The organism is Microvirga calopogonii, from assembly GCF_003347665.1.
Classification (GTDB): domain Bacteria; phylum Pseudomonadota; class Alphaproteobacteria; order Rhizobiales; family Beijerinckiaceae; genus Microvirga; species Microvirga calopogonii.
Genome location: NZ_QDGA01000032.1, coordinates 1 through 52,678, shown reverse-complemented (window position 1 = coordinate 52,678; position 52,678 = coordinate 1). Strand labels below are relative to the sequence as shown.

Here is a 52,678-nt window from a genome sequence, read left to right as displayed (position 1 = left end):
GGAAAAGGCCGACGTGGCGGTGGCGCCGGGTATTGGCTTCGGCGAGCACGGCGACGAGTATGTGCGCATCGCCCTCGTGGAGAACGAGCAGCGCATCCGCCAGGCCGCGCGCAACATCCGCAGGTTCTTCGACACTGCCGACCAGACGCTCCACAACGTGGTGCCCCGAGCAGCACAGGCACAGTAGCTGTTTCAACCTGATGCCATGCCCTGGTTGAGAGTGTATCAGGATCCCGAGGCGGCCTGTGAGCTGCCTTGCTGAACGAAAGGGCCGCGCTGACGTGCAGGACTATATCCGCAGGATCCTCTCCGCTCCGGTTTATGACGTCGCGATTGAAAGCCCGCTTGATGCGATGCCGCGCCTGTCCCAGCGCTTGGGTAGTCCTGTTCGGCTCAAGCGCGAGGATCTCCAGCCGGTGTTCTCGTTCAAGCTGCGTGGCGCCTATGCCAAGATGGCAGGTCTCCCACGCGAGGCCCTCGAGCGGGGAGTGATCTGCGCGTCCGCCGGCAATCACGCCCAGGGCGTGGCCGTTGCAGCCAAGAAGCTTGGCGCCAAGGCCATGATCGTGATGCCGCGCACCACTCCGACGATCAAGGTTCAAGCCGTGAAAGGGCAGGGCGGTCGCGTGGTCCTGCACGGCGAGAGTTTTGACGAAGCCTATTCCCATGCGCGGCAGCTTGAGGCGGAGAAGGGCCTCACCTTCATCCATCCCTATGACGATCCCGCCGTGATTGCCGGGCAGGGCACGGTGGGCATGGAGATCCTGCGCCAGCATCCCGATCCGCTCGAGGCGGTGTTCGTGCCGATCGGGGGAGGGGGCTTGGCTGCGGGCGTGGCGGTCTACACCAAGTTCCTGCGGCCCGAGGTCAAGGTGATCGGCGTCGAGCCGGAGGACGCGGCCAGCATGGCGGCCGCCCTGGCCGCCGGTGAGCGCATCATCCTGAATCAGGTTGGACTGTTTGCCGATGGCGTGGCGGTGCGTCAGGCCGGGGAGGAGACCTTTCGCCTGTGCCGCGAGCTGCTCGACGGGGTGATCACCGTCAGCACCGATGAGATCTGCGCGGCGGTCAAAGACATCTTCGAGGACACCCGAGCGATTGCCGAGCCGTCGGGCGCCGTCAGCCTGGCGGGACTGAAGAAGTACGTGGAACGCGAGGGATCGCGGCCGGAGGGGCTGGTGGCGATCAACAGCGGCGCCAACATGAACTTCGACCGGCTTCGGCACATCGCCGAACGGGCTGAGCTCGGCGAGCACCGCGAGGCTCTCTTGGCAGTGGCCATTCCCGAACAGCCCGGCAGCTACCGTCGCTTTATCCAGCTGCTGGGCAAGCGCTCGATCACCGAGTTCAACTACCGCTACTCGGATCCTCAGGCGGCGCAGATCTTCGTCGGCGTGCAACTCTCGGAAGGCGACCTGGAAAAGCAGCAGATCATCGCCATGCTGCGGGAGCAGGGCTATGCCGTGCTCGACCTGAGCGACAACGAGATGGCCAAGCTGCACGTACGCTACATGGTCGGCGGACACGCGCCCGGCCTTCAGGACGAGCTGATCTTCCGCTTCCAGTTCCCGGAGCGGCCCGGCGCCCTCCTGAAGTTCCTCAACGGGCTGTCCGGGAGCTGGAACATCTCCCTGTTCCACTACCGCAATCACGGTGCCGATTACGGGCGGGTGCTGGCCGGTATCCAGGTTCCCACCGCGGAGCGCGCGCAGCTCAAGCGCAGTCTGGAAGAGCTTGGATACCCGTACTGGGACGAGAGCGACAATCCAGCGTACCGCTCCTTCCTGAACCGGGGCACAGAGGATCCACCCGCCCGCGTCTGAGGCATAACTGCCCACGCGCTCCTTCTCGGCTGGGGATTGTGCTGGAACGCTCTGCCCGGAGGGCTTCGGCCATAAGCCTTGTCTTATGAGGTGGTGTCGCTCAGGCTGGAGCAGCTTTGTTCTTCGTGAGAATGCCGCCTACACCGTCGCCCTTTTGACGGTTCAAACTGGATAGTTGATCCTCGCGATCCGGATGGTCTCTTTCTCCAAGACTATCGATTGAGGTCAGCGTGCGGGTCCGGCCGCTAGCTTGATTTTCCGTGTCGGCTTGCCACCCTCGGACTGAGAGCTCAGGTGCAAGGGGAGGGCGAGTTGCTTCTTGCCTCGCACAGGGGCTTCCCTCAGCCCAGCCCACTTGAGCCATTGCTGGAAATGAAGGTTGGCGGCCTGTTGAGCCTTCCTCTGCGTATCCTCAATCCCCTGCAATCTCACTCCGGCTGAGGCCGGAACGTCATTGAGATACCAACGAAAACGACCCTCGTTGCTTCCGTTCGAAACACGATACACCCGCGCGAAGACGTGCAGGTGCAGGCTGCCCACCACATCATCAGGGCTGTTGTCGTCAGGAATGGTTGGCTTCCACCGCAGTGCCATCGATCGCCTTTCTCAGCACTGGCTCTGATTACGCAGTAAGAGCTAAGCTCGACTTTGGCCAATTCTGCGGGCCAGTCGGCCACCTGCGGGTCAGTCCGGATCGGCAAATCTCACCAGGCTCATGAGCGCGTCCATCACGGCAATCCGATAGATTGCGGTCGCAAACCGGCGATCATTGGCAATCGCGTCGGCATCGCCATGCACGCGCTCCAGCATGGTATCGAACACCTCCTCCATCATCTCGGCATCCACCGGCACGACAACCCCGCACGTCATCGCAAACGCCTCCGGTGTGCTCAGCCGCATTGCCAGCGAGGTGCCAGGATGAGCCGTCTGCTCCAGATGCTCGTCGACCAGCCAGACCTCGTCCTGGCGCATGAGATCCAGCATCACCAAGCCAGCCGTCTCATGCCGGCGCTCAACCCGCCAGACCGAGAAGCGGGCCCGGAGCAGGGCCTGCAGCATCACGTCCTCATCCGAGCCGGGCGCCGCGGCAGCGTGGCGAACATAGCGGTCCATCCCGCGCGAGCGGCCCGGCGGGGCGGTGTAGAGGGCCAGGTCGTACGCCAACGTCACCTCGTCCAGGCTCTCGGCCACCAGCATCTTGCCGACCGTAAGACCTAAGCGGCGCGCCTGCTCCATCAGGGCCGAATCCGGCACAAAGCGCAGGGCCTCGTTGTGATGGTGGGTGCTGATCGCGCGCAGATGACGATAGCGCGTCAGGATCTCGGTCCGACCCATTTCGGCCATGGCGACCTCCCAGGCTCTTGAGCCTGATTGTGGGAGATCCTGGCCATGCCCGTCCAGCCCCATGTTCCTGACCACCTGTCCACCTGGCTCGATCCGTTCCGGTCCTGCCTGACCGGGCCAACCTTCCGCCATGCCCTCGTGCTCGTTCTGGGCGCCCTTCTCACCCCGGGGCGCCGCACCGTCACGGCCATGCTCACCGTGGTCGGCCTCGCCCGCAGCCGCAGCTTCACGAACTATCACCGCGTGCTCAACCGCAACCAGTGGTCCAGCCGCGAGCTGGCGCGTCGCCTGCTCGGTCTGCTGGTGGCGAGCTTCGTGCCGGCCGGGCCCATCATTATCGCGCTGGATGACACTCTCGAACGTCGCTGGGGCGGCCGGATCAAGGCTCGTGGCATTTACCGGGATCCGGTCCGCTCCTCCCATGGCCATTTCGTCAAAGCCTCGGGCCTGCGCTGGCTATCCGTCATGCTGCTCGTCCCGATCCCGTGGGCCGGTCGCGTGTGGGCCTTGCCCTTCCTGACCGTGTTGGCGCCCTCCGAGCGCTTCTCGCGCGAGCATCGCCAGCGTCACAAGGCGCTCACGGACTGGGCCCGGCAAGCTCTCCTCCAGGTCGCCCGCTGGCTGCCGGACCGACGCATCGTGGCGGTGGCCGATCAGAGTTTCGCAGCGATTGACCTGTTGAATGCGGTTCGGCATCGCCTGTGCATGATCACACGTCTGCGTCTGGATGCGCGCCTGTTCACGCCGGCTCCGCGCCGTCGGCCCGGAATCCGAGGGCGCCCCCGCATGGTCGGGCACCGTCTGCCGAGCCTGGCCGACCGCCTGGTCCATCCCAAGACGGCGTGGCGGCGGGTCTGGATCGACGGTTGGTACGGCGGTGGCGAACGCCTGATCGAGTTCATCTCCGGCACGGCGATCTGGCACCATCCCGGCAAGCACGTGCCGATCCGCTATGTTCTGGTGCGCGACGTGGCCGGCCTCCTCAAGCCTCAGGCGTTTCTGTGCACGGACCTCGAGGCCGATCCTCTTGAGATCGTACGCTGGTTTGTGCGGCGCTGGAGCACCGAGGTGACCTTTGCCGAGGCTCGCCGCCATCTGGGGATGGAGACGCAACGGCAATGGTCGGACAAGGCGATCGCCCGCACGACACCAGCCCTGCTGGGGCTGTTCTCGCTGGTGAGCCTCTGGACCGATGATCCCGCCATTCGGCGTTTGGCTCGCCCACGGTGTGCCGCCTGGTACGACAAGCGCACGATCACCTTCAGCGATGCTCTGGCGGCCGTCCGACGCTCGCTCTGGGCCGCCGCGGTTTCCAATGGGTCACGCCGGCCCACCAACATGACAAAATCCCAAATCGATGTTCTGAACCGATTGACAGCGACACTCTGCTACCCAGCATAAATGGCCAAAGTCGAGCTAAGGAGGTGTTATTGAGCTCGTAAGAGGAGCAAAATCCTTATCTCCGACTGCGCAGTCGCAGCAAAGTGCGATGCGAACTGCTGTTTGTGGCGAGGCCAACGTGAGTTGAGTCAACGAGGATGTCACATTAATCGAGTATGGCGATTCCAATGGCTGTAGAAGTGATGTTTCACACCAGCAGGATCGCCGAATTGTCTCAACACGAGGTCTCTCGTTGCTCATGCAGGCTTGTGTTCCTCATGAGCACTGCATCACTGTCGCTAAGTTCAGGGTCTGTCATCGCCATTTCTGCTGTTGCCGTCGCTCAGCAGGGTTGCGTTGACTGCGGTGTCGGATAGCTGATCGAGGCTGCGGGTCAGCTCGTGAATGATCCAGCGTCTAGCCCGGCGTGCTGAGGATCGTTTCATCACCATCCTCCAAAGCTCCAAGAACGTCAGCGGCGCGGTCTGCGCGGTGTATCGATCGTGACGAGGTTTCCAGTGATCGGATCAAGAATGGTCATGGGCAGTCCTCTCGCGCTCAGACACAGGACCAATGCCGTGCCTGCCATTTGGATCAAGTCCGATTGAGATTGTGGTTACGAGACAGTTACTGCACCGGGACGCTTACGTCCCCAAAGCAGACCGAGGCGGTTCATCCGCGCCCCGGCTGCTTTGGAGGAGAGGGCTGATCCGAATCTCAGCGGATCAGTCAGCCGATGGTCGCGGCAATATGGTTAACGGATTGCTAAGAACCCATCCCGCGGCTGCCCGAACTGACTCGTGCCTGTTAATGGTCTGGTAACCACTTTTGGCGCCGAATGGGTCTGCTGACGGGGATATCCGGCACTGCTCCAATCTGGTCCGGCCTCGATGCTATTGCTGCCACTCGATCTCGCGTGTGCCTGCGTGGGTGCCGTGCCTCCTCACGGTCTCTCTGGAGAAATGCCAGCGATGAAGAAGCCAAGACCAAAGCACACCAAAGCAAAGACGAAGGGCAAACAGGGCAGGGTTCTCGTCGTGACCTCCGGCAAGGGAGGAGTGGGCAAGACCACCTCAACGGCAGCGCTAGGAGCGGCACTCGCTCAGAACGGACAGAAGGTGGTGGTCGTCGATTTTGATGTCGGGCTGCGGAATCTCGATCTGGTCATGGGCGCAGAGAGACGGGTGGTGTTCGATCTGATCAATGTCATCAAAGGCGAGGCTAAGCTCTCACAGGCCCTCATTCGGGATAAGCGCCTCGACACGCTTGCACTTCTGCCAGCCTCGCAAAGCCGCGACAAGGACAGTTTGACCCAAGATGGAGTCGCACGGATCATCGCTGATCTTCGCACGCTGTTCGACTGGGTGATCTGCGACAGTCCAGCCGGCATCGAGAAGGGTGCGACGCTCGCGATGCGGCACGCCGATGTCGCTGTTGTCGTGGTGAACCCGGAGGTGTCCTCGATCCGCGATGCCGATCGGATCATCGGCATGCTCGATGCCAAGACAGCCAAAGCCGAAAGCGGCCAGCGCATCGACAAGCATCTGCTGCTCACCCGCTATGATCCTGTCCGTGCCCGGCGTGGCGAGATCATGAAGGTGGAGGACGTGCTGGAGATCCTCTCTATTCCGTTGTTGGGCATCATCCCTGAAAGTGGTGAAGTGCTGCCGAGCTCAAATGTTGGAGCTCCAGTCACCCTGGGCTGTCCTGGCAGTGCACCGGCTCAGGCCTACCTTGACGCGGCGCGGCGCCTGAAGGGAGAGGATACCGAAATTGTTACCGCTGCCGATAAGCCTCGCCTGTTGCACAGACTGTTCACCCGACGCGCCGCATAGAGTTGTGGGCTTCTCTCACAAGAGCGGGATCTGATACAGCTTGGGAAGTAATCATCCAAAATATATTCTATCATCTGCAGGCTTATGAGCCTGCAGATGATAGGCCTTGCGTTCTCAAGGTTGACGTCATGCAAGCGCGATCTTAAGTCACCATCTTTCCTCATTGATAGTCAGCATGTGAGATGAAGCGGACCACCAAGCCTTTCTCTGTCGAGATCAGGAAATCCCGCGTTCCGGGTCAGCCTCATCACCTCCCGCCGAAACGCCTGTTTGAGCCGGCACCAGTTGAGCCCGCCGAGAACTTCCAAAAGAGAGAGCCAGAGGCAACTACCAAGCCATCTCCTATCCCACGCATCCTGCCGAGCATTGTCGAAACGATGTGGAGCAGCTCGGGTCCCGCTGAACCTGTCCGCCGCACGCAGTCTGCAGACGCGAAATCCGTTCATGACATTCAGTCAATTCAGATTGAATGTGCGAAAGCCAGTTCGCGGAAGCCGAGGAGGAAGGCTCCTGGAGGTGTTGAACAGATCGAATTTTCCCCAATCGCAAGTGATCTTGAGGAAACACCAGAGGCTGAGCTTATTTGGCCATCAGCGGGGACACGGACGAAAGCGGTCGAGCGCAGACTAACTAAGCGCCAGGCTGCCGCTACTCAACTGCCGCGACATGAGCGGTGGAAGCGGCGCCTTCACCCTGCATCCTGGTGAGGTGAGTCCAAGTCGGGGCCAGACAGATCGGGCCGGATGCCTGGGCAGGGCGAATAGCCAAATCATGCTCGCCGCGCAGTTGTTGCATGAGGCATGCTGCAATGCAAAGGGGCGCGATATCAGACCTCGACATTAGGCTGGGCCTTTGGCCTAGCTTTTTCGTATCGTGACGGTACCGATCCATGATGTGTATGAATGCTCCGTTTAACCTCTTCCTAATCGGGATCGAGGGATAGTGCCCAATGCAACTCGCCCTTGGTCAAAGCCATGGGCCTGATGGTTTTTTCCCTTTGGGTGTCACGTTGGGTACGTCCAATGAGCAAAGAACATCCTGCTGCCTATGGAGCTGAAGCGATGTTGGCGCGTGGTTGTCCCAGTCCGGGGAAACTGACGCCTAGGATCTGTCGGGAGAAATTCATCTGCCGGGCTGACGCTCTCACCTGGATGAACGCGGCTGAAGGTCACCGAGCCATCGCATTCGCTAGAGGGGATGGCGTTTTACATGCATAGAGGCTGATCGGCTGCCAAGTTGCCACTTGGTACTTGCCGGCACCCTGTGAAGGCTGCTGCAAGCCGTGCTCAATATCAACCCAGCACAAGATCTTTGCCCGCCATATATCGGGTTCTATCGCCTGGCCGATTAAGGATGTTTGCAGAATCTCATACCATTCCATCGCAGGTACTGCCTACACTCGCCTGAACCTTTCACAGGGTTTGAGGCATGAAGCGGTTGGTGACGGTCACCGGTCCTATCACAGCCGCCCAGCTGGATGGGTACCTCATCGAGGAAAGGCTGTTGGATCAGATCATGATCCAGGTCAGCGACAGGGGCGACGGCAACTTGGAGGTCGCCTTTCAGGAGCGGGATCAGCGCTATCTTTCGCAGTTCTCTGCCGCACAGCAAGCCGAGTGGCTGCAGGAAGCAATGATCCATATCGAAGCTGGGTGTCCGCTGGAGACGCCTGATGGGAGGTCTGCCTGGATCACTGACGCAGTGCCAGCCAGACCACAATCCTCCATCAAAGCGATGAGACCAGCGCGACAGGAACACGACCTACCACCAGCTCTGGAGTTCTTGAGGCGAAGCTAACTCTTGTTCTCGGTCAGACCGAGCTTCAGAAACAGATGGGCTGCCAGCAACGCATCGTTTAAGGCGTCGTGCTCGGCACGCAGGTGAGCAATGCTGATGCCGGCCTGCGAGCAAGCCTGACGGAGCTTGCCAGGAAGACCGGATCGCTTGGCCAGGGCCATGGTGCAAAAGAAGCGTTCCCGTGGATACGTCGGCCGTGCCGCGCGCTCGAACTCCCGTTTGAGAGTGTTGTACTCGTAGGCGTAGTTGTGAGCGACGATTGTGTCATCGCCCACGTAGTCGATTAGATCGTGAACGACGTTCTCGAAATACGGCTCCTCCTCCACGTCGGCTAGGGAAATTCGATGTACCGCGTAGCAGAAAGGGCTCATGGCGGACCGGGGCTTGACCCGTCGGACAAACGAGCGCGGGGAGATAGCCCCGCCGATGACCTCAACGGCGGCGATCTCGATGATATGATCGTAAGATTGCGCGGTTTCGACGTCGATGACAATGTACCTGTCTTCCGGCTTCATTGGGTATATCGTCGATGTTTCGTGGGTCGATGGGAGGTTTAGTCGTGTATAACCCATTCGATACCGGAAGCTGGTGATGAATGATACAGAAGTTCCAAGTTGCTAACGTCGCAGGGTATGCGACCATCAATGGTGCCCTATCGGCAGCTGCACGCACCACGAACTCAGGATCAAGGGGTCAGGGTTTTGCCACGGGGTCGACGTACCTGATCCAGTGTTCTTGTGCTGCATTCAAGGAGTGCGCTTTAGCGCAGAGCTTCCAACCTTCAAGGGGTCGATTTGGAATGCCAGATCTGCGGATTGCGCCGACAGCGTAGCCCTATTCAGATCTCCTGTTTTTCGGCACGCTGATCCAAACAGGGAGACAGAGCCATGCCGCATCCACTTCGATCACTTGCGTTTGCAACCTCACTGATCGTTCTTGGGGGCCTCACGACCAATCCTTCGAGGGCTCAGTCCCCTGTTCCTGATCTCGAGCAGCAAGTCCGCTCCAAGGCGGCACAGATCGAGGAGAAGCTGATCGCCTGGCGGCGCGATATCCATCAGCACCCCGAGCTGGGTGAACAGGAAACGCGGACAGCTGGCCTCGTCGCCGAGCATCTCTCAAAGCTTGGCCTCGACGTGAAAACCGGTGTCGCCCGGACCGGGGTGGTGGCTGTGCTCAAGGGAGCAAAGCCCGGTCCGGTCGTGGCGCTCAGGGCCGACATGGACGCCTTGCCCGTCAAAGAACCGGATGGGCTGCCCTTTGCCTCCAAGGCGAAAGGAAAGTATCTCGGCCGTGACGTCGATGTGATGCATGCCTGTGGTCATGATGCTCATACGGCCATTCTAATGGCAGTTGCCGAAGTGCTCGCGGGCATGAAGGACGAGTTGCCCGGAACAGTGAAGTTCATCTTCCAACCGGCTGAGGAAGGGCCCAGTCTCTATGCGGCCGGGTCCGACAAGATCTGGGGCGCCAAGGCGATGATCCGGGAAGGTGTTCTGCAGGACCCAAAGCCTGACGCAGTGTTCGGCCTTCATGTCACATCCGGCTTGCCAAGCGGCCGCATCGGATACAGGGCCGGGGCCGCCAATGCCAGTGCGGACGAGCTGCGTATCAAGGTCACAGGGAAGCAAGGCCACGCAGGCTACCCTTGGCGCGCTGTTGATCCGGTCACGACGGCCTCACAGATCGTGCTGGGCCTACAGACGGTCGTCAGTCGCCGAACCGACCTGATGAAATCGCCGACAGTCGTGAGTGTCTCGACCATCAACGGAGGCTCGCGCTTCAACATTGTGCCGGAAACGGTGGAGATGAGCGGCACCATCCGCACCTATGATGCCGGTGTGCGGGGCCAGGTTCATAATGATATCCGTCAGATTTCCGAGAACATCGCGGAAAGCGCCAACGCCAAGGCCGATGTCGAAGTGATTGAGCTGTATGACCCGCTCGTGAATCACGACAAAGTCACAGCCCGCATGGCGCCGGTGCTTGAGCGGGCTGCGGATGGCGATATCGTAGTCACGGAACGCTCTGGAGCGTCGGAGGATTTCTCGTTCTTCCTGAACGAGGTCCCTGGGTTGTTCTTTAATCTGGGCATCGTGCCCAAGGACCAGGACCCGAGCAAAGCTGCTCCGAATCACAGCCCGAATTTTCTTGTCGACGACAAAGCCTTGGTTGTGGGTGTGAGGGCTCTGGCCGCAGTGACGGTGAACTACTTGGCTGCGGCCAAGATAGATTGAAGGAGAGGATCATTGAGCACGAGCCGATGCATGGGCCTGTTTCGGAACTTGATTGACGTTTGAGTTCGTGGCCGTGCCGTTCAGGCGACTGACGTGCGCTCCTCATTGAGCGGGTGGAGGTCGCGGACCATGTGGTGGAGGCGGGAGGTATCGAGATGGGTGTAGATCTGGGTGGTCTCGATGCCGGCATGGCCGAGCAGTTCCTGCAGCACGCGCAAGTCCGTACCGCCGGAATGCATGTGGGTGGCAAAGGCATGGCGCAGCACGTGCGGCGACACCCGCTCGGGGCTGGAGAGCCCTGCCGCCACGGCCGCCTCCTTGATCTCGAGCAGAGCCGCCTGACGGGTCAGCGCCTTGGCGCCGTGGCGGACCGCGTGGAACAGCCAGGGGGAGGGCGCTCCCCCGGCATAGACCGCAGCCAGCCGCTGCCAGAGGGCAATGGCCTCAATCGCCCGCTCATGCAGCGGCACGAGGCGCTGCTTGTCGCCCTTGCCGCGCACCAGCAGCATGCGGGTGCCCGCAGGCGCGGCATCGGCGGGGGATCTGTCGCAACAATTTGTTTCAGAGTTTCAGCTACTGGGTCGACGTCTCAGTAGCGGAGAGTAGCGTGCTCAAGGGCAGGCATTTTGATCGTTCGGTGATCCTGCTGTGCGTGCGCTGGTATCTGGCCTACAACCTGAGCCTGCGTGATCTCGAGGAGATGATGGCCGAGCGAGCGTGGCGTCTCGGTTGACCACACCACGATCCATAGGTGGGTTATCCGTTACTCACCCGAACTGTTGGAGCGATTCCATTCACGCAAGCGGCCTGTCACTGGCAAGTGGCATATCGATGAGACATACATCAAAGTCCGCGGGCGATGGACGTACCTTTACCGCGCCATCGACAGCAATGGTGATACAGTCGAGTTCTGGTTCAGCGAACGGCGCAATCTCGCATCCGCCAAGCGCTTCCTTCGCAAGGCTCTCAAGCGGCATGGCCGGCCTGAGCGGATCGTGATCGACGGCAGCCAAACGAACCGGGAGGCGATCCTGGCCTGCGATACGGAGAGTCGGCTCCAGGATCCATCAAGACGCAATCTGAAGCCGATCCGGATCCGGCAGAGCCGTTATCTTAACAATCGTATCGAGCAGGACCATCGCGCCGTCAAGCGACGGGTTCGACCGATGCTCGGGTTTAAGTCGATGGCATCCGCTCGGTCGATCCTGGGTGGGATCGAGATGGTTCACATGATGCGTAAACGACAGGCGAAGCTTGCAATTACCCATAGATTTGCGCTCCGATCCTGGCGCCGAGTTCGATATCCATCAGGCGCGATAGGCCTCTCCACATGACGGTATTGCCGGGTGGAGGGTCATGCCCTCGCGCGAGATAGCCACCCATGCGAGCGATCTTGGTCAGGTAATGCGAGAGTGTCTTTCTCCGTCGCCCCTCTTGGCCCTTGTCTCTCACCAACTCGTCGAGTAGGTCGATTTCAAGAGCTGTCAGGGCCAGATATGGCGGCACGTCCGGAACGACGCGGTTGAGCATCGTCATCCAGAAGATGCGCCAGCTCAGGATGCAGTAGATGCTGAGCAGGTTCACCAGCCGATCCGCCGTTCGCAGCTTGGTCTCCTCCGCCCGGCAGCCGGACTTCAGGATCTTGTGGAACAACTCGACCTTCCAGCGCATGGCGTACCAGCCGAGCATCTGGATCGCGTCGGCGCGCGATCGCACCGGCAGATCCGTGATCAGCTTCCAATAGATCCGCGCCCGGTCTTTGGGCGTGTGACGTTCCTGCGCGTGGATCACCGTCAGGGTCAGGGCCGGATAGCGCTTCTGCTTGCCGATGGGAGGCAGAACATGAATGCGGCGATACCTGAGGTCCACGACCGCAAGGCTCACATCGCCTTTCGGGCTGCGGACCTCGACCTGATGCCGTCCTCTGACCTTCACCTCTGCCATCTCGTCGGCGATGGTGTGCTGCCCGTCGCCTGCCAGCCGATCCACGCAGGTCCGCACCAGGAAGTGCGTGCCCAAAGCCTGAGCCGTGCAGAAGAACTCGTCGATGTCGTTCTCGCGGTCGCCGATATGGATGCAGCGCTCAGGCGCACCGAACAGCGCCACGGACTGCCTCATGCACTCGAGCCAGCGGATACTCTCCTTCTGGTCGATCGGCACCCGGGTCGGATTGATCCTGCGCTTGAGTTCCTTGGTGCCTTTGAACTGGGCTCTCGTCCAGAACTTGATCGCCGATAGCCCGAGTGGCAGCCCCTCTGCGGTCACGGCCAGGCAGGAGTGCATCAGCACTCCGCACACCGTGTGCATCCTGTAGCGGCCTTCCTCGTCCCGCCCGCTATTGACCCGGCAGGTGGCCCCAATCCGCCGGGGCTGTGCGCGCTGGTAGGACAGCTCAGTCGTGTCCTGAATGACCAGGATGGGGCCGTCGACTGCGGCAAAGCGGGTGCGGGTGGCCTGGAAATGGCCCTGAAGGATCGTGTGTTCAGAGACCTTGGGATTGGACAGGAAGCGATAGGCCGCTTTGGTGTTGGCCCAGTCCTGGCAGGCGAGTGGCAGGCTGCCTCCGATGGCACTGGCCATGTGGGTCAGGAGTCTGCCCAGGCGCTGACCGAGACGTCTGTCCCCAAAGCGGCAGCCGGCGAGTTCCCGCTCGGCCCAAGACGGAGCGTCGCCCGCCTCTCCAGGAGCGGGCGCCGGGCGTGGCGCCTTCGTCATGGTCCGGCTCCCACGCAGCCTTGCTCTGGTTGACCAAGTTCATGGAAACCAACGCAATCACGGGAGGGGTGAGACACAACCCAAGCCACGGGATACCTCCCACAATGATAGGGTGGCCCTGAAGGAATCACGCCTGAGACTGGTCAGGCAAGCGCTGCCGCTCAGTCCGAAATGTGGGTAATTGCAAGCAGGCGAAGTACGCCTGCAATTCGAATCTCTCGCTCGCGGAGCAGTTCGACCGACTCGCTGCATGAACCGGATGCGAACTACGTTCGGATCTTTCTGCTCGCAGTCGGAAATTGCGACAAAACCAGTATGCTTGCAAGTTGCAGCCGTCCCTCGCGGAGCAGTTCGAGCGGCTCGCCGCATAAGCGCCAACCAATCACTCCAGCATTTCTGTGTCTATTGCCAGAAATTGCGACAGAACCCTGTCCGGCCACGAAAGAGCCCGGCGCGAAGGTATCCATCATGACGATCATCCGTTTTCTCACAACGCCTGCGCTTGTTGCCGAGGTCGGATGCACTTCCAGGACCAGATGAAAACGGGCCACAGCAGCGCGGCGATGGTCATCGCCGCCAGAACAGCCGAGACGGGACGATCGAAGAATGGCAGCAGGCTCCCGTCGGACTTGATGAGCGATGTGACAAAGCTCTGTTCGACCATGGTGCCCATCACGATACCGAGCACCATCGCGGCGACTGGATAGCCGTTGTTCTCCATCACGTAGCCGATGGCGCCGAAGGCCGCCACGAGGACGACCGCGAACAGGTTGTTCCCGGTCGCGAAGGCTCCTACGGCGCAACAGACGAGGATCACCGGCATCACTGTCGCCCGGGGAGCCCGCAGAACGGAACTCGCCGCGCGGATCATGATGATCCCGAGCGGAATCATCAGGATATTGGCGAGAACAAAGATGATGTAGAGCGCATACATGCTCGAGGCTCTCTCTGTGAAGAGAGTCGGGCCGGGATTGAGGCCCTTCATGTATAGAACGCCGATGGCGATTGCGGTGATCGTGTCACCGGGGATGCCGAACAGCAGTGAAGGCACCCAGCCACTGGCCAGGCTCGCATTGTTGCTCGCCCCTGCCTCGACGAGGCCTTCCGGATGACCAGTGCCGAATTTCTTCGGCTCCTTGGAGAACCGCTTCGACATCGCATAGCTGATCCAGGCCGCCATATCCGCGCCGGCTCCCGGCAGAACGCCGATGATGATGCCGACGATATTGCCTCGAGTCATCTGACGCCAGTATTTGCGGGTGAGGTCGAGTTGACCGGACAGAATGCTTCCGAACTTGCGACGCGGCAGGGGAGGCGGTTCGGGTGACACCATGGCGCGGATCACCTCGGAGACTGCAAAGACGCCGACCAGGGCCGGAATCGCCTCGACGCCGCCAAGGAGTTCCGTGATCCCGAATGTGAAGCGAGGCACGCCGCCGGGATTTTCCATGCCGATGCACGCAATGAGAAGCCCGAGCAACATGCTGGCGATGGCCTTCACGGGGGACGACCGCGCGACCAATGTGGCGCACATCAGACCCAGAAAAGCGAGCCAGAAATACTCGAATGTCGAGAAGTTCAATGCAAGCTCTGCGAGTGCGGGAGCCATCACGACGAGGGAGATCGTTCCGGCGATCCCTCCAAGCGCACTGAACCACAGGCCTGCGCCGAGAGCGACTTCTGCCTGACCTTTCCGTGTCAACGCATAGGCCTCGTCCGTGTACGCAGCAGAAGCAGGTGTTCCGGGAATACGCAGCAGACAGCCGGGAATATCTCCCGAGAAGATCGCCATGGCTGAAGCCGCGATGATCGAGGCGACCGCCGCGATCGGAGAGAGATAGAAGGTCACGGGCACGAGCAGTGCGGTCGCCATTGTAGCCGAAAGGCCGGGCAACGATCCGATCACAAGGCCGTAGATCGACGACAGCAGGATCGCGATCAGCACATCAGGGGCAAGGACGAGACGGAAGGCTTCAATGAGTTCGTTCATGATCACCACGGCATCGGGAGCAGACCGGCAGGCAGCGGGACACGCAGGAGCTTGTAGAAGATCAGGTGAATTGCGATCGGAGCGATCGCCGCCAGCGGCAATGCCACGCGCAGCTTGGCGCCGAAGGCGAGGGCACCTACAAAGATCATGACAGCCGCCGTTGGGACGAACCCGAGGCGATCGACGGCAATCACGTAAAACAGAAGCAGACCCGGCGGCAGCAATGCACGAAGCCTATAGATCAGAGGCTTCGTCGTTTGCGAGTGTTGCGAAGGACCTTCGACAGCCGCAAGATCAACCTCGGCTTCCTCTTCGAAGCTGTGCCCGATTCCAAGGGCAATGAGGACACCGCACAGGATGAGACCGATGCCGATGACAATCGGAAACGCGCTGGGTCCGATATCCTGACCTGGCACGGGAGGAAGCCTTGAGCCGCCATAGGCGGACAGCACGCCTAACGTGGCGACAAACGAACCGGTGATACGGTCAGACAACTGCATCGACGGATTTCTCTTCATACGGATGAGCAGAAAGGACCCGGACGCCTTTGCCTAAGCGAAGGCATCCGGACGGAGCGCATACCTGCCGTCGCCGTTGGGCATGCGAGGACAGAGACCGCTTCGGCCTCATTCCGTCTATGCCTTGGCCAAGCCTGCGGCCTTCATGGCCTCGCCCATCTGCCGATCCGACTCATCCATGAACTGGCCGAATGCGGCTTTCTCGGCCCATTGGATCCCAAAGCCCCGACCGCTCATGAACTCCTTGTATTCCTTGGAGTCGTAAACGTCCTTGAGAACAGCAACCAGTTTGTCCTGGACGTCCGCCGGGAGGCCCTTGGGGCCGGCAATGCCACGCCACACCCCGACAGACTTGTGGGGGCCCATCTGTTCGTCGAGCGTAGGCACGTTCGGGAATTGCGGGTTCCGTTCCGGCGCGAGGATGGCAAGGCTCTTGGCGCGACCTGCATCGATCATGGGCCGGGCCTCAGGAAGCGAGCAAGGCACGATGTCGATACCGCCCGCGGCCAGATCCTGCATCCCCGGCGCGGCGCCGTTCGATGGCACCCAGGCCACGTGGTTTGGCTGAAGACCCAGCGATTGCAGCCAACCCACGAGGGCTAGGTGCCAGATGCCGCCTTGGCCGGTTCCCGAGGCTTTCAGCTTCCCGGGAGGTGCCGCCTTGATGGCGTCGGCCAATTCCTTGATGTTCTTGTAAGGACTGTCAGCCTTCACCTGGATGGCCGGCGCATCGACGTTCATGAGTGCCAGAGGCGTGTAGCTTCTCGGCGTCAGCTCCGTCATCCCCTGCCAATGCATCATCGCAATTTCGACCGTGAGCAGGCCGATCGTGTAGCCATCCGGTGTCGCGCTGGAGATCGCCGCATGTCCGACCACACCGTTTCCACCTGTCCGGTTCACCACGTTCACGGGCTGGCCGAGCTTCTGCTCCATCACTTGCCCGATGATGCGTGCGGTCGCATCGGTGCCGCCGCCTGCGCCCCATGGACAGATCAGCGTGATCGGCCGATTGGGATAATTGGATTGTGAGAAGCTTGGTTTGAGTCCTACCACTGAACTCGCAAGGACAGTGGACGCTGACGCGACGAAACCGCGTCTCGTAAATGAAGTCATGCATTTCCTCCCGGCTAGTCCCCAGCCATGGCCTCGCCTGTTCCCGGCGTTTGACCTAAAGGTATCTTACGTGACCTTCCCAGCGGGGCAACTCATTTGCTCTAAGTTGGCCCCACAATTATTGCGATCGTATCGAAGGTGGAAGTCGCTCTTGATCGGAGGTTCTAGTGGACGTCCTCCGCCGCACCCCAAGCCTCTATAAGCTTCTCCACAGTGAAACCTGGGCTACGGGCAGCCTTCAGGACAGGAGCTTCCTTTCTCGTCACAAGGTCAATAGCGCGGGGAAGCTCCAGGGCGATGTAGGGATCGATAATGACTGCGCCGTGGCGGTCTGCATGGAGCAGATCATCGGGCCTGACTTTCAGTCCGAAGATCTCCACTGGACAATCGAACGCCTCGACGCGGACGAAGGCATGGCTCGGGCTGAGGGAGCCAGCCAGGATCTGAAATCCGGGGTCAACAGCTCCGAGATCACGCATCGAACCATTGGTGAGGACGCCTCGGGCCCCTAAACCGTTATGGATCGCCACGTTGACCTCACCCCAGAATGCTCCAAGCCCGGGCCGGGAGTCGATATCCTGTAGAACCACCACGACGGGACCGGCGTGAGCCGCGACATATCTGTAATAGGCGATCCGGCGTGCCCTCACCGCACCGGGCGATTCTTCGGCCGGTTGCAAGCTTCGGATCAGCCCTGTGCGGGCGTAGCCCACGATGGCAGGGAGGCTCGGATGGGCGGCAAGCACTGGCTCTGAAGCCCTCCGCCGTCCGATGGCCCAGGACGACCTCGATTGCGTTGCAGACCGTCGGTGTATCAACAGCCGCCAAGGCAGCGAACACTTCAGGAGACAGCACTTGTTCCATTTTTCAAGCTTTGCCGCTTCAAATGTCGCCGATGGTGGAAGCCGGATTGAGCGAGGTCGTCGGCTCCTGGAAGATTATCGCCATCCGATCGCCGCGCAGATCCGCCCGCTCGCGCTCGGTGAGCGTCAGCAGGTCCTGGCCGTCGAACATGGCAGAGCCCGCGACGATCCGCGCCGGCGGCGTCGGCAAGAGGCCCACTAGGGCGATCGACGTCACGCTCTTGCCGCAGCCGGATTCGCCGACGATGCACAGGGTCTTGCCCTTGCTCACGGAGAAGGACAGGTCCTCGACCACGTTGACGCCCTTGGGCGGGCCGTCGAAACGCACGGAAAGCCCCCAAACATCGAGCAGCGGCGGCTCAGACACCAAGGCAGCGCTGCTCGGTGTCTGGATCTGTGCAATCGATTGGCGTGCCGCTTCATGTGCCATGGCGGAACTGGTTCTTGGGTTCTGTTGACATTGTTGTTCCAGGAATTTCACCGTCGATGCAATCGGGCAGGTGGCTCGTCATGACCTTGACAAGTCCATCCCGGACCAGTTCCAGATGCTCGCGCATGGCCTGCTCCGCCGCATGGGCCTCACGTTGGGCGATGGCCGTAACAATCTGCCGATGCTGCTCAACCTGAGCCGAAAGCTTGTCTTTGGAGCGCGCTCGCTCGCGCAAAGCCTGCCAGTTCATGTCCTGGCGGATGCGGTCAATCAGATCGAAGATGGCCAGCAGCAGGGAATTGCCGGCAGCCTCCGCAATGGCCCGGTGCAAGGCGCTGTCCCAGAGTTCGTATGCGTCCGCGTCCGAACTCGAAGCCGTCCTCTGAACAAGATGGGAGAGACGCTCCACGTCACCATTCGAAGAATACAGTGCGGCCAGACGCGCAAGGATCGGCTCGATCTCCAGGCGCACGTTCATCACCTCAAGGGGATTGGTGCGGCTCGATAACTCTTCCAGCCCCATCTGTGGGTGCACCGGGCGGGGCCCCAGGAAAGTGCCCTTGCCCTGATGCCGCCAGATGCGGCCCTCGGTCTCCAGTACCTCCATCGCCCGCCGCAGGGCACGCCGGCCGATACCGATCTGCGCTGCTAAGGCCCGTTCCGCTGGAAGTCGAGTGCCGGGCTCAAGGAAGCCTTCTTCAAGAAGAACTCGTAAGCGCCCCAAGGCAAAGTTCGAACTGTCGGGTAAGGGGATAGGTGCTGACATGAGGAGTAGTCAATGTGAACCAATTGTCTTATTGGCACCCAGTTTCACAAACTTCGAACGCAGGTAGCCATGCATCAACAAGGCTAACGTAAACCGCAGCCTAACCAATCAGCAATTGGTTCAATGCTGGTTTGGAGCTTAACACGTGTCACTTTGTTGAGCACGGCATCGCCATCCAGACATGACAGTGGCCCGAATAGACTTCTACGCTATTCGGCCGCGGTTACCAACTCGCTCGTCTTAGTAACAATGCGACTGTTAGTGCCAGCATCTGGGTCAGCGAAGGTCGGGAAGTCGTCCGATGATGGGCTCTTCACCGGGGCGGAAAACCCGCTTGCGATCTGGAAAAGTGGGCATTTACACGCCCCATGATGTCTGACAATCTTTGCGCCTGCCTCGCTCTGCGTCGTGCCGCCCGCGTCGTTTTGAGACCTAAACTCTTGTTCATGCATCAGGATCTCCCATGCCCCGTCCTCTGCCGCACGCAGCCAGCCAGACACCCCTATGCTCCTGCTGATCGCATCGGTGGTTCTCCCAATCCTCATCACGGTCTGGATTGGGTTCGTGTGGACGCGCCTAGGATACAATCTGGAATCAAGAGATCTGACAGCACTCATTGCCGATGTAGCGACCCCCTGCCTTGTCATCAGCACATTCCAAACGTCGCGCCTGTCGTTCGAGGCTTTTACGGCCGTAGCAGCGGCAGCCACGACAGCCATCGCACTCTTTGCCGGCGTTGGAGCACTGCTCCTATGGATCACGGGGCTGCGCATGCAGACGTTTCTGCCGTCCATCGCCTTCCCCAATGCCGGAAACCTTGGCCTGCCACTCTCGCTTTATGCCTTCGGGACCGAGGGGCTGGGCTATGCCATTGCGTTCTTCTCGATCTCCTCGGTCGCCAACTACACGTTTGGGCAAGCCATCGCGGCCGGCAAGGCGAACTGGCGAGGATTGCTGCGTTTGCCTCTGCTCTATGCCGTCGCTGTCGGAATCTCACTCTCCTTCTGGGGGATCGACCTGCCAGCACCAGTCGCCAAGACCCTTGTGCTGATCGGCAACCTGACAGTTCCCCTGATGTTGTTGATGCTGGGAGCCTCCTTGAGTCGCTTGAAGGTGGACTCATTCGGTCGCGCGGCGGCGGTTACCGCATTTCGGATCGGGGGAGGGGCGCTGATCGGAACTCTGGTCGCAACGCTGTTCGATCTGGCTGGGAGCATGAAGGCCGTTCTGATCCTGCAATCAGCGAACCCCGTCGCAGTCTATAACTACCTATTCGCGCAGCGCTGGAACAACGAGCCTGAGGAGGTGGCCGGCGTGGTCGTGCTGTCGACAATGGTATCCATCGCGACGATCCCCCTGCTGTTGGCTTGGCTGAGTTCCCCAACCTAACCTCAGGTGTTTTCGCCGTAAGCGGCCAGAATCACTTCTTTTTTTCCGTAGATATGATCGCGCATGAGCGTTGCGAGACGGTCGCTGTCATGGGCTTTCAGAAGTTCGAGCATCTGCTCATGCTCAGTGACGGCCCTGCGCCATTGCTCAGGGGTCTTGTGAGCGGAGTAACGGGTCCGTTGAATGCGCCCCGACAGATTCGCGTAAATTCCTTGTAATGTCGCATTGCGGCTTGCCGTCATGATTGCCTCATGAATCTGGCGGTTGAGTGTAAAGTAGCTCGGATTATCCTTCCGCTTCCAAGCTGCGACCATCTGCTGATGTAACCCCTCAATCGCAGCGATCTCGTCATCCGTAATGCGTTTGCAGGCAAGGTCGGCAGCGATGGCCTCAAGCCCTGCCACAACCTCGATCATCTCGTCGATTTCCCGGTTCGTGATGCTGGCGACGCGTGCACCACGATTGGGCAAAAGCTCGAGAAGTCCCTCCGTCGCCAGGATCTTGATCGCTTCGCGCAGCGGCGTGCGTGAAATTCCAAAGCGCTCTGCGAGTTCGAGCTCATTGACTCGCGACTTCGGCTCGAGTTCGCCGGAGCGGATCAGGTCCCTTAAGCGTTCGGCCACTTCATCGTGAAGGTAGCGACGACTGATACTGAGGGTGGCTTCCATAGGGCACCGAACCGCATGGCTTGTGGGGACAGTATATCATGTTCATAGCGTGTCTTGGTGCTGAGATGCGAGCGCATTGTCGAGGACGCGGACGACGTGAACCGCTTGGCGACCGGCGCCATCGTAGATCTGATGGCGGCAGCTCGTACCGTCGGCAACCACAAGGTCATCGATTCCCGCTTTCCGAACCGCCGGTAGCAGTGACAGTTCTGCCATGGCGAAAGAGATGTCAATCGTTGCTGTGCCATAGCCGAACGCCCCTGCCATGCCACAGCAGCTGGACTCGATGGTCTGCACGTTGAGACCAGGAACCTTGCGCAGGATGGCCTCGGTCGTCCCCATGATTCCAAAAGCCTTCTGGTGACAATGGCCATGCAGGTGGGCGGTTCGCCCACCTTGGTCCTTCAACGGCAGCGAGGCCGTACCAGTCTCCAGGTCGGTCGCCAGCACCTCCTCCAGCAGGAAAGCGGCTTTCGCCAACGGCTCGATTTCCTCCTTGGGGAGGAGGGACGCAAATTCATCACGGAAGGTCAGGAGGCAGGACGGCTCGAGGCCGATCACCCGAGCGCCTCGGGCAACATAGGGCGCGAGCGTATCCAGGGTGCGCCTGGCTTCCTTGCGCGTATCGTCCACCAGTCCGGCGGAGAGATAGGTCCGGCCGCAGCAAAGGGGCCGGCTGCCCCTCGACGGCAGGACGTGATGCAGGCGATAGCCGGCAGCCGAAAGGACGCGTTCCGCAGCCTCCAGGTTCTCGCGCTCGAAATAGCGATTGAAGGTGTCACCGAAGAGAACGAGGTCACGGCCGTCGCCGACCACGTCATCTGGACTTGCCACTTTGCCCAACTGCTTCCAGGGGCGGCGCCACTTCGGTAGCGTGCGTCGTGCGCTGAAGCCGAGCCAGCGCTCCGTCGCCTTCCCAAGAAACGGTAGTGTATCGCGCAGATTGAGGAGTGGCGCGAGGAGGGCGGCGAAAGGCGTGTAGCGGGGGAGGTGAGCGATCAGCCGCTCCTTGAGCGGCAGGCTGTGACGCGCATGATAATGATGAAGAAACTCGATCTTCATCTTCGCCATATCGACGCCAGTGGGGCACTCGCGCTTACAGCCCTTGCAGGAAACGCACAGGTCGAGCGTCTCCTTCATCTCAGGAGAGGTAAACGCATCTAGTCCTAGCTGGCCTGAGATAGCCAAACGCAGGGAGTTGGCTCGGCCACGGGTGACGTGCTGCTCCTGGCGGGTGACACGGTAGGATGGGCACATTGTGCCACTTAGCGTCTTCCGGCAGGTGCCATTGTTGTTGCACATCTCAACGGCTTGGCCGAAGCTGCCCCATTCCGACCAATCGAGAGCTGGCGCAGCAGGCTCTACGGCAACATAACCAGGCGGGAAGCGCATCAGGCTGCGATCGTCCATGCGATAGGGCCGGACGATCTTTCCGGGATTGAGCTGGTTGTCCGGGTCAAAGCCATCCTTGACGGTCTCGAACGCGCGGACGAGCCGGGTTCCAAACATGCGCTCGTGAAACTCGGAGCGCGAAATCCCGTCACCGTGCTCGCCGGAATGGGAGCCTTTGAAACGCCGCACCAGATCGCAGGCCTCCTCGGCGATGGCGCGCATGGAGCCGATATCCGCGTCGTCCTTCATGTTGAGGATGGGGCGGACATGCAGGCAGCCGACAGAGGCATGGGCGTACCAGGTGCCGCGGGTGCCGCGGCGTTCGAACAGCTCCGTCACCGCATCCGTGTAATCGGCGAGATGCTCCAGCGGGACTGCACAATCCTCAATGAAGGACACAGGCTTTCCGTCTCCCTTCATGGACATCATGATGTTGAGGCAGGCTTCACGGACCTCCCACACCCGGCGCTGGCGAGGCGGTTCGATGACCCCGACAACGGCATCCGGGAAGCCATGGTCCGCCATGCACTGGTCCAGCCGCCTCAAGTCCATCTTAAGGGCATCCAGGTTGTCGCCTGCGAATTCGACGAGAAGCAGGCAGTTGGGTTGCCCCTTCGTGATATCGGCGAGCGTTCGCCGGAAGAGGGGAATGTCGGCTCCGAGGATTAGGATGTTGTTGTCCACGAGTTCGACGGCGGTCGGATCCAGCGCCACAAGGTGGCGGGTCGTCTCCATGGCGGCCTGGAACGAGGGGAAATGGCACACGCCCATGACACGATGCGTCGGGATCGTCGATAATTTCAAGGTCACGCCTGTCGTGACGGCGAGCGTGCCCTCGGAGCCGACAAGCAGGTGTGCCAAGTTCGGCTGTTCATGCAGCAGTGCATCGAGGTTGTATCCGCCGACCCGGCGCTGCACCTTAGGGAACATGCGCTCGATCTCGTCCCGCTCACGACGGGCGAGAGCAATCATCTCAGCCGACAGACGCGTTGCACGTTCGGAGCCGGCGAGGCCAGTAACACTGGCGGTGAACGCCTCTCCGTCAGTCAGGAGAGCCGAAACGGCAAGGACGTTATCGACCATCTTGCCGTAGCGCAGGGAACGTGCGCCACAAGAGTTGTTTCCGGTCATCCCGCCAATCGTGCAGCGGCTTGCTGTCGACGGTTCTACTGGAAAGAACAGGCCGTCAGCCTTGAGCCGTGCATTGAGGTGCTCCAGCACGATTCCAGGTTCGACCGTGACGGTCCCGGCCTCGGGATCATAGGCGGTGATCGCGTTGAAGATCCGGCTGCAGTCGAGAATGAGTCCGGCTCCGATCGGCTGTCCGTTTTGGGATGTCCCGGCCCCGCGGGCGATGACCGGAACCCCATGTTCACGGGCAATCTTGAGGGTCGCTTCGATATCTGATGGCCCCTTCGGGAATACCACGCCAACGGGCATGATCTGGTACACCGAGGCGTCTGTCGCATATCGTCCACGGGTGAAAGCGTCGAAGCTGACACCTCCCTCGAGCGCATTTGTGAGTTGCCGCTCCAGGCCCAGATTTCGCCCGCGGGGTGACGGATATGTGAAATTTCCCTGCATGGAATCCTCCAGCGCCATCGGGGCGCTCCGAATTTGCTAATGCCAAATGCGGAATCGACATTCCGTCTAAAGACGTCCGCCGGTGGGTGCTTCATTCCCGGAACGTCCTGCAAGCAGGGGCATTCACTCCATCACCCGACTATTGGAAGGCCACGGGTTATCTCGGGGCCTCTAGCCTGCGTCCGGCTGCAAGGACACGGCCTTGATTGCAGTAACGGCGCATGCCTCGTCGTTGTCGGACGCATCACCGGAGATGCCCACGGCGCCAAGGGTCTCTCCATCATCGCTTTTGATGAGGACACCGCCCGGTACCGGCACGAGCGAACCGCCTGCAATCGCATTGACGGCAGAAACAAAGTAGGGCTGCTCCTGAGCGCGGTTGAAGATCGCCCTCGACCCAAGGCCGAGGCCCAAGGCTCCGAACGCCTTTCCGTGGGCAACCTTCTCCCTCAGCAATGACGTGCCATCCTGAGAGGCGGAAGCCTTGACGCTGCCCCTGCTGTCTAGGACCACAACAGCCAGCGGCTTCAGCTTGCGCCTTTCAGCCTCTTCGAGAGCAGCAAGGATGATCTCCTGGGCGACCTTAAGCATCAGCATGGAACGAACTCCGACATGCGTTTATTCCCGTTCCTGTAATGACCGCGCGGAGGATGAGAGACGGTCGGCGCTTCGACCGTTCCCAAACCCTCAACCGGCGAATATGTTATTCGGCAGCCTGGGCCGCGGGTCCGGCATTGCCGCTCAAATAGCTCATGGCGGCGTCGACACCGCCGGAACGATGAGGGATGCCGCATAGGCGCAGGCCCATCTCGACGCCGGTGAGCACACCCGTAACCATCAGGTCGTGGAAATCGCCAAGATGTCCAATCCGGAAAACCCGGTCTGCAAGAGGACCAAGGCCATTGCCAAGGGACATGTTGAAGCGGGTTAAGATTTCTGCCCGCAGGTTATCGGCGGAGTGTCCCTCTGGAAGTCGAACGGCGGTGAGTGATGATGAGTACTCCGCCGGATTCTGGCATTGAATTTCAAGGCCCCAATGGCGCACGCAGCGCCGGGTTGCCTCGGCGGCACGATCATGGCGAGCGAAGACGTTCTCAAGACCTTCCTCGTGCAACATACGGATGGCCACGTGCAGTCCCTGCAGCAGGTTCGTCGACGGAGTGTACGGGAAGAAGCCCTTCTCGTTGATCGCAAGCATGTCTTCCCAGTCCCAGAACGAACGGGGTAGCTTTGCCTTCCTTGCGGTAGCGAGCGCCTTTTCGGAGATGGCGTTGAAGGATAGTCCCGGAGGAAGCATCAGGCCTTTCTGCGATCCACCGACGGTCACGTCTACGCCCCACTCGTCGTGGCGGTAATCAATGGATCCGAGAGACGAGATCGTGTCGACGAGGAGCAGGGCAGGGTGGCCGGCATTGTCGATAGCCCGGCGCACCGCGGCAATGTTGGAGGTCACTCCCGTCGAGGTCTCGTTGTGCACGACGGCAACAGCCTTGATGATGTGAGCCTTGTCCTCGGCCAGCCGCGCCTCGATCGCGTCGGCCCTGACGCCGGAGCGCCAGTCCCCCTTGATGAATTCCGCCTCGATTCCGAGGCGCTTGGCCATCTTGTTCCAGAGGGTCGAGAACCATCCCGTTTCGAACATCAGAACCTTGTCGCCGGGCGAGAGGGTATTGACGAGGGCGGCCTCCCAGGCGCCGGTGCCGGAGGCTGGATAGATGATCACCGGCTGCTTGGTCTTGAAGATCGTGCGGATGCTCGACAGCACCTCCCGGCCAAGCTGCCCGAATTCCGGTCCGCGATGATCGATGGTCGGCTTCGCGATGGCGGCGAGCACCGGCAATGGAGTGTTGGTGGGGCCTGGAATCTGAAGAAAGTGCCGACCAGCTTGATAGCTCATGGGATCCTCCACCAATATAGGGCTCGTCGGCCCGCTCATTCTGATTTTGATTTATGTATTATGAATGCAAAATGGACCGAGTCAATTCGCCAAGCACCAGACTGTCGACCTGCATATCTCCGAGAGAGGCGGCAGGACGGCACGTCCCGATCGCGGACACCCATTTGCGCCGCAAGGAGGGAGGCAATTCCTTCTATTCTGGCCGCGTTCCGCTCTCACAGATCAACCTTTGTTCCGGAGCGAGCCGGAATCCTCATTGCGCAACTGTCCGACCATGTTTGAGATTCCTCGCAGGACCTGCGATACGAGCGGCTCAGCGAACCCCCACCTGAGCGCCAGTCTGTAATATAGCGCCGAGCCCAGCTCGCTTCGGCGACTCGAAAACAAAGCGGTCCTCACGACGCTTGCTTTGAAAGAAAAGGCTTGTCACCCGCGCTTTTTTGAATTCATAATTCCTTCAACAATAAGAATAACGGCAAAGCCATTCAAAGAAGGTGGCGAGTGGGGAACGTGACGTTGCGTCCGCCACACCGGCGCACGCGCAAGGAGGAAAGTATGATCCTAAAGGGTATTGATGCGCCGCGTGCGCTCGGCATCTTCGCGTCTGCTGCCATGGCGCTGGCACTGGGGAATGCGCCGGCATTAGCGCAGTCTGAGTGGAAACCTACCAAGCCGGTGGAGTTTATCGGCGCGGCCGGTCCGGGCGGCGGAACAGACATCTTTGCACGTGCAGTGCAATTGGCGATCCAAAACAACCATCTGATCGACCAGCCGATCCTGGTTTCGAACAAGGGCGGGGGCAGCGGAGCCGAGACCTTTGTCTATGTGAAGGCGGCCGAGGGGGATGGCCACAAGCTCGCATTCGGAACGTCAAACTTGTACACGCTGCCCATGGTTGCCAAAGTGGCGTTCAAGCACACGGATTTCATGCCCGTGGCTGCGATGGTGTTCGACGAGTTCGTGCTGTGGACAAAGGGCGACGCCCCATACAAAGACTATAAGTCGTACACCGCGGCGGCCAAGGAAGCGAATGGCACCTTCAAGATGGCAGGGGCTCTGTCGAAGGATACGGACCAGACTCTCACCCGCTTGATCGAGAAGGATACAGGTGCGAAGTTCATCTATCTTCCGTTCAAAAGCGGCGGCGAGGCCTCGGTCCAGCTCACGGGTGGGCACGTACAGTCCCACGTTAACAATCCAAGCGAAAGCGTGGGCCACTGGAAGGCTGGTCAGCTGAAGGCGCTGTGCGTGTTCTCGAAAGAACGCATGGCCTCGGGACCGAAGGTCACCGAGACGCAGAGCTGGCACGATATCCCGACCTGCAAGGAGCAGGGGGCGGGCATCGAGTCGTATCAGATGCCCCGCACGGTTGCGCTTCCGCCGGGCGCACCACAGGCGGCTGTCGACTTCTGGGCGGACGTCCTGAAAAAGGTGACCGAAACGCCCGAGTGGAAGGATTATCTCACCAAGACGGCGCAGACGGGTCGTTACATTGCCGGCGCCGAGCTCAAGGCCTTCATCGACGAGGACGAGAAGCGCACCCGCAAGGTCTATGAAGAGGAAGGCTGGCTCGTGAACTGAACCGTCGGGTCCTCATGAAAGGCACGGGCAACGACCGTGCCTTTCATCCTTCAAACAGGAGGTAGGTTCGGTGATGAACGAACGAGCGCTCATATCGCGCACAAGCATGGAGGTGGCAACGGCGCTTGTCACCGGAATCGTTGGCGTAGCCGTCATGTGGGGCGCTGTCGAGCACGACATCGGATGGGGGGACTCCGGGCCTGCATCAGGCTACTTCCCGTTCCGTATAGGCGTACTCATCGTCTTGGCGAGTCTCACAAATCTCGTTTTTGCCCTCTGGCACCGTAGTGCCGACCATTCCACCTTCGTCACGAATGTGCAGATGCGGAGCGTTCTTGCGTTCGGACTGCCGATCTTGGGCTTCGTGGTTGTCTCCTCCTTTCTTGGTCTTTATGTCGGGACGATACTTTACCTTTCACTCGTCATGATCTTTCAGGGAGGCTACCGGCCCGTTTATGCCATCGGCCTCGCGCTCGCTGTTGCGGTCGCGATGCGGCTCATATTTCCGATCTGGTTCAAGGTGCCCCTGCTGACGGGCCCGCTCGAAGCTCTGCTCGGGCTTTATTGAGGTGTTTTATGGCCAATATCGAGTCGCTTTTCCATGGCTTTGCGGTTGCGCTGACGTTCCAGCACGTGTTCTTGATGATGATTGGCGTGCTGCTCGGTATCCTGGTTGGTGTGTTGCCGGGGCTGGGGGCTCCAAATGGAGTGACGCTCCTGCTGCCGCTGACGTATACGATGGATCCGGTTGGAGCCATCATTCTTCTCACCAGCATGTACTGGGGGGCCTTGTTCGGCGGCTCCACCACGTCGATTCTGTTCAATATTCCAGGCGAGCCGTCCTCCGTCGCCACGACCTTTGACGGGCATCCCATGGCCAAGCAGGGCCAGGCCGTTCAAGCGCTCTCCTTTGCTTTCTTGTCGGCTGGGTTCGGCGCAATGATGGGGGTCATCGTCACGACGCTTCTGTCGGGCTGGGTGACGAGCTTCGCGCTCCAGTTTTCATCGCCTGAGTTCTTCGCCGTCTATTTCCTGGCCTTTGCAAGCTTTGTCGGCCTGTCGGCCGCGCAGCCTTCGAAGACAATCGTTTCTATTCTCTTGGGCTTCGCCTTCGCAACGGTCGGAATGGATACGATTTCCGGCAGCCTGAGGCTGACCTTCGGGTTCGACGAGCTGCTGCGCGGCATCAGCTTCCTTATCGTCGTGATCGGCCTCTTTGGGATTGGCGAACTTCTGCTCACGATGGAGGAGGGTCTCAAATTCGACGGAGTAAAGGCAAAGGTAAGCCTTGCTGGCGTCTTGGAGACGCTCGTCCGGATGCCTCGGTACTGGGTCGCGCTGCTGCGGGGAAGCCTTGTCGGCGTCTGGATGGGGATCACACCGGGCGGACCCACTGCGGCATCTTTCATGAGCTATGGTCTGGCCAAACGGTTCTCGCGTCGGCGTGACCAGTTTGGAAGCGGCGAACCGGAGGGCGTCATCGCACCAGAAACCGCCGACCATGGTGCTGGCACGGCCGCCATGCTGCCGATGCTGGCGCTGGGCATTCCGGGCTCCGCTACCGCTGCCGTGATGATGGGCGGATTGATGATTTGGGGACTCAACCCGGGGCCGATGCTCTTCGTCGAGAGGCCCGACTTCGTCTGGGGCCTGATCGCCTCGATGTATATTGGCAACGTCGTGGCTGTGATCCTCGTCCTCGCGACGGTGCCTCTCTTCGCGTCCATCCTGCGCATACCATTCGCAATCATCGGTCCGCTGATTGTGGTGATTTGCTTCATCGGTGCATGGACGGTCGCCTCATCGAAGCCCGATCTGTGGATTGCTTTCATCTTCGGTATCGTCGGCTACGTGTTCAAGAAGCTCGACTACCCAATTGCGCCGCTCGTGCTCGCTCTCGTGCTCGGCGACAAGGCTGAGGATGCCTTCCGCCAGTCCATGCTGATGTCGCAGGGCAGCTTGAGTATATTCTTCTCGAACCCGCTCGTGAGCACGATCACCATCCTGGCGACGCTCCTCCTGACCTGGCCGCTTTTGGCCAGACTGATCAGACGCGCGAACATGCTGCGCCTTGGTCAAGTTAAGACAGTGAACTGAATGGAAAAGGGCGATGCCGCTGCGGGTGATAGCTCGCAGCGGCATCGCTGCCTATCCTACAGAGCGGATATATTCTCGCTATCTTCAATGCGTGAAGGGAGGGCCAAATATAATCGGCGCCGACTCACCGAGAGAGATCATGCCAGGATTAGGTCCCCGTCTTCATCAGAAACGATGGGGTGCTTAAATGTGAACGCCTGCTGCCATGCTAATATGGGGCTGGCGTTCGAGTTTTTTCGCCTGCTTCTTCACGCGCGTTACTACGCCGGTCTCGCAGCGAAATCTTCCGATGTCGGCCATCTCGGCTTTGAGAGGAGAACGATGCGGATCGCGCCGATATTGGCGACGCCCTTACCCGCATTCACGCACATAGTTCTATGAACCAGAGTGCAAAACGGAAGGGAAAACAGCTTTAGAGCATCGGACGCAAATTCGAACTCACGTCCAATGCTCTAAGCTTTTGTTTTCCTGCATCTTTACACGCAAAACCGGTTCCCACTTTTGCGTTCGATGCTCTAGCGCATCGTTGGACCCGCTTTTCGGCGTCCAACTATGCGCTTCGCTAAAATGGAAGCATCGGATTGCCCCCAAAAGTGGGGTCTACTTTTGGGGCCCATACTGTAGAGCGAGTGCGGGCTTCCCCGCGATCCGCTCCGGATCCTAACTCGCTTTCCGCGGCTTCACCTGAGTTTCAATCTCGGCGCAGACTACGGCTCCTTCCAGCAGGAAGGTGTCAATCTCCTGCTCCGAGAACCCCGCTTGCTTCAAGATCTCGCGTGTGTCCTCACCGAAGACGGGAGCGCCCTTGAGGACATCGCCTGGCGTTCTGGAGAACTTCACGGGAAGGCCCAGTGTCTTGACGGGGCCGAGCGTCGAATGTTCAACCTCGACCAACATCTTGCGAGCGGCCGTCTGAGGATCGTTGAGGGCCTGCAGCATGTCGTAGACGGGTCCGCAGGGTACGCCCTTCTCATCGAGAATTTCGAGCCAATACGCTGCCGGTTTGGTGCGGAAGCGCTCTGCGAGTTTCGCCTCGAGTTCGGGCAGATTCCCCATGCGGTCAGCGCCGGTCCGGAACCGGGAATCATCGGCCAGCTCGGGTGCGCCGATGGCGTCGAGCGTGCGCAGCCAGTTCTTTTGGTTTGCGCCACCGACGACAATCCAGCCATCCGACGCCTGGAAGGCTTGGTACGGGGCGTTGAGCGGATGCGCCGATCCCATGGCCTTGGGGGCGGAACCGGTTGCAAGCGCAATCGCCGATTGCCAGTAGGTCTGAACGAGGGCCGCTTCGAAAAGGGAGGTCTCGACCCACTGACCCTCGCCAGTCCTGAGACGGTGGGCGTATGCGGCGAGGATGCCCATGGCAGCAAGAATGCCGGCCGTGATGTCCGAGAGTGGCGGACCGCATTTGGCGGGTGCTCCGCCCGGTTCACCTGTGAAACTCATGATGCCGCTCATGGCCTGGGCCACGAGATCGAAGCCGCGCCGGTCTTTATAGGGGCCGGTCCGGCCGAAGCCCGAAAGAGAGCAATAGATGAGGCCGGGATTCTCCTTCTTGAGATCCTCGTATCCAAACCCTAGGCGCTCCATGACGCCAGGACCAAAGTTCTCGACGAGCACGTCGGCGGTCTGCACGAGCTGGCGCAGGACCTTCTTTCCGCCTTCAGTCTTGAGGTCGAGCACGATGCCTCGCTTGTTGCGGTTCATCATCATGTAGGCGGCCGCCTCGTCCCCGATCTTGGGAGGCAGCATGCGCCGCGTGTCGTCACCGTCGGGGGATTTCTCGATTTTGATGACATCTGCGCCCATGTCGGCCAGCATGAGTGTGCAGGTTGGCCCCGCCATGACGTGCGTTAGATCAATGACCTTCATTCCATTGAGTGGACCCATCATACCCTCATCTGTTGTCGCAATACTGGCCTCAGGACACAGATACGACCCTGTCAGCCGACTTGGCGGCGCTCGTAAAGAGTGCTGTACTGCTCGCGCAGCATGTTCTTCTGAACCTTGCCCATGGTGTTGCGCGGCAGCTCGTTCACGAAGAGCACGCGCTTGGGCTGCTTGAATTTTGCAAGTTTGTCACGCACGCTCGCCATGATCGTTTCCTCGGTCAGGCCGGCATCCTTCACAGGCACCACGATCGCTGTCACGCCCTCGCCGAAATCCGGATGCGGCACACCAATGACCGCTGATTCCTGCACGCCTTCGACGGCGTCGATGGCGAGTTCGATTTCCTTCGGATAGACATTGAAGCCGCCGGTGATGATGAGATCCTTGCCACGTCCCACAATGTGGACATAGCCGCGCTCGTCGATTTTCCCGATGTCGCCGGTGATGAAGAAGCCATCCGGCCGGAATTCGGACGCAGTCTTCTCCGGCATGCGCCAGTAGCCCTTGAACACATTGGTGCCCTTCACCTCGATCATGCCGATCTCGCCGGCGCCGAGTTGCCGGCCCGTTTCGGGATCGGCAATGCGCAATTCGACGCCGGGCAGGGGGAAGCCCACGGTTCCGGCAATTCTGTCACCGTCATAGGGATTGGAGGTGTTCATACCCGTTTCGGTCATGCCGTAGCGCTCAAGGATCGCATGGCCAGTGCGCGCCGAGAACTCGTCATGGGTCGAGGCCAGGAGCGGCGCCGATCCCGAGATGAAAAGGCGGATGTGCGCGGTGTGTCCGCGCGTAAAATCCGGATGCTCCAGCAGGCGCGTATAGAAGGTGGGAACGCCCATCATAGCGGTGGCTCGCGGCAGAATCCGGATCACCTCGTCGGCCTCGAATTTCGGCAGGAAAAGCATGGAGGCATGAGCGGCGAGCACCACGTTGGTCGCCACGAACAATCCATGGGTGTGATAGATGGGCAGGGCGTGAAGAAGCACATCATCCGCCGTGAAGCGCCAGTAATCGACCAGCGTCAGAGCATTCGAAGCCAGATTGTAGTGGGTCATCATGGCGCCCTTGGAGCGCCCTGTCGTACCGGAGGTGTAGAGGATCGCCGCAAGATCGTCTGGGCCGGCTGGGTGATCCTCGAAGGTCTCGGGCTGATCAGCCGCAAGTGCCATAAGGCTTCCGTCGCCGCCCGTACCCAAGGTTTCGGCTCTGCCGCCGACCTTGGCGGCAATGGCGCCGATCTCGGTTTGGGCAGAAGGACGGCAGACAACGAGGCGCGGCTCGGCGTCACCGACGAAATAATCAATTTCGCTTGCGGTATAGGCCGTGTTCAGCGGCAGGTAGACGGCTCCGGCACGTACGCAGGCGACATAGAGGGCGAGCGCTTCAGGTGACTTGTCGACCTGAACGGCGACCCGATCACCAGGCTTCACCCCGCAGCCTCTCAAGGCATGAGCAAGGCGGGCCGTGATCGCAAAGAAGCGCCGGTAGGTGAGCGTGCTGCCATCTCCCGTCTCCAGGAAGACCTTGTCCGCTATCTCGGGGCGCACATGGAAAAGCGGAAGCAGCGTCGTCATATCGGGATCAACCTATCGTTAGCTGTCAGGAAAGAGAAAGCCAAGGGCGGTTCACGCGCCCTTGAAATTCGGAGGGCGCTTGTTCAGGAACGCGTCGATGCCCTCACGGAAATCCTGACTCATGTAACACATGAGGATCAGGTCCTCGCCTTGGCCTGGAGGAATTGTCGGCCGCAGCCGGCGCAACGCCTCCTTGCAGGCCTGGAGGGTGAGCGGGGCATGGCCCGCGACGGTGCGGGCGAGTTCCTCAGCGCGTGACATCAGCGCGGCCGGATCGGCAACGACTTCGCTGACCAAGCCGATCTCGAGCGCTTCAGGAGCCTCAACCAAGCGGGCCGTGAAGATCATTTCCTTGAGGCGGGCAGGGCCGATCAGGGCAGCGAACCGGCTGTAGTTGGACATGGAGAGGCAATTGCCGAGTGTCCGGGCGATCGGCAGGCCGAAGCGCGCATTGTCGGCGGCAATCCGCAAGTCGCAGCAGCCTGCAATGCCGGCCCCGCCGCCCGTGCAGGCCCCGGCGATGGCAGCAATCGTCGGCACGCGACAGGTCTCGAGGGCGTTCAGCACGCGGTCGATGCGGCCCTCGTAGCCGAGGGCGTCCTCCGGGCTGTCGAATGCGCGGAACTGGGAAATGTCCGTGCCGGCCGCGAAAGCCTTGCCCCCTGCTCCCGTGAGCACCATGGCTCGGATCGACCGGTCCTCGTTGATCTCTACGCAGATCTCCGCAAGGCGCTCATACATGGCGAAGGTGAAGGCGTTGCGGGCCTGCGGCCTGTTGAAGGTGACGAACGCCACCCCATTGCGTCGCTCGTAGAGAATTTCATCGCTCGGCGTGGTGGCCGGCATCGTTGTCGTATCCATTGGCAGTTTCAATCCTGTCATCTCTGCTCCGTAGATCCCTGAATGCCAGCGTCACCACAATGCAGAAGCTTTCCGGAAGCTCGATTGAGAACCGATCTAGTTTGAATTCAAAATTTGGAGGACGCAAGATTATAATTGTGGAATTCGGAGCCCATGTGGCATAAATGCATTCAAACTAGATGAGCCTTGACGTTACCTGGTACCGTCGGCAACACCGAACGAGGTGGGTACGCATAAGGATTGAGACGCAATGTTGCATGATGAGGTGGTGTCCCGGGTCAGGTATATGCTGATGGAGGGTGAGATTGCCCCCGGGGCGCGCGTGCCCGAGCGGGACTTATGCCTGACGCTGGGGATCTCCCGGACGCCTCTGCGCGAAGCACTGAAGGTCCTCGCTGCTGAAGGTTATGTGGTTCTGTTGCCCAATCGGGGCGCAAGAGCGGCCAAGCTGACGCAGAAAGACGTCCAGGATCTCTTTGAGGTTTGCGAGAGCTTGGAGGCTGCCGCCGGAGAACTCGCCTGTCAGCGTATCACTGACGAGCAGGTCCAGCGAATTGCGAGTCTGCACGAGGAAATGGTTGGGCATTACCGCAACAGGGACTTGCCGCAATACTACCGCTGCAACCGGTCAATCCATGAAACGATTGTCGATGCCGCCGGCAACGCGGTGCTGGCCTCGCTCTACGAGTCGGTGACATCGCGCATTCGGCGGGCGCGGTTCGTGGCCCCCATGCCTCCGACCCATTGGGAGTTGGCGGTGCAGGAGCATGAGGCAATCCTGAATGCCCTGCAGCGGCGGGACGGCGCGGGGCTCTCGCATATCCTTCGCCGGCACCTGCGGCACAAGCGTGAGGCGGTTGAACGCGCGGGTTTCGCCGAGAGCGCGCCGCCTGCGGAGCAACAGGCTAGGCCAGCGCGACGGGCGGCATCGGGCTGAGGTAGCTCAAGACTGACTTTGTGCGGACGGGTTGCGCCGGCACGCTGTGTAGCGTCACCTCCCTGATTCACGACACGGGCCAAATGATACGGAGCGAGATCTCCGACGAGCAAACGAAGGAGGAAGCGAAATGCCAATATACGAACTGGATGGCGTAAAGCCCGAATTGCCGGGGGCCAGCGCCTTCTGGATTGCTCCAGACGCCCATGTCATCGGGCGTGTTCGCCTTGGTCAGGACGTAGGTGTGTGGTTTGGGGCTGTCTTGCGGGGAGACAACGATACGATTTCGGTAGGGGACCGCACTAACATCCAGGAGGGTGCGATGTTGCATGTGGACGACGGATTTCCGCTGGCGATTGGCGCAGGCGTCACGATCGGTCACCATGCGATCGTTCACGGCTGCACGATAGGCGACAATACACTGATTGGAATGGGGGCGACCATCCTCAATGGCGCCCGTATCGGGAAAAATTGCCTCGTTGGTGCTAATGCCCTGGTCACGGAAGGTAAGGAGTTTCCCGACAATTCCCTGATTGTCGGCGCACCTGCGAGAGCCGTGCGCGTCCTAGATGCGGCTGCCGCAGAGAGGTTAGAGGCATCCGCAGCAAGTTATGTGGCGAACTGGCGGCGGTTCAGCAAAGGCTTGAAGCGAATAAGCTAGCCCATAGCCCAACTACCGTCAGACGGCCAGGAGATCTGCCCAGGTGGCAACCTGAGTGCAACAGCGTCAAACCCGAACCACAGAAAGATAGTCTGCTCGTGTTGAACAACCCCGACGTGATGCTCATCGCCTCAATGGGAGCTGGGGCGTCACCTGCAGCAAAGACCCCAAGAGGGAACCTCTATTTGGTCACCGAACTGGGTTGGTTGACCGAATCCACGCGCCGGCTTGGGGCATGGCGTCAAGCCGGCCAAAATTGTGATCATATTGGGCTTGTCGTTGACTGGGGCCTCTTCAAGCGGTCCGTGTCAAAGCTCGTTTCCTATCTGGAATGCGGGTCGGGGGCGGTTCTGCTTTGGAAGCAGTTTTGGTAAAAGGTTAAGTGGAACGAAGGGAAGCAGAAAGTGAACAATGCTCAAGGTGTGAAAGCTCGCGTCGGCATCATTGGTGTTGGCTTGATGGGTCATGGTATCGCTCGAAACGTCCAACGAGCGGGTTGGCCTATCGCGTTTCTCAATCATCCCGGCAATCAGCCGGCTGATGACTTGATCAGCAACGGTGCCGTTTCATTCGACACCGGCTCAGACCTTGCAGCAAGTTGTGACATCCTGATTATCTGCGTCACAGGCACGCCACAGGTAGAGGATGTTCTCTTCCGATCGGATGGTATTCTGAATGGACTACGTCCAGGAAGCGTGATTATTGATTGCTCGACTGCGATCCCTGCATCCACGAAAAAGATTGCTGCAGCCGTCACTGCTGCCGGGGGCCACTTCGTCGACGCGCCGATGACAAGGACACCGAAGGAGGCGGCGGAGGGACGTCTCAACCTCATTGTCGGAGGCGACAGAAGTCAATTCGACGCGCTCCTGCCTCTGATGCGCAGTTATGCTGAGAACATCACCTATGCTGGCGCCGTGGGTACAGGGCATACACTCAAACTTTTACACAATTTCGTATCGCTCGGTTTCTCTGCTGTCCTCGCGGAAGCCGCTGCCTGTTCTTCAAAAGCAGGTGTGGATCCAGCCGTGCTGGTCGAAGTTCTCGGTAACGGTGGAGGAGCCGGCGTCGTGTTCGAGCGTCTTAAGCCATTCATCCTAGCCCAAGACGCGTCCGGCTTCCGCTTTAGTATCGCCAACGCTCGCAAGGACATAGGGTACTATGTGGACATGACGCGCGATGTGGCCGCAGAAAACGGTGCTGCCGCGGCCATATTCCAAACTTACGATCAAGCCTGCAGTGCAGGACATGAGCACGCGCCGGTACCGGAGCTGATCAGCGTCTTGTCAGAGAGAAAGTGAAGGTCGCCCGCTTGTGGCTGCGTTTCGACGGCATCCTCGACTTGGTAGGATTTCCCTGCGAAAATGCGGATCAACAAGCCCATCGCTGAAGGCTCTCCCCAGGAAGCGAGACTATGACGACTTCACCCGCTGTTGCGCTTACACAGGCGCTGATCCGGCAGAACACCATCAATCCTCCTGGCAACGAGGCTCAGTGCGCAGCCCTCGTGGCCAAGCGGCTGGAGGAGAATGGCTTCACCGTTACGGCAATCCCGTTCGGGGAGGGACGCACAAATCTGATCGCGCACATCGGCGGTCGGGATGGCTTGCCGCTTGCCTTTACCGGTCATCTCGACACGGTGCCGCTTGGCTTGCAGCCGTGGTCGGTCGACCCGTTCGGTGGCGACGTCGACGGCGACCGGGTCTATGGCCGCGGCTCCAGCGATATGAAGGGCGGCATTGCGACCTTTGTCGAGGCCTGCATCGCCCACCGGGCTACGCTGGAGAAGGGCCCAGGCGCGGTGTTGATCATCACCGCTGGCGAGGAGACTGGATCGGAGGGGGCCTACGATCTGTGCCGGGAGAAGAGGCTTCTGGACGCTGCCGGTGCCCTGATTGTCGCCGAGCCCACATCCAATACCCCGCTTATCGGTCACAAAGGGGCCCTGTGGCTGAAAGCAGTCGCCCGGGGCGTGACCGCGCATGGCTCCATGCCGGAGAAGGGGGACAACGCCGTCATCAAGGCAGCGCGTGCGGTCGTGAAGCTGACGGACTTTGACTTCAACGTGCAGCGGCACGCGGTTCTGGGTGGACCGACGTTAAACATCGGTACCTTCCAAGGCGGATTGAACACCAACTCGGTTCCCGACCGCGCCGAGGTGAGTCTCGATATTCGCACGGTGCCGGGCCAGGCGCATGCCTCCGTGCGCGAAATGGTCGGGAGCTTTCTGGGCGATGAGATGGAGATCTCGCCGCTCATCGACGTGCCCGCCGTTTGGACCGATCCCAGCGACCCGTGGATCCGGCGGGTCTTCGAGATCATGGCGCCGCTCCTTGGAGCGATGCCCATGCCCCAGGCGGCGACCTACTTCACCGATGCATCAGCGCTGACCCCGGCCATGGGCAATCTGCCAACCGTTATTCTCGGTCCTGGAGAGGCGGCCATGGCGCACCAGACGGACGAGTACTGCCTCATCTCGCGCATCGATCAGGCCGTCGAGGCCTATGGCCGGATTATTGAGGATTGGTGCAAATGAACGAACTTCCCACCGTCCTCGAGGCCGCGCGATGCATCGCTGACGGCAGCCTCACTAGCGAGGCTCTGGTGCGCGCCTGCCTGGATCGTATCGGTGAGCGCGAGCCTCAGGTACAGGCATGGCAGCACCTGGATATGGACGCCGCACTGAACATGGCGCGGCACCTGGACCGGTGCGGCTCCGGTCCCCTGAAGGGGATCCCCATCGGGGTCAAGGACATCATCGACACAGCGGACATGCCCACTGGATACGGCTCGCCGCTCTATGAGACGTTCCGGCCGCCGCGCGATGCCGCCTGCGTGGCCCTGGCGCGGCACGCGGGCGCGCTGATCCTCGGCAAGACGGTGACCACCGAGTTCGCCTACTTCCAGCCGGGCAAGACCCGCAATCCCCACAATCCGGATCGGACGCCCGGCGGCTCCTCCTCTGGCTCGGCGGCGGCGGTGGCCAGCGCCATGGTGCCGTTAGCCTTCGGCACGCAGACGGCCGGATCCATCATCCGGCCGGCCAGCTTCTGCGCCTGCGTAGGCTACAAGCCGACCTTTGGCTTCATCGACCGCACTGGCGTGCGCCCGTTCGCGGATAGTCTCGACACCGTTGGGGTTTTTGCCACGACCGTCCAAGACGCGGCGTTCCTCACTTCGGTCATTGCTGGCCGTCCAAACCTGCGCATCACAAATGAGGAGTTCCGCCCGCGGATTGGCCTGACCCGAACCTATGCATGGGAGGATGCTGAACCTGCTACGGCGCTGGCTCTCGACGAGGCCGCAGCGCGGTTGCGTGCAGCTGGGCTGGAGATCCGTGAGGTTGAACTTCCCGAACGGTGGCGCGGCCTGCTGGAGGCACAGAAGACGATCATGGCCTTCGAGGCGGCGCGGTCGCATGTGCCGGAGATGCTGACCGCGTCCGATCATCTCAGCGCAAAGCTCCGCGAACTTCTTGATGCTGGTGCGCTCATCGCGCCCGAAGACTACGATGCCGCCAAAGCGCTGCTGGCAGAGGCGCGCGCCGGCTGCAGCGATGTGCTGGACGAGCTTGATGTACTGCTCACTCCGAGCGCGCCCGGAGAAGCACCGGAGGGCTTGGGGGCGACCGGCGATCCTGTCTTCAACCGAATTTGGACGGCTTTGGGAGTGCCTTGCATCTCCATCCCGGGCTTGACCGGGCCCACGGGAATGCCCGTCGGCGTCCAGGTAGTTGGCCGTTGGGGCGACGACCGGCGCGCACTGGCTGCTGCAGCGGCCATAGGGCAGGTCCCTTTATCTGCTTAGATCATCCGCAACGGCTCTCTGTGCAAGCTCAGGTCCCATAAAATGGTATTGCTTGACGGGAGCACAGCAATCGGCCGGTCCGCCCCCAATCACGCTGCAGCGGGCCGGGCGCTGAGCGGCAATCATCGACGGTTCCTGGTTCGGATTGGGTTGCACGATCTACGTGGATCCGAAGGATCCCGATGGCCAACCTTAAGTGATGTGCCCCGGAAGTGATCCGCGGCTAATGCAGCTTTCCAGGGTTGCTGTCAGAAGGGATCAGGGGATCGCAATATGCAGCCGAAATCTATCGCGAGGTTCTGGATGGCGCCGGTCTGGTCGGCTCGATGGGCCGGCGTGGCAATCCGTACGATGCCAAGGCGGAGAGCTTCATGAAGACGCTCAAGGTGGAAGCGGTCTATCCGATGGCCTACGAGACCTTTGAGGATGTGGCCGAGGACCTTCCGCGCTTTATCGAGGAGGTCTATAACAGCCGCAGGCTCCACTGGGCCCTCGGCTATCTGTGCCCGAAGCAGTTTGAGGATCAACACGCCCAGCAGACGGTCAAGCCCGCGGCATGATCACTGCCCACTCCGAAGGGTGCACTCCATAGCTCGGCGCAACTAGTCCCTATGATTGCGGGGCGTGAGGGCGGCCCGTCATCCGATATGCAACGGTACGAGGGTTAAGCCGGCACAGCCGGTGCAGAGCCTCATGCATAGGAGACGGCCCTGATGAAGCATACCAGATTTGTGGGCTTGGATATCCACAAGGATCAGATCTCGGTCGCGGTGGCCGAAAGTGGGCGCGGCGGCGGCGTGGAATACCTCGGCCAGATTGCCAATGATCCGGCGGCCATCAGCAAGCTGTGCGCCCGGCTCGCGCGACCCGGCGCCACCCTATCCTTCTGCTACGAGGCCGGTCCCTGCGGCTATGGTCTGTATCGCCAACTCACCAGCCTTGGACATCGCTGCGCGGTGGTGGCGCCGTCCTTGATCCCGACCAAACCGGGCGATCGCGTCAAGACTGACCGCCGCGATGCCACCATGTTGGCTCGCCTGCACCGGGCCGGGGAGCTCACATCCGTCTGGGTGCCTGATGAGGCCCATGAGGCCATGCGCGACCTGATCCGCTTGCGCAGCACCGTGCGTCACGTGCTGACGCGGGCGCGTCAGCATCTGCAGGGTTTCCTGCTGCGGCACGGCCGCTCGCAAGGGGCTGCGCGAGCCTGGAGCGTGGCCTACCGCCGCTGGCTCTCGACGCTGGCCTTCGCCCATCCCGCCCAGCAGATCACCTTTCAGGACTATGTCGATGCGGTCACCGACGCGGAGCAACGCCTCAGGCGTGTCGAAGAGCAGATCCAGGTGCTTCTGGCCGATTGGGCCCTGCGGCCAGTTGTCGAGGCCCTGCAGGCTCTGCGCGGCATCGCGCTGATCAACGCTGTGGTGCTGGTCAGCGAGGTCGGCGACTTCACCGGCTTTGCCACCCCGCGTCAGCTGATGGCCTATTTCGGCATGGTGCCGGGGGAGCGCTCGACCGGCCGGACGGTGCGTCGCGGCGGTATCACCAAGACCGGCAATTCGCATGCAAGACGAGCGCTGGTCGAAGGTGCCTGGGCCTACCGCCTGAAGCCGCGAGTTGGCCGCCACAAGGTCGATCGGATCGAGGCCTTGCCCAAGCCGGTGCGCGAGATCGCCTGGAAGGCTCAGGTGCGGCTGTGTGCCCGCTATCGGCGGCCGACCGCCCTGGGCAAGACCGCCAATGTGGTCACCGTCGCGATCGCGCGGGAGATGGTTGGGTTTGTGTGGGCGATTGCCTGCACGGTCCAGTCTCCCAAGGCCGCGTGAGCGATCTCCGCAACCTTTCCGTCCAGGAGGATCACCTCACGTGTAGCCGAACCCTCGGTGCGGTCCATGGCGCTGGGGGTGGGACAATGCCGGGGAGCCCTCGTGCCCACTATGAGCCTGTGATGCTCGTCCTCTCGACCGAGGCAGCCCCAAACGAAGCAAGGTCATGCGGTTCAACCCGCGGATGAGAGCTTGTTGACCGACGTTGGCGTCCCACCTCCTGCACCCTGGATCCGCCGTACACATTCCTCGGCCGTCGCTTCCACGTGGCGGATCGACCCTTCATGTCAAAACTACTTGTCCGCAATCATGAGAGTGGGTCATCTGCCATCAGACCTGGCATTCTGCTGGCTCGTTTGGCTTGGGCTGATGGAACGGTTGGCGCGTACAAGCTCCGGACCCGCCGAGCCGGTGGAGCGGGTCCTGAGACGCGCGCCGGCGTCGCTGCCGGCGCTGGCCGTTCCAGACAAACGGCGTCGGCTGCGCATTCCAGCTTCGCGCCGTCTGCTCAAACCAGCGGCCGATTGGCTAGATCGGTTCGTAAGTCAAAGAGGAGGCCGGTAACTCCTGCCCCCGTCCCTGACTCTTATGCCTCTCGGTCAAGAGGGGGTGTATCGCCGGTGCCGAGATCCCAATACAACCCCGCCATCATGGACAGACCCTCGCGGGCGATTGCGACGGGCAGATGCTCGTTGGGAGCATGCTGGGAGCAGCCCGGGTAGGAATGCGGCACCCAGATGGTCCGCAGGTTCAGGATCTCCGAGAAGAGATCGTTGGGCAGCGATCCGCCGAGATTGGGCAGAAGCGCAGGCTTCTTGCCGGTGGTCCTGGCAAGAGAATGGAGAGCCCAAGTGACCCAGGGGTCCTCGGGATCGAGGCGCGTTGCGTGGAAGATCTCATCGCGGCTCTTTGCAACCTGAACCATCGTGAAGCCGTGACGATCAAGGTGGCGACGCAGGGCCGGCAAAACCTCGTTTGGGTCGACGCCGACCACAAAGCGCAGCTGGCACCGTGCCCAGGCACTGGGCGGCACCGCATTGACCGGGGTTTCCGGAACACCGGACTTCATGGCGAGCACGTCGAAGGAGCACCACCCGAAGACCTGCTCGGCCGGGGTCAGGCCGGGCTCGCCCCATTCGGGGTCGATGGTCGGGCCGTCGGGGCCGCCGTCGACCTCGCAATCTGCGAGCGCCCGACGCACCGCCGAGGGGAGTTCTTTCGGAACCCATTCGTGAATGCGGATCTGCCCTGTCGGCGAAGCGATGCTGGCAATCGCATGTGCGAGCTGGATAGCGGGATCCGAGAGCAGGCCACCCCAGTTGCCCGAATGATGCCCCCCCTCACGGGCGTTGATCGAGAGATCGAAGGTGACGCCGCCACGTGAGCCGAGAAAAATCGTCGGCCGCTCGGCGTTGAGGCGCGGACCGTCGGAGGCAATGAGCACATCGGCCTTGAGTAGATCCTTCTGCTCCTCGCACAGCTCGCGCAGGCCCGGAGAGCCCATTTCCTCGCCCATCTCGATCAGATATTTGGCGTTGAAACCGAGCTTGCCGCGGGTCTCCAGCACCGCCTTCAAGCCGGCGATGTTGATGACGTGCTGACCCTTGTTGTCGACCACGCCGCGGCCATACCAGCGATCACCAACTTCCGTGAGCCTCCAGGGGGAAAGGCCCTCGTTCCAGTCCTTGTCGAGACCGCGGATCACGTCGCCATGACCGTAGCCGAAGATCGTTGGGAAAGCAGGATTCTCGATACGCTCGGCATAGAGAAACGGTCCCTTCGCCTTGGGATGGTGGAGCGTCCTGCAGGTGAAGCCGAGGCTTTCGAGCAGGGGGCGCATCTCCGTCTCGATATAGGCCGAAAGGGCTTCGGCTCGCTCCGGGTTTTGGCTTTCCGTCGGCATCGCGATGAGACGGGCCAGATCGGACTTCAAGGTACCCGAGTCGAAATACGCCTCAGCCTTTGCAATGGCTGTCTCGCGGGTCATTGGGTTGTTTCCTTTTCTTTCATTTGAGTGGCAGGTTCATGATTGCGCCGAAGCGCCGTGTCCGGGATCAGCGAGGTGGCAGGCGACCGCATCCCGTTCCAGCCGGACAAGGCGCGGTTCCGCCGTGCCGCATTGAGGCAGCCTCGCAGGGCAGCGCGGATGGAAGGGACATCCGGGCGGCGGGTTGAGGGGATCCGGGAAGGCGAGGCCGAGTCCGGTTTCCGGTATGCCCTGACCGGGCTCGGGCGTGAGGACGGACGCGAGCAGAGCCTTGGTATAGGGATGACGCGGGGCTCTGAAGAGCGTTTCCGTTTCGGCCAGTTCGACGACGCGGCCGAGATACATGACCGCCACACGCGTCGCGATGTGCTCGACCACGGCGAGGTTGTGGCTGATGAACACGTAGGTCAGTCCAAGCTCGCGCTGAAGGTCCATCAGCAGGTTGAGGATCTGGGACTGGACGGAGACGTCGAGGGCGGATGTCGGCTCGTCGCAGACGACGAGTTCCGGCTTCATGACGAGCGCCCGCGCGATCGCGACGCGCTGACGCTGCCCGCCTGAAAGCTCGCGCGGATACCGGTCGGCAAATCGCTGCGGAAGCCCCACCTTGTCGAGAATCTCAAGTGTGCGCTTGCGACGCTCCGCGACCGTGCCGATGCCATGCACTTCCAGCGGAAGGGCGACGATCGACGCGATGGTGCGGCGTGGATTGAGAGACGAATAGGGATCCTGAAAGACGGGCTGCACCCGTCGGGCCATGCCGATGCGGCCGAGCGAACGAATATCCGTCCCATCCAGCGTGATGGCGCCGCCTGTGGGCGGTAGGAGACCGAGCAGCATGCGAGCGAGCGTGGACTTGCCGCAGCCGGATTCGCCCACGATGCCCAGTACTTCCCCTTTGCGGATATCGAGGCTGATGCCGTTGACCGCGTGCAGGGTCCGCCGGGATTTGAACATGCCCTGGCTCACCTCGAAGGAGCGGGTGAGATCTCGGGCCTCAAGGAGCGCCGTCATGCTGCGTTCTCCAGAATGCAACGCCATTGATGGCCCTCCGCCGATTCGTTCAGCGGTGGCGCCATGGCGCAGATGTCTCGGGCATGGCTGCAGCGGTCGCGGAAGCTGCAGCCGCGAATCTCGCCAACAAGCGAGGGCACGACGCCCGGAATGACGCCGAGCTTTCCGCCTCGAACCGTGCGGCCCGGCACGGGAATGCAGTCGATCAGCCCCTTCGTGTAGGGATGCTGCGGGTTGGCGAAAAGCGAAGCGGTCGGTCCTTCCTCGACAATCTGCCCGGCATACATGACGGCCACCCGGTCGGCGATGCGCGCCACGATGCCGAGATCGTGGGTGATGAGGACCATCGCAACGCCGAGCTCGCGTTGCAGGTCGGCCAGAAGGTGCAGGATCTGCGCCTGGATCGTCACGTCGAGAGCCGTCGTCGGCTCGTCCGCGATCAGCAGGTCCGGCCCGCACATCAGGGCCATGGCGATCATGACGCGCTGGCGCAAGCCGCCCGAGAGCTGATGGGGATATTGCCCGAGACGCTGGGCCGCCGATGCGATGCCGACCTTGCCGAGCAGATGGACGGCCCGCTCGCGCGCTTCCGCTTCGCTCGCGTTGCGATGCTGGCGGTAGGCTTCCGTGAGCTGATTGCCGATCGTGTAGGCCGGGTTCAGCGCCGTCATGGGTTCCTGAAAGATCATCGCCATGCGGTCGCCGCGCAGGGCGTTAATGCGCTTCCGGCTCGCCTTGCCGAGATCTTCCCCCGCAAAGGCGATGCGCCGGGCTTTCCGCGTGGCGGCCTTGGGTAGGAGGTCCATGATCGCAAGCGAGGTCATGGACTTGCCGCAGCCGGACTCGCCCACGAGGCAGAGCGTCTCGCCGCGCTTCACGGAGAAGGAGATGTCGCGTACGGCGTGGAGGGCTCCACGGGGGGTAGCGATGTCGACGTTGAGGCCGTCGACCTCAAGGATCACTTCGCTCATGGCTCAGCCCCGTCCTTCCGGTGAAATTACGTCGCGCAGGCCGTCTCCCGCGAGATTGATGGCAAAGATCAGCAGCGCCAGCGCCGATCCCGGGATCGCAATGAGCCAGAACGAAAAGAACATGTAGGCTTTGGCCTCTGCGATCATGAGTCCCCAGGAGGGCAGGGGAGGCTGCACCCCGAGGCCGAGGAAGGAGAGCGCGGCCTCGAGCAGAATCGCGCTCGCCGCCTCGAGAGTGGCGACGACGATCAGATGAGGGGCGATGTTGGGCAGGATCTCCTGGAGAATGACGCGCGTGGTCGACGCTCCGGCCGCCTGCGCGGCCGCCACGTAGTCGAGGGAGCGAACCTGCTGGGTCGCACTGCGCATCACCACCGCGAAGCGATCCCATTTGAGGAAGCCGAGCACCAAGATGACGATCCACAACGAGCCGCCGACCATCGCCACCACGGCCAGCGCCACGAGAATGACGGGCATCGAGAGCCGCGTCGTCACGATGAAGGTCATCAGAAGGTCGATCTTGCCGCCGAAATAGCCGGCCGCCAGACCCATCGCCGTGCCGATGATACCCGAGATCAGAACCACGCTGACGCCGATCAGCAGGGAGATGCGTGCGCCGTAAAGCACGCGGGACAGGTAATCGCGGCCGAGCTGGTCGGTGCCGAGCGGATGCACCCACGAGCCCTTCGCGTACCAGGCAGGCGGCACATTGCGGAGCGTGAGGTTCTGCAGATAGGGATCGTGCGGTGCGATCAGAGGCGCGAGCAGGGCCAGCGCAACGATGACCGCCAGGATTCCGGCGCCGATCACGAAGGCTTTCTGGCCGAGGAAGCGGCGCACGAGGCGCATGGCGGGCGAGGGCTCCGCGACGGCGGGGATGGAGAGAGCAGTATCGGTCATGTCAGGCCACCCGGATGCGTGGATCGAGCCACGCGTTGGCAATGTCGGAGGCAAGCGTCAGAAGCACGTAGACGACCGAGAGCAGCAGGACCACGACCTGCATGACGGGGAAGTCCTTGTAGGTGATGCTCTGGTAGGCCAGATAGCCGAGACCATCGAGGGCGAAGATCGTCTCGATGACGACGGATCCGCCAAGCAGGAAGCCGAGCTGCACGGCGGTGAGCGCCACAACCGGAACGACGGCGTTACGCAGTGCATGCTTGAAGACGACCTTGTAGGCCGGCAGGCCCTTGGCCCGGGCGGTCCGGATGTAGTCGGAGGACAGAACCTCAATCATTCCGGCACGGATGAGGCGCATGAAGGCCGGGGCGACGTAATAGCCGAGAGCGATCGTCGGCATGATGAAGTGCAGCCACGTGCCGGAACCCGAGACAGGCAGCCAGCGCAGGGTGATGGAGAAGATCATCACGAGGATCAGGGCGAAGAAGAAGTTCGGAAGCGCCTGACCGACCACGGCGATAGCCAGCGCCACCCGGTCGATCCAGCTGTTCGCGTACACGGCGGCCAGCACGCCCAGGGGAATGGATATGAGGAGCGCGAAGCCGAGCGACGTAAAGCCGAGAATGAGGGTCGTCGGCAGCTTCTCGAGAACGAGCTTGCTCACCTCGGTCTTGAAATACAGGGACGTTCCAAAATCGCCCCTGAGCGTCTGCCAGAGCCAATCGAGGTATTGCACGATGAGCGGCCGGTCGAGGCCGTAGGTCTTGCGGATGATATCGAGATCCGCCTTCTGCGCACCTTCGCCCGCGATGGCCACCGCAATATCGCCCGACAAGCGCAGGAGAAAGAAGGCAATCGCTGAGACGGCCAGCGCGACCAGGAGCGCCAAACCCAAGCGTTTGAGGATGTAGCCGATCACGGCATTCTCCGTATAGGCCTAAAGAATGGGCCAAATTGCCTGTATGGCCGCAACAAGGGCACATGAAGTCAGAATACAATCCGCTCAAGCCGAGGATTCCGGGCACGCCGCGACAATAGGGACGCGTGCCCGCGTTTTGGCCAGCGGATTGCCGAGAGCGATCCTTGAGGACCGCTCCGGCTTCTTCGGCTTACTTCCAGGTCATTTCCCAGAAGCGGGGCATCTCGTCCGGATAGGCCTTGAAGTTCAGGTCCGACGTGGCGACGTAGTAGACCGGCAGCGAGTAGAGGGGCACAGCGTACGCCTTGTCGGCGATGATCTTCAGGGCTTCCCGGTAGGACGTTTTGCGGATCTGCGGATCGACCGATGTGTCACCCTTGGTCAGCAGATCGCGTACCTGCGAGTCGCGGGTGATGTCCTCGGTCCGGAAAGCGAAATAGTTTGACGTCGCCGCGGACACGTCATTGACCGAGAACGAGCCCCAGGTCTGATGGGTGAGCATCGCCTTGTTGCCGGCAACCTGCTCGCGCATGGCGGCATATTGCAGGAAGCGCAGGTTGGTCTTGATGCCGACCGCCTGAAGATACCCGATCAGGGCTTCGGTCTGGTTGCGCTCGCGGTAGGCCACAATATCGAGATCGAGGCCATTCGGATAGCCCGCCTCGGCAAGGAGCTGCTTCGCCTTGGCAGGATCGTACGGATAACGCGTGGCGCCGTCGTCGGTGCAGCCGAACTGGCTTGGGAAGCAGATGGTGTGGATAACGCGCGAGCCTGCGCCGACGATCTGCTTCACCATGCTTTCACGATCGATGGCGTGGATAATGGCCTTGCGCACGCGCTCATCCTTCAGGGCCGGAGCCGGTGTGCCCTCAAGTGTGTTCATCTGCATAAACACGATGCGCATGGTTTCGCCGGACACAACCTGGAGGGTGGGAACGGTTTCCAGCTGCTCCGCCTGGTCCTTCGGCACGCTCATGATGAAGTCGAGGCCATTGGAGAGAGCTTCCGCCATCTGGGTCTGACGGTCCGGAATGAAGCGGATCTCGATTTTGGCGATCTTCGGCTGCGACTTCGGCGAGTCCTTGAAGTAGTCGGTGTTCTTTTCGAGTGTGATCGATTTGCCCGGAACGTAGTTCGTCACCTTGTAAGGTCCGGAGCCGACGGGCTTGTCGTTCTGCCCCTTTGGGCCAACCTTCTCGTAATACTCGTTTGGGTGGATGACGACCGGACCGGCGAGATACTCGATGGCGGCCGGGAAGACCTGCTTGGTCGTGATGCGGACCTTGTACTTGTCGATCTTCTCGGCCTTCTCGATCCAGCTGACGTTGGCTTGGGTGACGACCTTGTTCTCAGGCTTGGAGATGAAGTTCATCGTGTAGACGACATCGTCCGCATCGAACTCCTCGCCGTTGTGGAACTTCACACCCTGTCGCAAGTCAAACTCGAGCGTACGGTCATCGATCTGGCGCCATGCGGTCGCGAGTTGGCCTTTGTACTCGTTGGTGTTCGGATCGCGATAGACGAGCGTGTCCCAGACGTGCTGACCGATGATGACGCCGATGCGGACGTTGTTGAAGAACGGATCCACGCTCTCTGGCGCCTGATCATAGGCAAACCGGACGGTATTGTCGGCTTTGCCTGCGAGGGCAGGGGCTGCGAAGACGCTGGTCAGGAGCGCGGTGGAAGCGAGGCTGAGCAGGGCCGCCTTACGTATCAAACTCATCTTAGTCCTCTGGAACTGTGCTTGTTATTTTGTTTCTCATTTCCCGCGCCAGTGATCGTTTTCGATCACAAAGCAATGCGGAACCATTCCGAACCTGCCAAGAATAAGGGCTTGCTTCAATTAGAATGATTAGAAAGGATCGTTGCTGAAACGGCAATACAGTGGATCCTCAATGCAGCAGTCAGCCTTGCGCTATTTCCTTGAGGTCGCTCGGACCGGGTCCATCAGTGCGGCGGCCGAACGGCTACGAGTCGCTGCATCGGCCATCAGTCGGCAGGTGGCGAAGCTCGAGGAGGAATACGAGACGCCCCTGTTCGAGCGGCGCTCACGAGGTATGGTCCTGACCCATGCAGGACGTCTTTTGGCATCTTATGCGCAACGCGCCGCGCTTGAGAGCGATCAGATCCAAAAGGAGATCAGGGAACTCAAGAGCGCCACGCGCGGCCTCATCCGCCTGGGTGTGACCGAGGGGCTCGCGGTGAGCTTCGTTCCGGAAATGATCCACACCTTTCGCAAGGAGCGTCCGCACGTCCTGTTCGACATCAAGGTTCTAGGCCCAGCAAACGTGGTGGCCAGCGTTCAGGAGGGAGAGGTGGATATCGGCATCACGTTTTCATTATCTCCCGAGGGCGGGGTGCGCATTCAGTGGCAGCAGGCCATGCCGGCCTATGCGTTGGCAAGCACGGATCACCCCCTGATCGGACGTGGACGTGTCTCGATTGCCGAGTTGTTCGAGTATCCCATCGCGATTCTGGACGATGCTGCAACCATCAGGAGGGTGTTCGATATCTTCTGTGCGACCAAGGGCATCTCCCTCGAACCTATTGTCAGTTCCACAAACGTTGCCAGCCTTTTTACTCTCTGCCAACTTGGCGGCGCCATAACCTTCTCAACTTATATTTCAGCGCGCAGGGCGGTCCGTGACGGCCATCTATCGATCGTTCCCTTCGAAGAAGCGAGCTTTCTTGAGCGAAACATGCAGATCCAGACCATGCTGGGGCGAACCCTACCGCAGACGACGCAGGACTTCATCGGTTTTCTCATTGCGGAGCTGGAGACACCCGGTGCAACACAACCTTCAGCTGATGGCTGACGTTCGGAGGGGCCTTGTCGGAGCCCAACGAGGTCTCAACAGGAAGGATATCCATATGAGCTGGTCTTCGCGTCTGAAACGGACAATGCCTGCCGTTGTGCTGCTATGTTGTGTGGCTTCGGCAGCTTATGCAGGTGACGCTCCGAGCAATGGCCTCGGCGAGCGCGGCATCGCGATTCAGGGCTACGATCCGGTTGGCTACTTCCTGGCCGGCGAACCTCGCAAGGGCCTTCCCGAGATCTCGACGACATACAATGGTTCACGGTGGCTGTTCTCAAGTGAGAGTGACAAACGCCGCTTCCTGGCTGGTCCCAACCGGTATCTTCCTGCCTATGGCGGGTACTGTGCCTATGCAGTGGCGCTGGGGTATCTGTCTGACGCCGACCCACGGGCATGGACGATCCTGTATGACCGTCTCTACCTCAACTGCCCTGAGCCAACTCTCGATGTCTGGCTAATGAACCCATTGTTTTACATCAGAAGAGCCGATAGCAAGTGGCCTCTTTTGAGTGTGCAGATAGGCGCTCGAACCACAACAAAGGCGGGCGACGGGTACCACGTGGCGCAGTAGAAACTTCGTCAGCACAGTTGATTACATCGGCGCCGGCTTAGCTCGCAGGGCACCGTCATGATAGGCAATGGCCGCCAGTTCGGGCGGCACGAAGAGGTAGCGCCTCACCCGCCGCATGGCATCGAGAACCCGCTCCCCAAAGGTGGTCTTGCCGATCTCCTCGCTCATGAGGTCGGCGTGAAGAGCAATCACCTCCACCATGTGCCGGCGCAGGATGGCGAGGTGCACTTCCGTCATGGGCTTGGCACTGTCAACTTAACGCGTTTTGCTTGCTTCTTGCGGTTTTCCGGCTCGGGCAGGTAACGTATTTTCAATGGCTTAGGGCCGGTCGTGATGACCTCAAGCAGCTCTTACTTGCTTAAGTTGACAATACCCCCCAAAGAGGTGCTTCCCATCGCCGGCTCGGCGGGGCAGAGCCACCTCGCCGGTAGGCCTCCTATAATCATGCGGGTCCGTCCTGTCTTGCGGGAGAACCCGACGTAGAAACCCGGATAGGCAAATAGCCCGGGTTCATGCGTAAAGACGCCGTCGCCCCTCAGGATCGCATCATGAATGACGATCCCGCCCACGAGCCATGATCCCGTTTCAAGAAAAACCACCTCGGACGCCAACAGCCGAGCACCGCACAAACCGCCTTCTGGCGGCTCTGGCCCCCGAGAACTTGGCGGGTCTGGAGCAACACCTCGAACTGGTCGAGCTCTCGCGGGGGCAGGTGCTCTATGACACGGGCGAGGCCGTGTCCCACGCCTACTTCCCGCACGACACGGTGGTGTCGCTCGTGAATGTCCTGAAGGCGGGCAACAGCGTCGAGGTCGCGGTGTTTGGGCGTGAGGGGGTGCTGGGCCTGCTCAGTGCTCTCGTCACGCATGAGGCCTTCGGGCGCTATGTCGTGCAAATGCCCGGCACCGCCTCGCGCATCTCGGTCGAGCGCCTGAACGAGGTGAGGGACGTCTGCCCGACCCTGCGGCAGTTGATCATGAACTACAGCGAGGCCCTGCTGGCCCAGACGTTTCAGCGCGTCACCTGCAATGCTGTTCACAGTGTGGAGGCGCGCTGCTGTCGCTGGATCCTCCGCATTCACGATCGGGTGGGTCGGGATGCCTTGCCGCTCACGCACGAGTTCCTGGCCGAGATGCTGGGCGTTCAGCGCTCCACCGTGAGCGTGGTGACAAAATCCCTCCAGACGGCGGGCCTGATCCGGCAGAGCCGCGGCGGCATCACCGTGACCGACCGGGCGGGTCTCGAGGGAGCAGCGTGTGAATGCTACGGCCGGATCCGGCGGCTCTACGACCGCCTGCTGCCCGGCACCTACACATAGGCAGCCAATTGCCGGCTTAACGACCCATAGCCGGTCCATACACGGGGCACAGGAGGCATTTGGGCGGGCTTAATGAAGGTCCGCCTACGCCGCGAATGCGGAAATCCGGATAAGGTCAGCCTGGTGCCAGGAGCTGTCGTTCCCTGCTCCCTCCATATGCGCTGGGTGACAATCGTGCATCGAAGGGTGGCTGTTTTCCCGAGGAACTCCCGAGGCTTGGAATGGTATTGTCAACTTAAGCAAGTAAGAGCTGCTTGAGGTCATCACGACCGGCCCTAAGCCATTGAAAATACGTTACCTGCCCGAGCCGGAAAACCGCAAGAAGCAAGCAAACCGCGTTAAGTTGACAGTGCCCTTTGGGGAGCGCTCATCGGGACGCCAGACGCTCTTTGGGCCAGGAGACCGTCAGAACGAGCGCCCTGACAGATCCCAGCAGCCTTACTGCTTTGCCGATGCGCTCTGGCGGGCTGGTTCGCCCTGGGCTGTCGGCATGGGGCAGATCCTGTTGGAAACATCCCGAACGTCAGCGGCTGCGCGGTCAGCAGACCTTCTCATCGCTGTGCTTAAAGGCCGTGTTTGACCGAGGCCGTGTGAAAACGCGGTTGCTGACGTGCGGATGACGAGCGCTGGTTTGCGGGTGCCGTGATGGTGCGCATGGGCGGGCGTGTGGCGTCAGGCTTCGAGAGCCTTCAGCAGCGGCTGGACACCGAGGATGCTGATTATCCGCTTCAGGTTGTAGGCCAGCACGTGCAGGCTCATCTCGGTTTTGACCTTCTCCAAGGTCTTCATCAGGAAGTGCGTGCTGCCCATCCAGGCCTTGATGGTCCCGAACGGATGCTCCACCGTCTGCCGCCTGATCGTCATGGCCTCCGGCATCCGCTCCAGCCGAGCCTGCATCCGGTCAAGCACATCCTCATGCTGCCAGCGCTTTTACCCGCTTGTGCGTGTCCGGCGTGCAGCGGGGCTTGAGGGCACAGCTCGAACAGGCGGTCAGATTCCGGTAATGATCGATATTGTCCCGGCGATCTGAACGCACCTTGCCCTTGGTCAGGTGCTGGCCCGCCGGGCAGGTGTAGTGGTCCTGCTCGGCGTCGTAGATGAAGTCCTGCCCGGTGAAGAGACCGCGCTTGGTGTTGCCGGAGGTCAGCGTCTTGGGAACATAGGGCAGGACACCGCTGCCCTCGCAGGCCAGCACCTCGTCACC

43 protein-coding genes and 5 pseudogenes are annotated in these 52,678 nt (G+C 60.9%); 22 read left to right on the top strand and 26 right to left on the bottom strand.

Translation table 11 applies throughout. The features are described 5' to 3' along the window. Positions 1-187 (top strand): annotated as a pseudogene (locus DDF70_RS20750) (aminotransferase); the annotation flags it as partial. A 94-nt stretch (positions 188-281) separates the two neighbouring features. Beyond that, the gene (ilvA, locus tag DDF70_RS20745; RefSeq protein ID WP_114946741.1) at positions 282-1,823 is read left to right on the top strand and encodes a threonine ammonia-lyase, biosynthetic; all 1,542 of its coding nucleotides are present in this window, start codon (positions 282-284) and stop codon (positions 1,821-1,823) included. Positions 1,824-2,048: 225 nt separating this feature from the next. On the opposite strand, the gene DDF70_RS20740 is transcribed toward ilvA, so the two are convergent. After that, the gene (locus DDF70_RS20740; protein ID WP_114946736.1) at positions 2,049-2,417 is read right to left on the bottom strand and encodes a hypothetical protein; all 369 of its coding nucleotides are present in this window, start codon (positions 2,415-2,417) and stop codon (positions 2,049-2,051) included. A gap of 90 nt (positions 2,418-2,507) precedes the next feature. After that, positions 2,508-3,167 carry a DUF7986 domain-containing protein gene (locus DDF70_RS20735; RefSeq protein WP_114946735.1) on the bottom strand — a complete coding sequence of 220 codons (660 nt, stop codon included), beginning with the start codon at positions 3,165-3,167 and terminating at the stop codon, positions 2,508-2,510. 45 nt (positions 3,168-3,212) lie between these two features. Here DDF70_RS20735 and DDF70_RS20730 point away from each other — a divergent pair, with 45 nt between their 5' ends. From DDF70_RS20730 to DDF70_RS20715, 3 genes are all read left to right on the top strand, one after another. Further along, positions 3,213-4,568, top strand: coding sequence for an IS701 family transposase (locus tag DDF70_RS20730; protein ID WP_114946740.1), 1,356 nt, complete (start codon positions 3,213-3,215; stop codon positions 4,566-4,568). Between the two features lie 950 nt (positions 4,569-5,518). Beyond that, positions 5,519-6,382, top strand: coding sequence for a septum site-determining protein MinD (gene minD / locus DDF70_RS20725; RefSeq protein ID WP_114946734.1), 864 nt, complete (start codon positions 5,519-5,521; stop codon positions 6,380-6,382). 1,428 nt (positions 6,383-7,810) lie between these two features. Then, positions 7,811-8,179 carry a hypothetical protein gene (locus DDF70_RS20715; protein WP_114946732.1) on the top strand — a complete coding sequence of 123 codons (369 nt, stop codon included), beginning with the start codon at positions 7,811-7,813 and terminating at the stop codon, positions 8,177-8,179. Here the strand turns inward: DDF70_RS20715 and DDF70_RS20710 are convergent. Further along, positions 8,176-8,694 (bottom strand): 3'-5' exonuclease, encoded by a 519-nt coding sequence (locus DDF70_RS20710; protein ID WP_114946731.1) that lies wholly within the window; start codon positions 8,692-8,694, stop codon positions 8,176-8,178. The genes DDF70_RS20715 and DDF70_RS20710 overlap by 4 nt on opposite strands. 372 nt (positions 8,695-9,066) lie before the next feature. On the opposite strand from DDF70_RS20710, the gene DDF70_RS20705 reads away from it, so the two are divergent. Then, positions 9,067-10,416 carry an amidohydrolase gene (locus DDF70_RS20705; protein ID WP_114946730.1) on the top strand — a complete coding sequence of 450 codons (1,350 nt, stop codon included), beginning with the start codon at positions 9,067-9,069 and terminating at the stop codon, positions 10,414-10,416. A gap of 80 nt (positions 10,417-10,496) precedes the next feature. Here DDF70_RS20705 and DDF70_RS20700 read toward each other — a convergent pair whose 3' ends face one another. Next, a complete protein-coding gene (locus tag DDF70_RS20700) occupies positions 10,497-10,925 on the bottom strand; it encodes a tyrosine-type recombinase/integrase (RefSeq protein ID WP_245435584.1) in 429 nt (142 codons plus the stop codon). A 98-nt stretch (positions 10,926-11,023) separates the two neighbouring features. On the opposite strand from DDF70_RS20700, the pseudogene DDF70_RS20695 reads away from it, so the two are divergent. Next, a pseudogene (locus tag DDF70_RS20695) lies at positions 11,024-11,750 on the top strand (IS6 family transposase). On the opposite strand, the gene DDF70_RS20690 reads toward DDF70_RS20695, so the two are convergent. The 7 genes from DDF70_RS20690 to DDF70_RS20660 form a co-directional block, all read right to left on the bottom strand. After that, complete coding sequence (locus DDF70_RS20690; protein ID WP_114946729.1) at positions 11,677-13,131, bottom strand: IS4 family transposase; 1,455 nt, start codon at positions 13,129-13,131, stop codon at positions 11,677-11,679. The pseudogene DDF70_RS20695 and the gene DDF70_RS20690 sit on opposite strands and share 74 nt — an antisense overlap. Positions 13,132-13,618: 487 nt before the next feature. After that, entirely contained in the window at positions 13,619-15,124 is a 1,506-nt protein-coding gene (locus DDF70_RS20685) for a tripartite tricarboxylate transporter permease (RefSeq protein ID WP_114946739.1), read from the bottom strand. After that, positions 15,124-15,621, bottom strand: coding sequence for a tripartite tricarboxylate transporter TctB family protein (locus tag DDF70_RS20680; protein WP_114946728.1), 498 nt, complete (start codon positions 15,619-15,621; stop codon positions 15,124-15,126). Before DDF70_RS20680 ends, DDF70_RS20685 begins: the two co-directional genes overlap by 1 nt. Before the next feature lie 135 nt (positions 15,622-15,756). Next, a complete protein-coding gene (locus DDF70_RS20675) occupies positions 15,757-16,752 on the bottom strand; it encodes a tripartite tricarboxylate transporter substrate binding protein (protein WP_114946727.1) in 996 nt (331 codons plus the stop codon). Between the two features lie 164 nt (positions 16,753-16,916). After that, positions 16,917-17,498, bottom strand: a complete 582-nt coding sequence (locus DDF70_RS20670) for an RraA family protein (protein ID WP_245435583.1) — start codon at positions 17,496-17,498, stop codon at positions 16,917-16,919. A gap of 136 nt (positions 17,499-17,634) precedes the next feature. After that, entirely contained in the window at positions 17,635-18,045 is a 411-nt protein-coding gene (locus tag DDF70_RS20665; RefSeq protein WP_245435582.1) for an ATP-binding cassette domain-containing protein, read from the bottom strand. Next, the gene (locus tag DDF70_RS20660) at positions 18,035-18,811 is read right to left on the bottom strand and encodes a FadR/GntR family transcriptional regulator (RefSeq protein ID WP_114946726.1); all 777 of its coding nucleotides are present in this window, start codon (positions 18,809-18,811) and stop codon (positions 18,035-18,037) included. Before DDF70_RS20660 ends, DDF70_RS20665 begins: the two co-directional genes overlap by 11 nt. Before the next feature lie 504 nt (positions 18,812-19,315). Here DDF70_RS20660 and DDF70_RS20650 point away from each other — a divergent pair. Then, entirely contained in the window at positions 19,316-20,200 is an 885-nt protein-coding gene (locus DDF70_RS20650; RefSeq protein ID WP_114946724.1) for an AEC family transporter, read from the top strand. Between the two features lie 2 nt (positions 20,201-20,202). Here the strand turns inward: DDF70_RS20650 and DDF70_RS20645 are convergent, their stop codons facing one another. The 4 genes from DDF70_RS20645 to DDF70_RS20630 all read right to left on the bottom strand — a co-directional run bounded on the left by DDF70_RS20645 (position 20,203) and on the right by DDF70_RS20630 (position 25,741). Beyond that, entirely contained in the window at positions 20,203-20,868 is a 666-nt protein-coding gene (locus DDF70_RS20645) for a GntR family transcriptional regulator (protein ID WP_114946723.1), read from the bottom strand. 42 nt (positions 20,869-20,910) lie between these two features. Then, positions 20,911-23,844 (bottom strand): FAD-binding and (Fe-S)-binding domain-containing protein, encoded by a 2,934-nt coding sequence (locus DDF70_RS20640; RefSeq protein ID WP_245435581.1) that lies wholly within the window; start codon positions 23,842-23,844, stop codon positions 20,911-20,913. Positions 23,845-24,015: 171 nt separating this feature from the next. Continuing rightward, a complete protein-coding gene (locus tag DDF70_RS20635) occupies positions 24,016-24,441 on the bottom strand; it encodes a GlcG/HbpS family heme-binding protein (protein WP_114946721.1) in 426 nt (141 codons plus the stop codon). 106 nt (positions 24,442-24,547) lie between these two features. Beyond that, positions 24,548-25,741, bottom strand: a complete 1,194-nt coding sequence (locus DDF70_RS20630) for a pyridoxal-phosphate-dependent aminotransferase family protein (RefSeq protein ID WP_114946720.1) — start codon at positions 25,739-25,741, stop codon at positions 24,548-24,550. A gap of 555 nt (positions 25,742-26,296) precedes the next feature. Between DDF70_RS20630 and DDF70_RS20625 the strand changes: the two genes are divergently transcribed. The 3 genes from DDF70_RS20625 to DDF70_RS20615 all read left to right on the top strand — a co-directional run bounded on the left by DDF70_RS20625 (position 26,297) and on the right by DDF70_RS20615 (position 29,419). After that, the gene (locus tag DDF70_RS20625; RefSeq protein ID WP_114946719.1) at positions 26,297-27,322 is read left to right on the top strand and encodes a Bug family tripartite tricarboxylate transporter substrate binding protein; all 1,026 of its coding nucleotides are present in this window, start codon (positions 26,297-26,299) and stop codon (positions 27,320-27,322) included. A gap of 73 nt (positions 27,323-27,395) precedes the next feature. After that, on the top strand, positions 27,396-27,890 hold the full coding sequence (locus tag DDF70_RS20620; protein ID WP_114946718.1) for a tripartite tricarboxylate transporter TctB family protein: 495 nt from the start codon (positions 27,396-27,398) through the stop codon (positions 27,888-27,890). Between the two features lie 8 nt (positions 27,891-27,898). Next, positions 27,899-29,419, top strand: coding sequence for a tripartite tricarboxylate transporter permease (locus DDF70_RS20615; protein ID WP_114946717.1), 1,521 nt, complete (start codon positions 27,899-27,901; stop codon positions 29,417-29,419). A 660-nt stretch (positions 29,420-30,079) separates the two neighbouring features. On the opposite strand, the gene DDF70_RS20610 is transcribed toward DDF70_RS20615, so the two are convergent. Genes DDF70_RS20610 through DDF70_RS20600 form a run of 3 tightly spaced genes read right to left on the bottom strand, consistent with a single transcriptional unit; the run spans position 30,080 to position 33,732 of the window. After that, positions 30,080-31,312 carry a CaiB/BaiF CoA transferase family protein gene (locus DDF70_RS20610; protein WP_114946716.1) on the bottom strand — a complete coding sequence of 411 codons (1,233 nt, stop codon included), beginning with the start codon at positions 31,310-31,312 and terminating at the stop codon, positions 30,080-30,082. A 50-nt stretch (positions 31,313-31,362) separates the two neighbouring features. Then, a complete protein-coding gene (locus DDF70_RS20605) occupies positions 31,363-32,886 on the bottom strand; it encodes a malonate--CoA ligase (protein WP_114946715.1) in 1,524 nt (507 codons plus the stop codon). Between the two features lie 51 nt (positions 32,887-32,937). Continuing rightward, the gene (locus DDF70_RS20600) at positions 32,938-33,732 is read right to left on the bottom strand and encodes an enoyl-CoA hydratase/isomerase family protein (RefSeq protein WP_114946738.1); all 795 of its coding nucleotides are present in this window, start codon (positions 33,730-33,732) and stop codon (positions 32,938-32,940) included. Positions 33,733-33,997: 265 nt separating this feature from the next. Between DDF70_RS20600 and DDF70_RS20595 the strand changes: the two genes are divergently transcribed. The 8 genes and pseudogenes from DDF70_RS20595 to DDF70_RS20565 all read left to right on the top strand — a co-directional run bounded on the left by DDF70_RS20595 (position 33,998) and on the right by DDF70_RS20565 (position 40,978). Continuing rightward, complete coding sequence (locus DDF70_RS20595) at positions 33,998-34,684, top strand: GntR family transcriptional regulator (RefSeq protein ID WP_114946714.1); 687 nt, start codon at positions 33,998-34,000, stop codon at positions 34,682-34,684. Positions 34,685-34,814: 130 nt separating this feature from the next. After that, a complete protein-coding gene (locus tag DDF70_RS20590) occupies positions 34,815-35,345 on the top strand; it encodes a gamma carbonic anhydrase family protein (RefSeq protein WP_114946713.1) in 531 nt (176 codons plus the stop codon). A 395-nt stretch (positions 35,346-35,740) separates the two neighbouring features. Further along, positions 35,741-36,247 (top strand): annotated as a pseudogene (locus DDF70_RS39050) (NAD(P)-dependent oxidoreductase); the annotation flags it as partial. Continuing rightward, positions 36,224-36,646 (top strand): NAD-binding protein, encoded by a 423-nt coding sequence (locus DDF70_RS39045; RefSeq protein ID WP_342633939.1) that lies wholly within the window; start codon positions 36,224-36,226, stop codon positions 36,644-36,646. The pseudogene DDF70_RS39050 and the gene DDF70_RS39045, both read left to right, overlap by 24 nt. 113 nt (positions 36,647-36,759) lie before the next feature. After that, positions 36,760-37,881 carry a M20 family metallopeptidase gene (locus DDF70_RS20580; RefSeq protein WP_114946712.1) on the top strand — a complete coding sequence of 374 codons (1,122 nt, stop codon included), beginning with the start codon at positions 36,760-36,762 and terminating at the stop codon, positions 37,879-37,881. Further along, on the top strand, positions 37,878-39,152 hold the full coding sequence (locus tag DDF70_RS20575) for an amidase (RefSeq protein ID WP_114946711.1): 1,275 nt from the start codon (positions 37,878-37,880) through the stop codon (positions 39,150-39,152). Before DDF70_RS20580 ends, DDF70_RS20575 begins: the two co-directional genes overlap by 4 nt. A gap of 242 nt (positions 39,153-39,394) precedes the next feature. Next, positions 39,395-39,712, top strand: coding sequence for an integrase core domain-containing protein (locus tag DDF70_RS20570; protein WP_114946710.1), 318 nt, complete (start codon positions 39,395-39,397; stop codon positions 39,710-39,712). 153 nt (positions 39,713-39,865) lie between these two features. Further along, positions 39,866-40,978 carry an IS110 family RNA-guided transposase gene (locus DDF70_RS20565; RefSeq protein WP_114946709.1) on the top strand — a complete coding sequence of 371 codons (1,113 nt, stop codon included), beginning with the start codon at positions 39,866-39,868 and terminating at the stop codon, positions 40,976-40,978. A gap of 586 nt (positions 40,979-41,564) precedes the next feature. On the opposite strand, the gene DDF70_RS20560 is transcribed toward DDF70_RS20565, so the two are convergent. The 6 genes from DDF70_RS20560 to DDF70_RS20535 all read right to left on the bottom strand — a co-directional run bounded on the left by DDF70_RS20560 (position 41,565) and on the right by DDF70_RS20535 (position 48,492). Then, on the bottom strand, positions 41,565-42,965 hold the full coding sequence (locus DDF70_RS20560; protein ID WP_114946708.1) for a M20 family metallopeptidase: 1,401 nt from the start codon (positions 42,963-42,965) through the stop codon (positions 41,565-41,567). A 36-nt stretch (positions 42,966-43,001) separates the two neighbouring features. Continuing rightward, positions 43,002-43,979 carry an ABC transporter ATP-binding protein gene (locus DDF70_RS20555; protein WP_114946707.1) on the bottom strand — a complete coding sequence of 326 codons (978 nt, stop codon included), beginning with the start codon at positions 43,977-43,979 and terminating at the stop codon, positions 43,002-43,004. Then, on the bottom strand, positions 43,976-44,950 hold the full coding sequence (locus DDF70_RS20550; protein WP_114946706.1) for an ABC transporter ATP-binding protein: 975 nt from the start codon (positions 44,948-44,950) through the stop codon (positions 43,976-43,978). Before DDF70_RS20550 ends, DDF70_RS20555 begins: the two co-directional genes overlap by 4 nt. A 3-nt stretch (positions 44,951-44,953) precedes the next feature. Then, entirely contained in the window at positions 44,954-45,850 is an 897-nt protein-coding gene (locus tag DDF70_RS20545; RefSeq protein WP_114946705.1) for an ABC transporter permease, read from the bottom strand. A gap of 1 nt (position 45,851) precedes the next feature. Then, a complete protein-coding gene (locus DDF70_RS20540; protein WP_114946704.1) occupies positions 45,852-46,769 on the bottom strand; it encodes an ABC transporter permease in 918 nt (305 codons plus the stop codon). Between the two features lie 190 nt (positions 46,770-46,959). Next, positions 46,960-48,492, bottom strand: a complete 1,533-nt coding sequence (locus DDF70_RS20535) for an ABC transporter substrate-binding protein (RefSeq protein WP_114946703.1) — start codon at positions 48,490-48,492, stop codon at positions 46,960-46,962. 172 nt (positions 48,493-48,664) lie between these two features. On the opposite strand from DDF70_RS20535, the gene DDF70_RS20530 reads away from it, so the two are divergent. Together DDF70_RS20530 and DDF70_RS20525 are read left to right on the top strand one after the other, a co-directional pair. After that, positions 48,665-49,585 (top strand): LysR family transcriptional regulator, encoded by a 921-nt coding sequence (locus DDF70_RS20530; RefSeq protein ID WP_114946702.1) that lies wholly within the window; start codon positions 48,665-48,667, stop codon positions 49,583-49,585. A 55-nt stretch (positions 49,586-49,640) separates the two neighbouring features. Further along, entirely contained in the window at positions 49,641-50,156 is a 516-nt protein-coding gene (locus DDF70_RS20525) for a YHS domain-containing (seleno)protein (protein ID WP_162820542.1), read from the top strand. 54 nt (positions 50,157-50,210) lie between these two features. Here the strand turns inward: DDF70_RS20525 and DDF70_RS37540 are convergent. Next, a pseudogene (locus tag DDF70_RS37540) lies at positions 50,211-50,393 on the bottom strand (protein-L-isoaspartate(D-aspartate) O-methyltransferase); the annotation flags it as partial. 337 nt (positions 50,394-50,730) lie between these two features. Between DDF70_RS37540 and DDF70_RS20510 the strand changes: the two are divergent. Then, the gene (locus DDF70_RS20510) at positions 50,731-51,474 is read left to right on the top strand and encodes a Crp/Fnr family transcriptional regulator (protein ID WP_114946699.1); all 744 of its coding nucleotides are present in this window, start codon (positions 50,731-50,733) and stop codon (positions 51,472-51,474) included. A gap of 672 nt (positions 51,475-52,146) precedes the next feature. Here the strand turns inward: DDF70_RS20510 and DDF70_RS20505 are convergent. Continuing rightward, positions 52,147-52,678, bottom strand: a pseudogene (locus DDF70_RS20505) (transposase); the annotation flags it as partial.

Excerpts from the sequence above, each read along its gene's own strand:
- DDF70_RS20640 (WP_245435581.1), bottom strand. The coding sequence starts at position 23,844 with ATGCAGGGAAATTTCACATATCCGTCACCCCGCGGGCGAAATCTGGGC.
- DDF70_RS39045 (WP_342633939.1), top strand. The coding sequence starts at position 36,224 with ATGCGCAGTTATGCTGAGAACATCACCTATGCTGGCGCCGTGGGTACA.
- DDF70_RS20610 (WP_114946716.1), bottom strand. The coding sequence starts at position 31,312 with ATGATGGGTCCACTCAATGGAATGAAGGTCATTGATCTAACGCACGTC.
- DDF70_RS20580 (WP_114946712.1), top strand. The coding sequence starts at position 36,760 with ATGACGACTTCACCCGCTGTTGCGCTTACACAGGCGCTGATCCGGCAG.
- DDF70_RS20715 (WP_114946732.1), top strand. The coding sequence starts at position 7,811 with ATGAAGCGGTTGGTGACGGTCACCGGTCCTATCACAGCCGCCCAGCTG.
- DDF70_RS20620 (WP_114946718.1), top strand. The coding sequence starts at position 27,396 with ATGAACGAACGAGCGCTCATATCGCGCACAAGCATGGAGGTGGCAACG.
- DDF70_RS20525 (WP_162820542.1), top strand. The coding sequence starts at position 49,641 with ATGAGCTGGTCTTCGCGTCTGAAACGGACAATGCCTGCCGTTGTGCTG.
- DDF70_RS20660 (WP_114946726.1), bottom strand. The coding sequence starts at position 18,811 with ATGTCAGCACCTATCCCCTTACCCGACAGTTCGAACTTTGCCTTGGGG.
- DDF70_RS20730 (WP_114946740.1), top strand. The coding sequence starts at position 3,213 with ATGCCCGTCCAGCCCCATGTTCCTGACCACCTGTCCACCTGGCTCGAT.
- DDF70_RS20740 (WP_114946736.1), bottom strand. The coding sequence starts at position 2,417 with ATGGCACTGCGGTGGAAGCCAACCATTCCTGACGACAACAGCCCTGAT.
- DDF70_RS20575 (WP_114946711.1), top strand. The coding sequence starts at position 37,878 with ATGAACGAACTTCCCACCGTCCTCGAGGCCGCGCGATGCATCGCTGAC.
- DDF70_RS20565 (WP_114946709.1), top strand. The coding sequence starts at position 39,866 with ATGAAGCATACCAGATTTGTGGGCTTGGATATCCACAAGGATCAGATC.
- DDF70_RS20550 (WP_114946706.1), bottom strand. The coding sequence starts at position 44,950 with ATGAGCGAAGTGATCCTTGAGGTCGACGGCCTCAACGTCGACATCGCT.
- DDF70_RS20605 (WP_114946715.1), bottom strand. The coding sequence starts at position 32,886 with ATGACGACGCTGCTTCCGCTTTTCCATGTGCGCCCCGAGATAGCGGAC.
- DDF70_RS20645 (WP_114946723.1), bottom strand. The coding sequence starts at position 20,868 with ATGGAAGCCACCCTCAGTATCAGTCGTCGCTACCTTCACGATGAAGTG.
- DDF70_RS20545 (WP_114946705.1), bottom strand. The coding sequence starts at position 45,850 with ATGACCGATACTGCTCTCTCCATCCCCGCCGTCGCGGAGCCCTCGCCC.
- DDF70_RS20675 (WP_114946727.1), bottom strand. The coding sequence starts at position 16,752 with ATGACTTCATTTACGAGACGCGGTTTCGTCGCGTCAGCGTCCACTGTC.
- DDF70_RS20665 (WP_245435582.1), bottom strand. The coding sequence starts at position 18,045 with ATGGCACATGAAGCGGCACGCCAATCGATTGCACAGATCCAGACACCG.
- DDF70_RS20595 (WP_114946714.1), top strand. The coding sequence starts at position 33,998 with ATGTTGCATGATGAGGTGGTGTCCCGGGTCAGGTATATGCTGATGGAG.
- DDF70_RS20600 (WP_114946738.1), bottom strand. The coding sequence starts at position 33,732 with ATGCCGGCCACCACGCCGAGCGATGAAATTCTCTACGAGCGACGCAAT.
- DDF70_RS20615 (WP_114946717.1), top strand. The coding sequence starts at position 27,899 with ATGGCCAATATCGAGTCGCTTTTCCATGGCTTTGCGGTTGCGCTGACG.
- DDF70_RS20510 (WP_114946699.1), top strand. The coding sequence starts at position 50,731 with ATGATCCCGTTTCAAGAAAAACCACCTCGGACGCCAACAGCCGAGCAC.
- DDF70_RS20560 (WP_114946708.1), bottom strand. The coding sequence starts at position 42,965 with ATGACCCGCGAGACAGCCATTGCAAAGGCTGAGGCGTATTTCGACTCG.
- DDF70_RS20650 (WP_114946724.1), top strand. The coding sequence starts at position 19,316 with ATGCTCCTGCTGATCGCATCGGTGGTTCTCCCAATCCTCATCACGGTC.
- DDF70_RS20635 (WP_114946721.1), bottom strand. The coding sequence starts at position 24,441 with ATGCTGATGCTTAAGGTCGCCCAGGAGATCATCCTTGCTGCTCTCGAA.
- DDF70_RS20735 (WP_114946735.1), bottom strand. The coding sequence starts at position 3,167 with ATGGCCGAAATGGGTCGGACCGAGATCCTGACGCGCTATCGTCATCTG.
- DDF70_RS20680 (WP_114946728.1), bottom strand. The coding sequence starts at position 15,621 with ATGCAGTTGTCTGACCGTATCACCGGTTCGTTTGTCGCCACGTTAGGC.
- DDF70_RS20630 (WP_114946720.1), bottom strand. The coding sequence starts at position 25,741 with ATGAGCTATCAAGCTGGTCGGCACTTTCTTCAGATTCCAGGCCCCACC.
- DDF70_RS20535 (WP_114946703.1), bottom strand. The coding sequence starts at position 48,492 with ATGAGTTTGATACGTAAGGCGGCCCTGCTCAGCCTCGCTTCCACCGCG.
- DDF70_RS20530 (WP_114946702.1), top strand. The coding sequence starts at position 48,665 with ATGCAGCAGTCAGCCTTGCGCTATTTCCTTGAGGTCGCTCGGACCGGG.
- minD (WP_114946734.1), top strand. The coding sequence starts at position 5,519 with ATGAAGAAGCCAAGACCAAAGCACACCAAAGCAAAGACGAAGGGCAAA.
- DDF70_RS20590 (WP_114946713.1), top strand. The coding sequence starts at position 34,815 with ATGCCAATATACGAACTGGATGGCGTAAAGCCCGAATTGCCGGGGGCC.
- DDF70_RS20705 (WP_114946730.1), top strand. The coding sequence starts at position 9,067 with ATGCCGCATCCACTTCGATCACTTGCGTTTGCAACCTCACTGATCGTT.
- DDF70_RS20555 (WP_114946707.1), bottom strand. The coding sequence starts at position 43,979 with ATGACGGCGCTCCTTGAGGCCCGAGATCTCACCCGCTCCTTCGAGGTG.
- DDF70_RS20710 (WP_114946731.1), bottom strand. The coding sequence starts at position 8,694 with ATGAAGCCGGAAGACAGGTACATTGTCATCGACGTCGAAACCGCGCAA.
- DDF70_RS20690 (WP_114946729.1), bottom strand. The coding sequence starts at position 13,131 with ATGACGAAGGCGCCACGCCCGGCGCCCGCTCCTGGAGAGGCGGGCGAC.
- DDF70_RS20625 (WP_114946719.1), top strand. The coding sequence starts at position 26,297 with ATGATCCTAAAGGGTATTGATGCGCCGCGTGCGCTCGGCATCTTCGCG.
- DDF70_RS20700 (WP_245435584.1), bottom strand. The coding sequence starts at position 10,925 with ATGCTGCTGGTGCGCGGCAAGGGCGACAAGCAGCGCCTCGTGCCGCTG.